Below are 57,671 nucleotides of genomic sequence, written 5' to 3'. Positions count from 1 at the left end.
GGTGGTGCGCGTGACCCACACGGCGAACTCGGCCACCGCGTCGGCGACCGGGTCCGCTCCCCTTCCCCGGTCCGCACGCCCGGCCAGGACGGAGGCCTCGACGTAGCACGGTACGGCGAGCATCCGGGTGGCGAAGTGTCCGCGCCGGGGACCGGGCCGCACGAGCGGGGCGAGCCGGGCCGCAGCCTCGCCGGAGCGCCCCGCCGCCAGGTCCGCGCGGGCCAGCGCCCAGGTGGCAAGGGTCGCGGCCTGTACGAGTCCGTTGGGACCGGCCCCCGCGAGGGCCGCGTCGGCGTGGGCGGCACAGGCCTCCGTGCCGCCCTCCACGGAAGCGGCGAGTGCGAGCACGGCGTGGAGGTGGGAGGCGATGTTGGGCTGTCCGGTACGCCGGGCCGCGTGCAGGCCCTCCAGCGCGTGGGCCCGGGCGGGGGCATGGCGGCCGGACCGGAGTTCGGCGTACGCCAGGTGCTCCAGGGCCTGCGGCAGCAGGGCCTCGGGGCCCGCGGACCGTACGGCGGCCAGCGCACGGGTGCCGAACCGGCAGGCGGCGTCGACGTCGCCCAGCACCAGGGCCGAGACCCCGCCGCGCAGCAGCTGGGCCGGGTCGTCCGCCCGGCCGGCCGAGTCGAGGCAGCGGCGCAGCAGCGCCCGCCCTTCGGCGATGCGCCCGCACAGCACCGCGCTCATGCCGTCGCAGTACTGGGCGAGGGCCGGTTCCGGCACGGAGACCGGCATCCGGGTCATGGCGTCGAGGTACGCGAGCGCGTCCCCCATCGCCCAGGCGGCCTCGGCGGCGCCGAGCTGGGCGTCGAGGGCGCGGCGCGGGTCGTGCGGCGCGAGGAGCGCCGCAGTGGTGAGGAGGGCCTCGTGGGCGTCGGCCGCCGGTCCGTCGCGCAGGGCGAGCAGCCCGCGCACCAGGTGGGCGCCGTCGTGCGCGGGGCGGGCGCCGACCCGGGCCAGCAGCGCGCGGGCCCGGCCGGCGTCGCCCGCGAGCCGGGTGTACTCGGCCGCGGCGGAGAACCGGGCGGCCCGCACCGCCTCGTCGCTGGAGAGCACCGCGGCACGGGCGAGCGCCGCCGCCCGCTCGGCATGCGGCCGCGGCGCCACGGCCGCCGCCTCCAGCGCGTCGGCCAGCCCGTCGTCCGGCCCCTCGGCGGCACAGGCGCGTTGGACGAGCGCGGGCAGCCCCGCCGGCCCGGCCGCCAGGTATCCCGCCCCCGGACGGAACGCCCCGTACGGAGTGGGAAGCGCCGGTCCGGACCGGGTGACACCGCCGGGGCCCGGAACGGCGACGGGCGCGGGGCCGGGGAGCGGCGCGGGAACGGGGGCGAGACCGGGGGCGGAGCCGGCCGCGCGGGTGTCACGGGGACGGAGACCGGCAGCGGCCGCCCAGCCGTCGCCGGGACGCCCACCGGAACCGCCCACCCGCACCGGCCGATCCCCCGCGGGAACACCGGATCCGGCCGCCAACCCCTCTCCCGGACGCGCCCCCCGACCGGCCACCGGGCCCTCACCCGCTCGAAAGGCGGAACCCTCCGCCCGGGCGTCACCCGCACGCGACACCGCCCCGCCCTCACCCGCACGAACGACCGAACCCCCCACCCGACCGTCACCCGCACGAAAGGCGGGACCCTCCGCCCGGGCGTCACCCGCACGCGACACCGCCCCGGAAGCCGTCACATACGGGACACCGCCCCCGGGCCGATACGTCAGACCGCTGAGGCCCAGTCCCCCGCCCCCGGCGCCCGCGGCCCACCGCGGCGGCCGGCGGACCCGTCCGCGGGCGCCGGGCGGGGCTGCTGTCAGCAGCGCCGCGAGCAGTCCGTGCACCGCGCGGCGATGCTGCGGCAGGGCGCGGTGCAGGACCGCCCGGCGCAGCAGCGGGTGGCTGAAGTGGAGCCGGTCGCCCGCCCGCTGGAGGGCGCCCGCGGTCCCGGCCGGGGTGAGCAGGGCCTGGTCGAGCGCGGCGGGGCCGAGGCCCGCCGAGGTGGCGGCGCGGAGCAGGAGGGCGACATCGGCACCGGCACCCTCCGGCTCGTGTTCCTGGGCCGCGGCGGCGAGCAGCAGCAGTGTGCGGGTGTCCGGGGGCAGCCCGTCGAGGCGGGCGGCGTACGCGTCCAGGACGTCCTCGGCTCCGGGCAGCGGAGAGGGCGGCGGGGTGCGGCCGGCCAGCTGGCCGGGGGTGAGCCGGGCGGCCAGCCCGGCGAGCAGCCGGGGGTTGCCCGCCGCCTCCCGGAGGAGCTCGCCGCGGACCACCGGGTCCACCTGGTCCGCGACGCCGGCGGCGTCGGTGATGCGGTCCAGGAGGGCCGACGCCGCATCGTCGTCGAGAGGGCCGAGCCGGAGCGCGGGCAGGCCCGCGAAGCTCGTCTCGTCACCCGCCCCGACCACCACCGCGACCCGGCTGCCCCCGCCCAGCCGGCGGGCCGCGAAGACCAGGGCGGCACGCGAGTCGGGGTCCCAGACGTGGGCATCGTCCACACAGACCAACAGGGGTCGTTCCGAACCGAGTTCGCGGAGCAGTGCGAGCAGTTCCGTAGGCGTGATCCCGTCGCGCAGCACCCGGTCCGGCGGGAGCGGGAGAGGGCCCGGGGCGGAGCAGAGCAGGGCGTGCAGCCCGCTGTACGGCAGCCGTTGCTCGGCGGGTGCCGCGGTGGCGGACAGCACGGGGCCGGCGGGTCGTTCGCGGTGCGCGGCCACGGCCCTGTCCAGGAGCGCGGTACGGCCGACGCCCGGCAGCGCGGTCAGCACCAGCGCGCCGCCGTCGCCGTTGCGCAGCCGCACCAACAGGGTTTCCAGAATGGCGAGTTCACCGCTGCGGCCGTACAGCCGGAGCGGACTGTGCACGGTCGTCGATGGAGTCACACCAGCACGTTACTTCCGCGTAAACAGCGCCGGAAGACGCGCGTCCGGCCGCACCCCGCCCCCGCCCGGTTGCGGGGCACCCTCCCAAGGCGCGCCGCACTTGGCTGTGCAGGCGCACAGCGTGCGCCCGTCTCCGCGCGAGCCGCCCGTAATGTCGCGCCATGACTGATGAATTCCGTACGGACGACGGTCTGACGCTGCGCTACTGGTCCTGGTCCCGCGAGCCCCGGCCGGGACTGCCTCCGGTGCTTCTGCTGCACGGCTTCGCCGCACACGCCCGGCTGAACTGGGAGGGCCCGGGTGTGGTCGAGGCCCTGGTGGCCCGGGGCCGCCACGTCCTGGCCCTCGACGCGCGGGGCCACGGTTCGTCGGACAAGCCGCACGACGACTCCTTGTACGGCGAGCCGGTGATGGCCCGGGACGTACGGCAGCTGATCGACCGCACCGGGGCCGCAGAAGTGCATCTGGCGGGCTACTCGATGGGGGCGGTCGTGGCGCTGCTGGCGGCGGCGGACGACGAGCGGATCACCCGCCTCGTGGTCGGCGGGATCGGGGCGGGCGCGGTGGAGGTGGGCGGGCTGGACACCCGGGCCATGCCTCCGGAGCTGGTGGCGGCCGCGCTGACGGCCGAGGACGCGGCCGACGCCCCCGAACGGACCCGGGGCTTCCGGGTCCTGGCCGACACCACGGGCTCCGACCGGCTCGCTCTCGCCGCGCACCTGCGCGCGCTGCACCGGGGCCCGCTGCCGCTGGACCGGATACGGATACCCACGCTGGTGCTCGCCGGGGCGGACGATCCCCTCGCCGTGCGGCCCGAGGTGCTGGCCGCCGCCCTCGCTGGGGCGCGGCTGGAGGTGCTGCCCGGCGACCATCTCACCGCCGTCCGCGATCCGGGATTCGCCTCCTGTGTCGCCGGCTTCCTCACCGAGGGCGACCGGCACGACGGCTGACACGGCCCGACGAGTGAGGGCCGGACCGCTGTTCACGGTCCGGCCCTCACCAGGTCGGGAACTACGAGGTGTGCGGGCAGTTGCCCCGCGACTCGGCGATCGTCAGGCTCGCCGCGGGCAGCGGGCACAGGAACTGCTCGTAGCGGGTGTCATTGTCGATGAAGCGCTTCAGCCACGAGATGCTGTACTTCGCGATCGTGGTGTTGGAGGAGTTCGGGGTGAAGTGCGTGGCCCCGCGCAGCTCCACGTACGCCTTGTCCAGTGTGCTCGGCAGCGACTGGTAGAAGGGCTCCGAGTGGGTGGCGACGGGGGCGATCGTGTCGCCGTCCGCACCGAAGATCAGCGTGGGTGTGCGGACTTCGGGCCACGTGGTGTCGAGGTTCCAGCCGGTCAGCGGGATCGCCGCCTTCAGCGAGGTGCGGCTCTTCGCCGCCTCCAGGGTCCCGCCGCCGCCCATGGAGTGGCCCATGACGCCGAGCCGGGAGGTGTCGATCCGGGTGCGCACCGAGCTCGACTGCGTCAGGTAGTCCAGCGCGGCCAGGAGCTGCCGGCCCCGGCTGTCGGGCTGGTCCAGCGTGGTGTTGGTGTCGATGGTGAAGACGACGAAGCCCTGCGAGGCGAGCCGCGGCCCGAGCCAGGCGATGCTGGACTGGTACGCGGTGAAGCCCGGCGAGATGGCGACCGCGCCGAAGGTGCCGTCCGAGGTGGACGTCGGGTAGTAGATCGTGCCGCCGCCGAAGCCGGTGACGCGAAGCGAGGAGACGCTGGTCTGCGAGACCGCGTACGAGCCGCGGCTCGCCTCGATGCTGGAGTTGCTGGGGGCAGGCCCGCGCTCGTAGGGGTTGTCGGCGGCCTGGGCCCCCGGCACCAGCGCGGTGCACAGGCCCGCGGTGGCGACGGTGGCGGCCAGCAGGCCCTTGACGATGCGGGAGCGGCTCTTGGACATCCGGTGGCGCGGGGAGGTGTCGCCGGAGGGGAGGTGCTGCACGAGGGGGGATCCTCTCGGTCGTGACGGGAGCCACGCCGGCAGGGACCGGGGGCCCGTCGTCACCGAGGGCCTTCGGGGTGCACCGCGTGGAACCGCCGGTTGTTCTCTGGCGGTCGCCACTGTTGCGGTGCACCCCGGTGCCGCACATCGGCAACTTCACCGGTCTTGACGGCCGGTACTCCCCCGCACGTCCTCAGCGGACCGGGTGCCCGGCCTCCCGCAGAGCGCCCTTGACCTCGGAGATCCGCAGATCGCCGAAGTGGAAGACGGACGCGGCGAGGACCGCGTCGGCCCCGGCGTCGACGGCCGGTGCGAAGTCGGCGAGCCGGCCCGCGCCGCCGGAGGCGATGACGGGAACGCTCACGTGCTTGCGTACGGCCGCGACCATCTCGGTGTCGTAACCGTCCTTCGTGCCGTCGGCGTCCATCGAGTTGAGCAGGATCTCGCCGGCGCCGAGCTCGGCGGCCCGGTGCGCCCACTCGACGGCGTCGATGCCGGTGCCCTTGCGGCCACCGTGCGTGGTGACCTCGAAGGTGCCTGCGGGGGTGCGCCGTGCGTCCACGGAGAGCACGAGGACTTGGCGGCCGAAGCGTTCGGCGATCTCCCGGATCAGCTCCGGCCGGGCGATGGCCGCGGTGTTGACGCCGACCTTGTCGGCACCGGCCCGCAGGAGCTTGTCGACGTCGTCCGGGGTACGGACGCCACCGCCGACGGTGAGCGGGATGAAGACCTGCTCGGCGGTGCGGCGCACCACGTCGTAGGTCGTCTCCCGGTCGCCGCTGGACGCGGTGATGTCGAGGAAGGTCAGCTCGTCGGCGCCCTCGGCGTCGTACAGCTTCGCCATCTCGACGGGGTCACCGGCGTCGCGCAGGTTCTGGAAGTTGACGCCCTTGACGACGCGGCCCTGGTCCACGTCGAGGCAGGGGATGACACGTACCGCGAGCGTCATCACGCACCTGCCCGGTAGGCCTCGACCTCGACCTCGACGACCAGGCTCGGGTCGACGAAGCCGGACACGATGATCATCGTGGCGGCGGGGCGGACGTCGTCGAACAGCTCCTTGTGGGCGCGGCCGACCTCGTCGGTGTCCCGGGCGTGCGTGACGTACATCCGGGTGCGGACGACGTCCTCGCGGCCGAGTCCCAGCTGCTTCAGTGCCTCGAAGGCGACCTCGAAGGAGTTGACGGTCTGCTCGTAGGGGCTGCCCGCGGAGATCTGGCCGTTCACCACCGACGTGCAGCCGGCCACGAGCACCAGCCCGTTGGAGAGTTCGACCGCCCGGGAGTAGCCGAACTTGTCCTCCCAGGGGGCGCCGGAGGAGACGCGCTTGACGGAGTCACTCATACGGAGACCGCCTCCAGCGCCTCTTCGAGCGTGAACGCCTTCGCGTACAGCGCCTTGCCGACGATCGCGCCCTCGACGCCCGCCGGGACGAGCGAGGCGATGGCCCGCAGGTCGTCGAGCGAGGAGACGCCGCCGGAGGCGACGACGGGCTTGTCGGTGGCGGCGCACACGTTCTTCAGGAGCTCCAGGTTGGGGCCCTGGAGCGTGCCGTCCTTGGCGATGTCGGTGACGACGTAGCGGGCGCAGCCCTCGGAGTCGAGGCGGGCGAGCGTCTCGTAGAGGTCGCCGCCGTCGCGGGTCCAGCCGCGGCCGCGCAGGGTGGTGCCGCGCACGTCGAGGCCGACGGCGATCTTGTCGCCGTGCTCGGCGATGACCTTGGCGACCCATTCCGGGGTCTCCAGGGCCGCGGTGCCGAGGTTGACGCGGCGGCAGCCGGTGGCGAGGGCGGCGGCGAGCGTGGCGTCGTCGCGGATGCCGCCGGAGAGCTCGACCTTGATGTCCATGGCGCCGGCCACCTCGGCGATGAGCGCCCGGTTGTCACCGGTGCCGAAGGCGGCGTCCAGGTCCACGAGGTGCAGCCATTCGGCGCCGGAGCGCTGCCAGGCGAGTGCGGCCTGGAGCGGGGAGCCGTAGGAGGTCTCGGAGCCGGACTCGCCGTGCACCAGACGGACCGCCTGGCCGTCGCGGACGTCGACGGCGGGGAGCAGTTCAAGCTTCGGCATTACAGCGTCTCGATCCAGTTGGTCAGCAGCTGGGCGCCGGCATCGCCGGACTTCTCGGGGTGGAACTGGGTGGCCCACAGCGCGCCGTTCTCCACGGCCGCTACGAACCGTTCGCCGTGCGTGGCCCAGGTGACCTTGGGGGCACGGATCTTGGCGTTGGTGACTTCGAGGGACCAGTCGTGCGCCGCGTACGAGTGCACGAAGTAGTACCGGGCCCCGGCGTCGAGTCCGGCGAACAGCCGGGAGTCCTCGGGGGCTTCGACGGTGTTCCACCCCATGTGCGGGACGACGTCGGCCTTGAGCGGGCCGACGGTGCCGGGCCACTCGTCGAGGCCTTCGGTCTCGACGCCGTGCTCGATGCCGCGCTCGAAGAGGATCTGCATGCCTACGCAGATGCCCATGACGGGACGTCCGCCGGAGAGCCGGCGTCCGATGATCCATTCGCCCCGGGCCTTCTTCAGCCCCTCCATGCAGGCGGAGAACGCGCCGACGCCGGGCACCAGCAGCCCGTCGGCGTTCATCGCCGTGTCGAAGTCGCGGGTGATCTCGACGTCGGCGCCGACGTGGGCGAGGGCGCGCTCGGCGGACCGGACGTTACCGAAGCCGTAGTCGAAGACGACGACCTTCTTCTTCGTATCCACGTGTGCTCCCTCAGTCCCAGAGGCCCTGGATCCGCATGACGCCCGCTACCAGGCACATCACGGAGGCGATCCCGAGCAGCACGATGACGCCCTTGGGCATGCCCTGCTTCGAGAAGGAGTAGACCCCGCCGGCCAGGAAGAGGCCGACCAGGATCAGTACGGTGTTGAGGCCGGTCACAGGGCGCCCTTCGTGGAGGGGAGGATGCCGGCCGCGCGCGTGTCGTGCTCGCTGGCGTAGCGAAGGGCCCGGGCGAGCGCCTTGAACTGGCACTCCACGATGTGGTGGGCGTTGCGCCCGTACGGGACGTGGACGTGCAGGGCGATCTGCGCCTGGGCGACGAAGGACTCCAGGATGTGCCGGGTCATCGTCGTGTCGTACGCGCCGATCATCGGCGCCATGTTCTCGGGCTCGGTGTGCACCAGGTACGGGCGGCCGGAGAGGTCGACGGTGACCTGGGCGAGCGACTCGTCCAGCGGGACGGTGCAGTTGCCGAAGCGGTAGATGCCGACCTTGTCGCCGAGGGCCTGCCTGAACGCGGCGCCGAGCGCGAGGGCGGTGTCCTCGATGGTGTGGTGCGAGTCGATGTGCAGGTCGCCGTCGGTCTTGACCGTGAGGTCGAACAGTCCGTGGCGGCCGAGCTGGTCGAGCATGTGGTCGTAGAAGCCGACGCCGGTCGCGACGTCGACCTTGCCGCTGCCGTCGAGGTTGATCTCGACGACCACGGAGGTTTCCTTGGTGGTCCGCTCCACTCTTCCTACGCGGGCCTCGCGAGTCATGCGCCGTGCTCCTTCTTCAGTTCGCGTACCGCATCGAGGAACGCGTCGTTCTCTGCCGGGGTTCCTGCGGAGACCCGCAGCCATCCCGGTACGCCGTTGTCCCGGACCAGGACGCCCCGGTCGAGGATGTGCCGCCAGGCGGTGTGGCTGTCGGCGAACCTGCCGAACTGGACGAAGTTGGCGTCCGAGTCGGTGACGTCGAAGCCCTGGGCGCGCAGCCCGGTGACGATCCGGTCGCGTTCGCTCTTGAGCTGCGCGACGTACCCGAGGAGCGTATCGGTGTGCTCCAGGGCGGCGAGGGCGGTGGCCTGGGTGACGGAGGACAGGTGGTACGGCAGCCGCACCAGCTGGAGCGCGTCGACGACGGCCGGGTCCGCGGCGAGGTAGCCCAGGCGCAGTCCGGCGGCGCCGAACGCCTTCGACATGGTGCGGGAGAGCACCAGGTGGCGGCGGCCCTCGATCAGCGGGAGCAGCGAGGCGTGGTGGCTGAACTCGCCGTACGCCTCGTCGACCACGACCATGGACGGCCCGGCGGCCTGCGCGGCCTCGTACAGCGCGAGGACGGTGTCCGCGTCGACGGCGGTGCCGGTGGGGTTGTTGGGCGAGGTGATGAAGACGACGTCGGGCCGCTCCCGCGCGATGACGGCGCGGGCCGCGTCGACGTCGATGGTGAAGTCCTCGTTGCGCGGTCCGGAGATCCAGCCGGTGCCGGTGCCGCGGGCGATGAGGGCGTGCATCGAGTACGAGGGCTCGAAGCCGATGGCGGTACGGCCGGGCCCGCCGAAGGTCTGCAGCAGCTGCTGGAGGACCTCGTTGGAGCCGTTGGCCGCCCACACGTGGGCGCGGGTGACCTCGTGCCCGGCGGTCCGGGTGAGGTAGCGGGCGAGCTCGGTGCGGAGCTCGACGGCGTCCCGGTCGGGGTAGCGGTTGAGGTCGCGGGCGGCCTCGCGGACCCGTTCGGCGATCCGGTCGACGAGGGCCTCGGGGAGCGGGTACGGGTTCTCGTTGGTGTTCAGCCGGACCGGTACGTCGAGCTGCGGTGCCCCGTACGGGGACTGGCCGCGCAGTTCGTCGCGGATCGGGAGCTCGTCCCAGGCGTTGCGCGGGGCGCCGGCGTCCGTACCGGTACCCGTGGTGCTGTCGTTCGTCACTGCTGCGGAACCTTCCACCCGAACCTGGCCTTGAGGGCTGCGCCGTGGGCGGGGAGGTCCTCCGCCTCGGCGAGGGTCACCACATGGTGGGTGACCTCGGCGAGCGCGTCGCGCGTGTAGTCGACGATGTGGATGCCGCGCAGGAAGGACTGCACGGACAGGCCCGAGGAGTGGCAGGCACAGCCGCCGGTGGGCAGGACGTGGTTGGAGCCGGCGCAGTAGTCGCCGAGGGAGACGGGCGACCAGGGTCCGACGAAGATCGCTCCGGCGTTACGGACACGGCCGGCGACGGCCGCGGCGTCGGCGGTCTGGATCTCCAGGTGCTCGGCGGCGTACGCGTCGACGACCTTGAGGCCGTCCTCCAGGTCGTTGACCAGGACGATCGCGGACTGGCGGCCGGCCAGGGCGGGCTCGACGCGGTCGGTGACGTGCTTGGTCGCGGCGACCTGCGCCTTCAGCTCGGCCTCGGTGGCGGCGGCGAGCTCCTCGGAGTCGGTGACCAGGACGGCCGCGGCCATCGGGTCGTGCTCGGCCTGGCTGATCAGGTCGGCCGCGACGTGGGCCGGGTCGGCGGTGGCGTCGGCGAGGATCGCGATCTCGGTGGGGCCGGCCTCGGCGTCGATGCCGATGCGGCCCTTGAGGAGGCGCTTGGCGGCGGCGACGTAGATGTTGCCGGGACCGGTGACGAGGTTGACGGGCAGGCAGTCCTCGGTGCCGTACGCGAACATCGCGACGGCCTGGGAGCCGCCGGCGGCGTACACCTCGTCGACGCCGAGCAGCGCGCAGGCGGCCAGGATCGTGGGGTGCGGCAGTCCGCCGAAGTCCTTCTGCGGCGGGGAGGCGACGGCGACGCCCTCGACTCCGGCTTCCTGGGCGGGGACCACGTTCATCACGACGGAGGACGGGTAGACCGAACGCCCGCCCGGCACGTACAGCCCGACGCGCTCGACGGGCACCCACTTCTCGGTGACGGTGCCACCGGGAACGACCTGGGTGGTGTGGGTGGTACGGCGCTGCTCGCGGTGGACGAGGCGGGCGCGGCGGATCGACTCCTCCAGGGCGGCGCGCACGGCGGGGTCGAGCTGCTCCAGCGCGCCGGTGATCGCATCGGCCGGGACACGGATCGAGCCGAGCCGTACCCCGTCGAGTTTCTCCCCCCAGTCGATCACTGCCGCCGAGCCACGATGGCGTACGTCCTCGCAGATGGGCCGCACCGTCTCCAGGGCGGCTTCCACGTCGAACTCGGCACGGGGCAGCAGGTCGCGCAGGGCGCCGCCCTCGGGGAGGGCATCGCCGCGCAGATCGATTCGAGAGATCACACCGCAATTCTCGCAGACCGCCCCGGACGCCCGGACGCCCGTATCACTGGCTGATACATGTCCCTGCCGTCACGGCTGACTATGTGCGTTCACCTGGTGACTCAGAGGGAATAAGGGGAATACCGATCTACGGCTCCGAACGGAAGGAGCGTCGGTGACCGAACCGCACGGCGGGGAACTCCCGGACGGCCTCAGCACGGCCGAGCTGGGCATGTGGCAGTCCTTCAGGACCGGCACCACCTACGATCTGCGCGCCCGCGACGGGGCGCGCGACGACCCCTTCGCCCCACACGTCTGGGGCCCCGAACGCAGCGTGGCGGCCCGGGTCGTCGCACGGCTGCTGCTGAGCGGCCCGCAGGCCCGGCCCGGCAGGGTGGCGGCGCTCAAGCTCCGGGGACTGCTGATCACGGGCAGGCTCGATCTGGCGGGCGGGCGCGTCGATCCGTACGTGGAGATGACGGGCTGCCGCTTCGAGGAGGAGGTACTGCTGCCCGAGTGCCATTTCACGACGCTGCGGCTGGTCGGGTGTGCGCTCCCGCGGCTGGAGGCGGCCCGGCTGCGGACCGAGGGCGATCTCCATCTGCCGCGCTGCCGGGTGGAGCGCGGGATCCGGCTCACGGACGCCCAGATCGGTACGGATCTGCTGATCAGCCAGATCGACATCGGTCCCGACCGGCAGGGGCGGGCCCTCGTCGGTGACGGACTCACGGTCGCCCAGGACCTTCAGGCCGAGATGATCGAGACACTCGGCGAGCTGAGCCTGCGCGGGGCGAAGGTGGGCGGTTCGCTGAGTCTGCGCGGCAGCCGGCTGCGGGCGACGCAGGGGCGCCGGGCGCTGAACGCCCCGCAGCTGAGCGTGGAGCGGACGCTGTACATGAGCGAGGCGTGGGTCAGCGTGGACACGGGCAACCAGGGCACCACTCCCCCGTACGGCATCGCCAACCCCACGACACCGGCCCGCGGCACCCGGCCGCAGGTCTTCCGGTGCCGGGGCGGGGTGCGGCTGGACGACGGGCGGTTCGGTGACGCGGTCGACCTGCACAAGGCCGTCTTCGTACTGGCCGGCCACGAGGAGCTCTCGCTGCGCCGCACGGTCGCTCCGGAGCTGCGGTTCAACCCGGAGCGCCCGGTGCGGGGACGGGTGGTGCTCAACGGGGCGAAGGTCGTCACTTTGATCGACGTGTCGACCAGCTGGCCGGGCCCGGGCGGGCTGGCCATGGGCGGTTTCGTGTACGAGAACCTCGTCCCGTACGGACACTTCCCGCTCTCCCGCCGTCTGGAGTGGGTCGCGGCGGCGACCCCCGAGTACCTGCCGGAGCCGTACGAACGGCTGGCCGCCGTGCTCCGCAACAGCGGGGAGGACGCGGACGCCCGCGAGGTACTCCTCGCCAAGCAGCGGCGGCGGCGCGAGACGCTGCCGCTCGCCGCGAAGCTCTGGGGCTTCGTCCAGGACTGGACGGTGGCGTACGGCTACCGGCCGGGGCGGGCCGCGGTGTGGATGGCGGTGCTGTGGGCGGCGGGCACGGTGGCCTTCTCCCGGTACGAGCCTGCCTCGCTCAAGGGCAGCGAGCATCCCGAGTGGAACCCCGCGCTGTACGCGCTGGATCTGCTGGTGCCGGTGATCAACCTCGGCCAGGACGGCTACTGGCGGATGGAGGGCGGCTGGCAGTGGATCGCGGCGGCCCTCGTCATGCTCGGATGGATACTGGCCACCACCGTCGCGGCGGGCGCCTCACGGCTGCTGCGCCGCGGCTGACCGGAGCGCGCGGCCCGGTCGACGGCATCCGGGCCGCGCGCCGTGTGCTGACGGGCCCGACGGACCCCCGCGGCGACCGAACAGATGCGCACGGGCCTCGGACGCCGCGTCGATCGTTCTCACCCGGAACGACGGGAACAGGCCAGATTCAACGACTTCCTTTACTCTTTCTTGGCCCGGGCCAGGGCAACCCTCCCACTCGGCACCAAAGCTTCACAGCACCCCTCTGGCGCCCGCCCCGACCAGGGCTTTTCAATGGTCTGCACCATGCCTTTCCTCCGCGCTCTGCTCCGTACCGCGCGCGTGATCCGGCACACCCCGGAGTTGTCCGCCGGGTTGCCCGCGGACCATGCGGTGATGCTCGACGCCCCCGACGAGCGGCTCTCGCCGGCACTGGTGGCCGCCGCCCTCGGGGAGTACGAACCGGCGGCGAAGCTGCTGGCGACGACACGGGACGCCGCCGAGTGGGAGAGCCGGGACCGCTATCTGAACCGGCTCGTCGCCTTCGCCCGCAACCGGGACGGCTGGCTCCGGCACTGGCTGGCCGTCGCCCCGCGCGACTGCGACGCGATCCTCGTCAAGGCCCAGCTCGCGGTCGAGCGGGCCTGGGAGTCGCCGGCCCGCGCCGAGCAGCTGCGCACGATCGGGCCGATGATCACGGCGGCCGCGGAGGGTGATCCGCGCGATCCGGTGCCCTGGCGCCTCGCGCTGGACCACGCCCGCGGCACCCATGCCACGCACACGACGTTCGAGGCGTTGTGGGAGCAGGCCATACAGCGCTCCACGCATCACTACGGCTGCCATGTCGCCGCCCTCCAGTACCTCTCCGCCGCCTGGTACGGCTCGCACCGCGAGTGCTTCGACTTCGCCGAGCGGGCCGCCGAGGACTCGCTGCCCAGCTCCCTGGTGCAGGCGCTGCCCCTGCGTGCCGCCTTCGCTGTGCTGACCGAGGGCCCGGGGGCCGCGTTCACCTCGGTGCAGGAGGAGCGGATCGACGCCGCGGCGGATCTCGCGATCTCGCTGTCCGGCGCGTTCGCACCGGGCGACCCGTGGCCGGCCGAGGTCCGCAATCTGCTCGTGTACGTGCTGGTGGCGCGAGGCCGCTGGGGCGAGGCACTGGAACAGTTCCGGCAGATCGGCCCCCATGCGGCGTCGTTCCCGTGGGCCTCGGTGTCCGACGATCCGCTCGGCAGTTTCCTCGACGCACGGGACGGAGTACGGCTCAAGGTGGCCTCCCGGACGCCGCTCGGCCACCGGGCCGACGGAGGACGGGCCCACGGCCATTACGCTTGACCGTTGTGACCACCGCTCGCCTGCCTCTGTTCCCGCTGAACGCGGTGCTGTTTCCCGGCCTCGTGCTGCCGCTGAACGTCTTCGAGGAGCGTTATCGCGCCATGATGCGCGAGCTGCTGAAGACCGATGAGGACGAACCGCGCCGCTTCGCCGTGGTCGCGATCCGCGACGGCCGCGAAACCGCCCCGACGGGGTCGGGCATGCCGGACGCCATGACGGTGCCCGTCGAGCGCGGTCCGGCGGACGGCTTCGGTCCCGACCCGGTCCAGACGTTCCACCGGGTCGGCTGTATCGCCGACGCGGCGAAGATCCGGGAGCGTTCGGACGGCAGCTTCGAGGTCCTGGCGACCGGCACCAGCCGGGTACGGCTCCTGTCCGTGGACGCCGGCGGCCCGTTCCTCACCGCCGAGCTCGAAGAACTCGACGAGGATCCCGGCGAGGAGGCCGAGGCTCTCACCGAGGGCGTCCTGCGGGCCTTCCGCAGCTACCAGAAGCGACTGGCGGGCGCGAGCGAGCGCTCCCTGACCACGGGCGCGGACCTGCCCCAGGAACCGTCGGTCGTCTCGTACCTGGTCGCCGCCGCGGCCATGCTCGACGTCCCCGCGAAGCAGCGGCTGCTCCAGGCCCCGGACACCGCGACCCGGCTCCGCGAGGAGCTGACGATCCTGCGCTCCGAGACCGCCGTCATCCGCCACCTCCCGTCGCTGCCGGCCGTGGAACTCACCCGCGCCCCGACCCACCCCAACTGAGCGAGCGGAGGGCCACTCCCCCGTGGCGAAGAAGCCGAAGAAACAGCCCCAGTCGGGCGGCACCCCCGCAACGGTCGCGCTGACCGCCGCGGGCACGGAGTTCACGGTGCACGCGTACGAGCACGATCCCGCTTCGGCCTCCTACGGCGAGGAGGCGGCCGAGGCCCTCGGCGTCTCTCCCGACCGGGTGTTCAAGACCCTCGTCGCCGACGTGGACGGCCGCCTGACGGTCGCGGTCGTCCCCGTGGCGGGCTCCCTGGACCTCAAGGCCCTGGCCACGGCGGCGGGCGGCAAGCGCGCCACGATGGCGGACCCGGCGGCGGCGGAGCGCACCACGGGCTACGTACGCGGCGGCATCTCGCCCCTGGGCCAGCGCAAGCGGCTGCCCACGGTGCTGGACGCGTCGGCGCGGTCCCACGCCACGATCTGCGTATCGGCGGGCCGCCGCGGCTTGGAGGTCGAACTGTCCCCCACGGACCTGGCCGCGCTGACGGACGCGGTCTTCGCCCCGATCGGCCGGGCCTGAGGACTGTCCCGCACCCACCGGTTCCGTCCTCGAACGCCGGACGGGCCGGATGCCCCCGGGGACGCATTCCCGGCCCCTCGGGCGCATCCCGGCCCCTGCGCCGCACCTACCGGCTCCTCCGGCGCATCCCGGCTCCAGCGCCGCACCTTCCGGCGTGCCTCCCCAGCCCGCAGGCCTCGCCTCCGGTCCGTACCCCCAGCCCTTCCGGCGTACCTCCCCCGGCCCGCAGGCCTCGCCCGCCCGTCCGTACCTCCCCAGCCCGCAGGCCTCGCCTCCGGTCCGTACCCCCAGCCCCTCCGGCGTACCTCCCAGCCCCTCCGGCGTTTGAGGAGCGGGGTCCGGGGCGGAGCCCCGGTTACGGGAAGGGGCGGGTAGGGGAAAGGCCCCGCGCAGCGGCCCCGCTCACACAGACGGACCGGGCCGCGGCGGCCCGTCCTCGGGCGACGGCGACGGCGAGGACGGCGCGGGCGCAGGCCCCGACGGCGAAGGCGAGGACGACGGCGAAGGCGCAGGCCCGGCCGGCGACGGATCAGGCCCCGACGGCGCAGGCCCAAACGGCACACCCCCCGAAGGCCCCCCGCCGTACACCCCCCACTCCGGCTCCGGATCCCGCGGCCCGAACACCGCCGTCAACCCCAGATGCACGGCCATCGCCGCCAACGACCACGCCAGCAACGCCCCCTTCGCGTGCAGCTCCAGCGGCGCGTCGAAGATCACGCCCTTGCCGACCTCACGCGCATGGGCGACCACGTCGTCGGTCGGGCCCAGCCGGGTGCCGAGCTGCCACGCCACGAGTGAGCCGAGTACGCCGCCGACCGCGAGGGCCACCACGAGGGCGATCCCGCCCTTCCGGTGGAACCAGAAGACCAGCCCCGCCGACACCGCGCCGAAGGCCAGCGCGAGCAGCGCGAACGTGCCGTCGGCTCCGATCGCCTCCTCGCCCTCGCTGTCGCTGAGGAAGACGGCCGTGTCGTCGGAGACCAGCGGAACGCGCGGCGCCAGCCAGAGCCAGAGCAGCCCGAGCGCGAGACCGGCGACCGTCACGGCGACGACGACGAGCGCCGCCCGGCGCAGTTCCGTACGGAGTTCCCCCGGCTCCGGCGACGGCAACAGGGTTGCCAGGTGGGAGCCGCCGGAGCCGCCCCCTTCCGGCGGCTTCTGCCACGGGTCGTGGGGCGAGGGCTGGTGCGGCGGCGTCAGAGGTGCTGTCACCGTGCCATCGTGCCAGGCGCCCCTGTGGCGCGCCTCACCGGACCGCTGCCCTGCGGTAGGCCCAGGTCGCCACGGCGAGCGAGAGGACGCCCACGACGGCGCAGACGGCCAGATCGAGGGCGACGACGGCCCAGTCGGGGTGGGCGTCGAAGGACCGGGAGAGCGCCTCGACCCCGTACGTGGAGGGCAGCAGGTCGCGCGCCCAGCCGATCGGCTCCGGCAGCCGGGCCGCGGGGAGCACGCCCAGCAGCAGCGCCGCCGACATGCCGAGCTGTCCCAGCAGGGTGGCGAGTTCCTGCCTCGGCGCGAGCAGCCCGAGGGCCGCGCCGAGTCCGGCGAGGGCCGCCCCGGAGAGCGGGATGACGGCGACGAGCACCCACAGATGGGTCATCGGCAGCCCGAACAGCATGCTGCCGGTCACGGCCGTCACGATCGTGCCGGGCACGGTGAAGGAGGCGTACGCTCCGGCCGCGCCGAGCACCACGGCGGCGGGCGGCACCGGCAGGGTCGCGTAGTGGTCGAGTCCGCCACCGGCCCGCAGCTGGCCGAAGTACTGGGCCAGCAGGTTCAGCGCGACGAACGCCACGACCAGGACGCTGGAGCCGGCCACGACGGCTCGCGCCTCCGCCCCGCCGTCCACGACCCCGCGCATCAGGACCATGATCCCGATGGACTGGAAGGTCGCCACGAAGAGCAGGGGGATGCGGGCGACCCGGGCCCGGGACAGCTGGGCCCGGTAGACCGCGGCGAGCGAGGGAAAGAGCCGGGCGCGCGGCGCCAGTGGCGCGGGGCCCGGTACGCCGTCGTCACCGGCCGGACCGGACGGGCCGTGGGCCGCCCGGCCGGCCACCGCTTCCGCAGGAACGATGCTCGTCACCTGGCGCTGCTCCTGTTCGGTCCCTGCCCGGCCGCACATCCGCACCGGTCCGTTTCGGCCCCTGTGGCCACCGCGCTGTTCCGGCATCGCGTCATGCCTTCACCAGTCCCCTGGCCGTGTCCCCGCCGAGCGCCAGATAGACGTCCTCCAGGCTGGGCGTCGCCAGGGTGAAGTCGTCGAGTGCGGCGAAGGCGGCGCCACCGGTCACGGCGGCGACCGCCGCACGCGCCTCGTCGGGCCCGAGCCGCAGCACCCAGCGGCGCCCGGACTCCTGCGCGGACGCCCGGAGTGCCGCGACCTCGGGCACGTCCAGCGGCGCGCGCTCGCGCCACACCAGTTCCACCCGGACCTCGCCGGCGACCCGCTCCTTGAGCCCGGCGGGTGTGTCACAGGCGATGACCTTGCCGCGTTCCATGACGGCGACACGGTCGAGGACGGTCTCGGCCTCGATGACGTTGTGGGTGACCAGCAGCACCGTCGCACCGCGTTCGGCCCGCCGCCGGTCGACGGCGGCCCAGACGGCGCGCCGGGCGACGGGGTCCATGCCCGTCGTCGGCTCGTCGAGGACGAGCACCGGCCGCTCACCGACCAGCGCGGCCGCGACACAGGCGAGCCGTCGCTGACCGCCGGAGAGCTTCTTCAGGGGACGGCCGGCGAGTTCGCCGAGACCGAGCTCGCCGAGCACCGCGTCGCGTTCGGCACGGGCCTCGTGCACCGGCAGGCCGCGCAGCCTTCCGGTGGTCTCGGCGGCGAGCCCGACGGTCAGCTCGTCGAGCGCGGTCGACTCCTGCCCGAGATAGCCGATCAGCCGGGAGGCCCGTTCCGGGTGGCGGACGAGGTCGTGGCCCAGCATGTCGACGCTGCCCGAGTCGGGTCGCATCAGCCCGGTGAGCTGCCGTACGAGGGTGGTTTTGCCGGCACCGTTGGGGCCGAGCAGCCCGAAGATCTCGCCGCGCCGGATGTCCAGGCTGATGCCGTCGGTGGCACGCACCTCGGGTGTGGCGGGGGCGCCGCGCCGGCCCCGGGCCGCGGGGTAGGTCTTGACCAGATCACGCACGGCGCACACGGTGCCGTCAGCCGTCTGCGCCTGTGCTGTGCCCGTACTCACGAGGTACGAGGGTACGGGGTCCGGGGACCCGCATTACGCCCGGGGCCGCACCGATCGGACATCAACGCCGCGAACGGCGGCCGGGTTGAGCGCCTGAAGTACCGATGCGGGCTCAGTCCGCGGACGATGCCGCGCTCGTGGGCTTCCCGGCGGCGGGAGCGTGCCGCTCGGCTGCCGGTGGGTGCTTCTCGCCCGTCGGGGGAAGCTCCGCCGCGGCCCGTACGTCGATCTCGCGCCAGAATCCCGCCCGGATCGCGTACCGGTCGTGCTCGTCGATCTGGTCGTCCTTGTGGGCGAGCAGTCCGAAGCGGGCGGCGTACCGCAGGAGCTCGCCGTCGATGCGGTGCGGGATGCGGGGGTACATCGTGGACAGCTTCTGCAGGTGGACGGTCTCCGGCAGCCGTTCCATCCAGCGCCGGGCGAAGACCTGGCCCACTTCGAAGGGGTCGCCGCCGACCGTGGTGATGTCCTCCTCCCGGTCCGCCCAGCGCTGCTCGGCGCTGGTGAGCTGGGCGAGCGTGGGCAGCGAGGCGGTCTCGGGCGGTTCGCCGACGGGGCCGCCGCGCTCCACCCAGCCCCGGTCGGAGGACCACCGCAGCGTCGCACTGCCGGCGGGCGGCGGGGCGGGGTGGGAGCGGTCGGCCCGGTCGGCCGGACCGCGCAGGGTGCCGGCGAGGTCCTTCGGCGTGGGGACGCCCCGGCCGCTGTGGCCGTGCGCGGCGTGGCCGGTGTGCTCCTCGGGCGGCGCGGCCGTTCCGCTGTGGGAGGCGGCTTCGGCCTGGGCCTGGGAGGCCCGCTCGGCCGAGGCCGCGAGCGCCGCCTCGGGCAGGGGCGCGGAGAGGATCGCGGCGATCTCGGAATTGCGAGGGGCGGGCGGCGGGGCGCACGGGCCTCCGGTCTCCTTGGCCTGAACCGCCCTGGTGATCCAGGCACGGTCCAGCACGCGCCGCTCGTCGGCCTCGGCGACCAGGTCCTCCGACTGGTTGTAGTCGCCGTCTGCGGCCTGGACGGCCCAGAGGTGGACGGCGACACCGTGCTCCTTGGCGGACATCAGGCCGGGCAGCAGATCGCCGTCACCGGTCACCAGGACGATGTCCGAGCAGGCCCGGTTCCTGGCGAGTTCGGTGAGTTCCGCGTGCATCGCCGCGTCGACGCCCTTCTGCGCCCATCGCCCGTCACTGCGGGTCAGGGCGCCCAGGCGGACCGTCACCCGCGACATGACGCGCAGCCTGCGGTGTTCGGGCTGCGGTACGCGGTCGGGGGCGCCGTCGAACCAGTAGATCCGCAGCAGCGGCTGTTCCGTGTCGGCCTCGGCCCGCTCCCGCAGGCCCTGGATCAGGGCCGCGTGGTCGACGGTGATGCGGGACCGGGCGGGCTCTCCGGCCAGCAGACTCGCGGCTGCGCCCAGCAAGTAGCCGGCGTCCACCAGGACGACGCAACGGTCCACGCGTTCCACCCTCTTCCAGGAATTCGGGAACGGGTCCGGCGGGTCCGGTCTTGGCGCAAGGCACGGATCCGCTTACTCAGGGTTTCCGTCGAGTCTGCCCGACGGCGCGGGGCTTGACGGCCGGAACTGGATCATCGGCGTGGCGGATCCGGAAAACGGCGCATCATACCCCCTCACTACGCACGGTAATGATCCAACATGCGATGTTTATCCGATTATGTGAATCTGACAGCGGTCCTGGCCCCGAGAGTCCTTATAGGAGGAACACCATGGCCAAGAACAAGAACCGCAAGCAGGGCAGCCAGCAGGACCGCGCCTCCGAGTCGGAGCGCGGTGCGCAGGAGGCACGGTCCACGGCTTTCGAGTCGCAGAACCAGCCCCAGGCTCAGTCCCAGGGCAGCCCTGCCGATGTTGCGCGTAAGCATCAGCGGCGCTTCGGCCACAACTGACCGGACTTCTCCGGTACGGCCACAGGCCGGTAGCCGGGAGGGGCGCACCCGCTGTCGCGGGGCGCCCCTCCCGTGCGTGTACGGACGGTTGCTCAGCCGGCCAGACAGGACGGGCCGAGCAGCACCTTCAGGTCCCCGAAGAGCGCCGGGTCGGCCTTCACCCGGTGCCGGTCGAGGCGCAGGACCGTGGTCTTGCGGGGGCCCTGGAGCCTGATCCGTACCTCGGTGTCGCCCCGGTGGCTGTTGAGCACCTCGCCGAGCCGGCTGACCATGGGCGGGGTGATCTTGACGGTGGGGATGGTCAGGACCACGGGGGCGTTGGTGCCCGCGTTCGAGATGTCGGGGACCTGCATCTCCATGGCGACCAGCCGGGGCACGTCCTCGCGCTTGTCGAGCCGTCCCTTGACGAAGACGACGGTGTCCTCGACGAGCTGGGTGGAGACCAGCTGGTAGGTGGCCGGGAAGAACATGCACTCGATCGAACCGGCCAGGTCCTCGACGGTGGCGATGGCCCAGGCATTGCCCTGCTTGGTCATCTTGCGCTGGAGGCCGGAGATGATGCCGCCGATGGTGACGATCGCGCCGTCGCTGTGCTCGCCGCCGGTGAGCTGCGAGATCGCCGCGTCGGACTTGTCGCTCAGGACGTGCTCGATGCCGAAGAGCGGGTGGTCGGAGACGTAGAGCCCGAGCATCTCGCGCTCCTGGGCCAGCAGGTAGGACTTCTCCCACTCGATGTCGGAGAACTCCACGTCGAGCCCGAAGCCCGGCTCGTCGCTGTCCTCCTCACCGCCGCCGAAGAGGTCGAACTGCCCCTCGGCCTCCTTGCGCTTGACCTGCACCACGTTGTCGATCATGGGCTCGTGGTGCGCGACGAGGCCCTTGCGGGTGTGGCCCATCTCGTCGAAGGCGCCGGCCTTGATGAGCGACTCCACGGTCCGCTTGTTGCAGACGACGGCCTCGACCTTGTCGAGGAAGTCGGGGAAGCTGCTGTACTTCCCCTTCGCCTTGCGGCACCGGATGATCGAGTCGACGACGTTCTGGCCGACGTTACGGATGGCCGTCAATCCGAAGAGGATGACGTCGTCACCCTGTGCGGCGAAGTTCGACTCCGACTCGTTGACGTTCGGCGGGAGCACCTTGATGCCCATGCGGCGGCACTCGTTGAGGTAGACCGCCGACTTGTCCTTGTCGTCCTTGACCGAGGTGAGCAGCGCCGCCATGTACTCGGCGGGGTAGTTCGCCTTCAGATAGCCGGTCCAGTAGGTGACCAGGCCGTACGCGGAGGAGTGCGCCTTGTTGAAGGCGTATCCGGCGAACGGGACCAGCACGTCCCACAGCGCCTTGATCGCGGCGTCGGAGAAGCCGTTCTTCTTGGCGCCCGCCTCGAACAGGACGAAGTTCTTCGCCAGCTCGTCGGCCTTCTTCTTGCCCATCACGCGGCGCAGGATGTCGGCCTCGCCGAGCGAGTACCCGGCGACGATCTGGGCGGCCTTCTGTACCTGCTCCTGGTACACGATCAGGCCGTAGGTGAGGCCGAGGACCTCCTTGAGCGGCTCCTCCAGCTCCGGGTGGATCGGAGTGATCTCCTGGCGGCCGTTCTTGCGCTCGGCGTAGTTCGTGTGCGAGTTCATGCCCATCGGGCCCGGCCGGTACAGGGCCGAGACGGCGGAGATGTCCTCGAAGTTGTCGGGCTGCATCTGGCGCAGCAGCGAGCGCATGGGGCCGCCGTCGAACTGGAACACACCGAGCGTGTCACCGCGGCAGAGCAGTTCGTACGTCTTGGGGTCGTCCAGCGGCAGGGCGAGCATCTCCAGGTCGACGCCCTTGTTGGCCTTCACCATCTTGATGGCGTCGTCCATGATCGTCAGGTTGCGCAGGCCCAGGAAGTCCATCTTCAGCAGGCCGAGCGACTCGCACTGCGGGTAGTCCCACTGCGTGATGGTGACGCCGTCGGTGTGCCGCACCCAGACCGGGGCGTGGTCGACGATGGGCTCGCTGGACATGATCACGCCGGCCGCGTGGACGCCCATCTGCCGGACCAGTCCCTCGACGCCCTTCGCGGTGTCGATGACCTTCTGGACGTCCGGCTCGTTCTCGTACATTCCCCGGATCTCGCCCGCCTCGCTGTAGCGCGGGTGCTTCGGGTCGGTGATGCCGCTGAGGTCGATGCCCTTGCCGAGGACGTCGGCGGGCATCGCCTTGGTGAGCCGGTCGCCCATCGCGTACGGGTAGCCGAGGACGCGGGCCGAGTCCTTGATCGCGTTCTTGGCCTTGATCTTGCCGTAGGTGCCGATCATGGCGACCTTGTCGGCGCCGTACTTCTCGGTGACGTAGCGGATCACCTCGACGCGCCTGCGCTCGTCGAAGTCGATGTCGACATCGGGCATGGAGACGCGCTCGGGGTTGAGGAAGCGCTCGAAGATCAGTCCGTGCTCGATCGGGTCGAGGTCGGTGATGCCCATCGCGTACGAGACGATCGAACCGGCCGCGGAGCCTCGGCCGGGGCCGACCGCGATGCCGTTGTTCTTGGCCCACATGATGAAGTCGGCGACGACCAGGAAGTACCCCGGGAACCCCATCTGGATGATGATGTCCATCTCGTACTCGACCTGCTTCTGCCGGTCCTCGGGGACCCCGCCCGGGAAGCGGCGGTTCATCCCGACACGGACCTCCTCCTGGAACCAGGTGATCTCCGTGAAGCCGTCCGGGATCTCGAACTTCGGCATCAGGTCGCGCTTCTCGAACATCCCGGTGGTGTCGATCTGCTGCGCGACCAGCAGGGTGTTGGCGCAGCCCTCCTGCCAGGCGTCCGAGGAGTCGACGGCGTACATCTCGTCCGTCGTCTTGAGGTAGTAGCCGGTGCCGTCGAAGCGGAAGCGGTCCGGGTCGGAGAGGTTCTTGCCGGTCTGGATGCAGAGCAGCGCGTCGTGCGCGGTCGCCTCGCTGGCGTACGTGTAGTGCGAGTCGTTCGTCACGAGCGGCGGGATGTTCAGCTTCTTGCCGATTTCGAGGAGCCCGTCACGGACCCGGCGCTCGATCTCGATGCCGTGGTCCATCAGCTCCAGGAAGTACTTGCCCTCGCCGAAGATGTCCTTGTAGTCGGAGGCCGCCTGGACCGCCTCGTCGAACTGTCCGAGCCGCAGCCGGGTCTGCACCTCGCCCGAGGGGCAGCCGGTGGACGCGATCAGGCCCTCGGACCACTGGGAGATGGTCTCCTTGTCCATGCGCGGCCACTTCTGCAGCCAGCCCTCGGCGTAGGCGTCCGAGGACAGCTTGAAGAGGTTGTGCAGGCCCTTGGCGTTCGACGCCCAGATCGTCTTGTGGGTGTAACCACCCGAACCGGAGACGTCGTCGCGCTTCTGGTGCGGCTGGCCCCACTGGATCTTCCGCTTGTGCTTGCGCGACTCCGGGGCGACGTACGCCTCGATGCCGATGATCGGCGTCACGTTCGCCTTGGCGGCCGAGTGGAAGAAGTCGTACGCCCCGTGCAGGTTGCCGTGGTCCGTCATCGCGATATGGGACATACCCATCTCGTTGCAGGCCTCGAACATGTCCTTGAGCCGCGCGGCACCGTCCAGCAGCGAGTACTGGGTGTGGACGTGAAGGTGCGTGAAAGGCGGCTTGGTCACGGCGCTGTGCCTCCGGGGGAAGTCGAGGGGGGACAGCGTGGAAGTCTACGTCTCCCGGGTCACGAGTGACGGGCACTCCGCGATACGGTCGCGCGTTGGAAGGGCGAGGAACCCCGTCCGTTTTGTCATGTACGTCGTCGTGCAGGCCAGGTACCAGGAGGCACCCAGAGATGTCGGAAACGCAGACCGGCGCAGCGCAGCGCGGGGAGCAGATCCTCGAGGTCTTCGACACCGCTTTCGGTGAGCTGCTGGCCGCCGATCCGGCCGCCTTCCGGGTGAAGTTCCGCAAGATGGCGGGCTCCGCGTTCGCCTTCTACCGGGGCACGGCGTGTCTCTTCTACAACGACCTGGAGCGGGAGCGGCACGGCGGCCCGTATCTCGACGAGCGCACCGGCCGGGTGTGGATCCACGGCGATCTGCACGCGGAGAACTTCGGCACGTACATGGACGCCAACGGACGTCTGGTCTTCAACGTCAACGACTTCGACGAAGCGTATGTGGGCCCCTTCACCTGGGACCTCAAGCGCTTCGCCGCCTCCGTCGCCCTGATCGGTTACGCGAAGGCCCTGGGCGACGACCAGATCACCGAGCTCGTCCGGGTCTACGCGGCGGCCTACCGTGAGCGGATCCACGCGCTGGCGACGGGCGCGAAGAACGACGAGGTGCCGCCGTTCACGCTGGACACCGCCGAGGGCCCGCTGCTGGGTGCCCTGCGCGTCGCCCGCTCGCTGACCCGGTTCTCGCTGCTGGACTCGATGACCGAGATCCGTGACTTCGAGCGCAGGTTCGCGGAGGGCGGCGGCTCGATCGACCTCGACGCGGCGACGCGCTACAAGGTCCTCGCGGCGTTCGACGGCTATCTGGAGACGCTGCCGGAGTCGAGCCTGACCCGCCCGGACTCCTACCGCGTCAAGGACGTCGTCGGCCGGCGCGGGATCGGTATCGGATCGGCCGGGCTGCCCTCGTACAACATCCTTCTGGAGGGCAACAGCGACGCCCTGGAGAACGATGTCGTGATCTATCTCAAGCAGGCCCAGACGCCCGCCGTCTCCCGGCACATCACGGACACGGCGGTGCGGGGCTACTTCCAGCACGAGGGACACCGCACGGTGATCTCGCAGCGCGCGCTCCAGGCGCACGCCGACCCGTGGCTGGGCTGGACCGAGCTGGACGGGGCCGGACAGCTGGTCGCCGAGGTGTCGCCGTACGCGGTCGACCTGGACTGGTCCGACATCGACGAGCCCGAGGAGATCGCGGCGGTCGTCGCCGACCTCGGCCGGGCGACGGCGACCATGCACTCCGCTGCGGACGACGAGAGCGGCCACTCGCTGGTGCCGTTCTCCACCGAGCGCGCGATCGACGCGGCGATCGCGGCGGACGAGGAGGGCTTCGGGGACCTGCTGGTGGACTTCGCCCACAGTTACGGGGCCCGGGCGCGCGCGGACCACCAGATCTTCGTGGACCTCTTCCGCAACGGCCGCATCCCGGGGCTGTAAGCCTTCCCACAGCAGAGCGGTCCTTTAGGGCTGGCTTACAGGTTCGCATGCGACACTCCCTGACGATGGATATCTCCGGGACGCAGCTCAGAGTCGTACGCGCGGCGCTTTTCACAGCGCTCGTCGTGACGCTCTCCGCTGCCTCCCATGTGCTGCTCTCCCGGGTTCCGCTGCCGCTGACCCTCGTCGCCGTGCTGGCCGGCGCCGTCTTCGTGACGGCCTACGCGCTGGCCGGCCGGGAGCGTGGTTTCGGAGCCATCGCCGGACTGCTGGTGCCGCTGGAGCTGGCCGCCGACACCGTCTTCACCACCGGTCAGCACCTCTGCTACGGCGCGGCGGGCGGCCCCATCGCGGGGCCGCTGCGGTCGGTCGGCGTCGACGTGCTGTGCGGTGGGGGCGATGTCGGGACCGGCGCGACCGGGCTCGCCGGCGTCGGCGAGGTCGGCACCCCGCTGGCATCCGTGACGGCGGGCGGTCACGGCGCTGCCGCGCTGCTGGCCTCGCCCGGACCGATGGTGCCGTGGCTGCTGCTGGCCGCGCACGTGAGCGTCGGGCTGCTCGCCGCCGCCTGGCTGCACCGCGGTGAGCTCGCGCTCGCCGGGCTGCTGGGCGCGTTCGCGCTGCTGGCGTTCCGGCCGCTGCTGATCGCGGTGGCCGTGGCGGGGTCGGTCCGCCGCTCCGCACGCGCCGGGCTCCCTGCCGCCGGGCCCGGCCCGCATCTGCTCGCCCACGCCCGTCTTCTGGTGCACTCCGTGGGACGGAGGGGACCGCCGCGCTCGGCCTGCGCCACCGCCTGAGCACGCAAGTCCCTGACGACGTACGACCACGCACCCCACGGAGAACCGACCATGAGCAAGCGCAACAGCCAGGCCAACAAGTCCGCCGCCCGCGAGCGGCTGCGCGAGGAGCGCGAGCGCCAGGCCAAGAAGGACAGGACCCGCCGCCAGGTCGTGGTCGGCGTCTCCGTCGTCGCCGCCCTCGCGATCATCGGCGGCGGCGCCTACGGCGTCATGCAGCTGAACAAGCCCGGCCACTGGGACGAGGCCGGTGACGCCAAGAGCGTCACCGCGCCGAAGAACACCTCGGGCGAGAACGGCACGACCGTGGTGGTCGGCAAGTCGACCGCCAAGAAGACCCTGGAGCTCTACGAGGACTCCCGCTGCCCGATCTGCGCCACGTTCGAGCAGACGGTCGGTGAGACCGTCCACAAGGACGTCGACGCCGGCAAGTACAAGGTCAAGTACGTCGGCGCCACGTTCATCGACAACAGCGACAACGGCGAGGGCTCGAAGAACGCGCTGAGCGCCCTGGGCGCCGCGCTGAACGTGAGCCCCGAGGCGTTCCTCGACTACAAGTACGCCCTCTACTCGGCGAAGTACCACCCGGAGGAGTCGGACGACAAGTTCAAGGACGACTCGTACCTGATCAAGGTCGCCGACACGGTCGACGCGCTGAAGGGCAACGACGCCTTCCAGAAGAACGTCAAGGACGGCACGTACGACGCCTGGGCGATGAAGATGTCCGCCGCCTTCGACAAGAGCGGTGTCCAGGGCACGCCCACGCTGAAGATGGACGGCAAGGCGCTGACCGGCTCGGACAACAAGAACGCACCGATGACGGTGGCGGACTTCAACACCGCGATCACCGCCGCGCTGAAGGGCTGATCCGCCGCGCACCCGGGCGTACGGGCAGGTGAACCCCGCGGGGTTCACCTGCCCGTACGCGTATGCGGAGCACACCGACCGCCCGGATCCGGCCACCGCCGGCCGTGTTGACGGCGGATGACAGCGCCGTGTCGGACGGAGTTCCAGGCGGATCCAATGCGGACACACCGGCCACCGCGACGACCCGGTAGATGACGCCCGTCTCCCAAACTCCGGAACGGGCGGAAGTTTTTCTTCCCGTTGTACCGATTCGCACCCTGATTGATTGGGCCGGATCGATTCTCCCGCACATATGACATGCCCACGTAATCTCCCGGGCGGCGGGTGAGGAAATCCCTCCCCCACACATCCGCTAGGAGACCCTGTGCGCACTCTTGCCCGTATATCCCCGCGTATGCGCCACCGTGCGATCGGCACCGCCGTCCTGGCCGGAACCCTGGCCCTGGCACCCCTCACCGTCTCCTCCGGCGCCACCGCCGCCTCCGGCAGGACCACCGCGGCCACGTCGGCCGAGGCCTGCGCCGGCACTCCGGCCACCGCCACCGCCCGCCAGTCCCGCCCGTCGGGCCCGCAGCACGCCGCCGACCCCAACGAGCTCACCGCCTCCCAGGCCGCGGCCATCGACAAGCAGCTGAAGGAGAGAGTCGCCGAGCGCCGGGTCACCGGCTCCGCGCTCGCCGCCGGCGCGACCGTCCCGGTCTACTTCCACGTCATCCACTCCGGCACCACGGGCAAGCTCACCGCGGCCCAGATCAGCAGCCAGATGAGCGTGCTGAACGCCGCGTACAGCGGCCAGGGCACCGGCAACGCGCCCACCGGCTTCCAGTTCTCCCTGGCCGGGACCGACTACACGGACAACGCCTCCTGGTACAACCTCACCGACGGCACGTCCGCCGAGAGGTCCATGAAGACGGCGCTGCGCAAGGGCGGCAAGAACGCGCTCAACGTCTACACCGCCAACCTCGGCGGCGGGCTGCTCGGCTGGGCGACGTTCCCGAGCTCCTACAGCTCCAGCCCGTCCATGGACGGCGTGGTGATCCTGAACTCCTCGCTGCCGGGCGGCTCCGCCACCAACTACAACCAGGGCGACACCGCGACGCACGAGGTCGGCCACTGGATGGGGCTCTACCACACGTTCCAGGGCGGCTGCAGCGGCAACGGCGACTACGTCTCCGACACCCCCGCGGAGAAGAGCGCCGCGTTCGAGTGCCCGACCGGGCGCGACACCTGCACCAACAAGACCGGCGTCGACCCGATCCACAACTTCATGGACTACACGTACGACTCCTGCATGTACCAGTTCACCGCGGGCCAGGTGCAGCGGATGAGCGACAGCTGGACCGCGTACCGCGGCTGATCCGCCCCCGTACCGCCCGAGGGGCCCCCGTGCGCGCCGTTCCGCGTGCGGGGGCCTCTCGGGTGCTCACAGGGTGGCGAGGAAGCCGATCGCGACCTTCCACGCCAGCTCGGCCGACGCCTGGTCGAAGTCCGGCAGCTCGGCGTCGGTGAACAGGTGTCCCGCACCGGGATACCGGTAGACCTCGACATCGGCGCCGGTCCGCTGCATCTGCAGGTACCAGGAGTTCAGCCAGTCGTGCGTCTCGAACGGGTCCGGGTCGGCGACGTGCAGCTGGACGGGCAGTTCGTCCACCGAGGCGTTCTCGGCGATGTCCGACGTGCCGTGGAACAGCAGCAGCCCGCGCGCCTTCGCGTCCCCGAGCGCCAGCGTCTGGGCGACGGAGGCGCCGAGCGAGAAGCCCACGTAGACCAGCCCGCGGTCCGAGTAGGGCGCGGCGGCGAGCACGGCCCGCTTCAGCAGCTCCTCCTTGCCCGTCTCCTCCTTGAAGGCGAGCCCCTCCTCGACGGATTCGAAGGTGTGTCCTCCGAAGAGATCGGGCACGTGCACCTCATGCCCGGCGGCGCGCAACCGGTCGGCGGCCGCGTGCACCGCGGGGCGCAGACCGTACGTCGAGTGGAAAAGCATGATGTTCATGAGGCCCATGGTGCCATTCAGGGGCGTCCGGGCTCATCAGGAAGGTCCGGGCTGAGTCGAGAGCATGGAGAGCATGGAGAGCGACAGCATGGAGAACGTACTGCGCCCGGTGATCGTCCTCGGCGGTACCGCCGTGATCACGCTGGTGGCGGGCTGGCTGCTCGACCTGCTGCTCAGGCGTGCCGACGGCCGCCACCACGAGACACCGCTGTGGGGTCTGCTGCGGCGATGCCGGTTCCCCTTCCAGCTGACGCTGGGCACGGCGCTGCTGCGTGCCACGTACCCCCACACCCGGCTCGACGTGGTCCGGGACCACCGGACCGGCATCGGCCAGGTGCTGACGCTGGTGCTGATCGGGGCGTCGGCCTGGCTGGTGGTACGGATCGCCGTGGCAGTCGTGGACTCGGTGTACGCGCGCTATGCGGCGAACACCCGCGACCCGGCGCGGGTGCGCCGGGTACGGACACAGGTGACGCTGATCCAGCGGGTGGTCATCGCGATCGTGACGACCGTCGCCGTAGCGGCGATGCTCCTGACGTTCCCCGCCATGCAGACCGTCGGCACGTCGATGCTGGCCTCGGCCGGCGTCCTCGGCATCGTCGCGGGCGTCGCCGCCCAGTCCACGCTCGGCAACCTCTTCGCGGGCCTGCAGATCGCCTTCGGCGACATGGTGCGGATCGGCGACACGGTGGTGGTGGACGGCGAGTGGGGCACGATCGAGGAGATCACGCTGACCTTCCTCGCGGTCCGGACCTGGGACGAGCGGCGGATCACGATGCCGGTCTCGTACTTCACCAGCAAGCCCTTCGAGAACTGGTCGCGCGGCGGGATCCAGATGACCGGCTCGGTCTTCTTCCATCTCGACCACGCGGCGCCGGTCGCCGCCATGCGCGATCAGCTGCGGGACATCCTGGGCGAGTGCGCCGCGTGGGACGGCCGGGACTGGTCGCTGGCGGTCACCGACACCACGCCCTCCACGATCCTGGTGCGCGCGGTGGTCACGGCGAAGGACGCGGACGACATCTGGACGGTGCGCTGTGTGGTCCGGGAGCAGCTGATCGGCTGGCTGCGCGACCACCATCCGTACGCGCTGCCGAGGATCTCCACGGCCCCCGCGACGCTGCCGCGGGGCGACGCGTGGCCGTCCGCCGACGGGGAGACGGACGAGAAGCCGGCGGGCTGGGGCAGGGCGCCGCGCACCGGACGCGGCTGACCTCCCGCCGGCCGGTCAGCGCAGGCTGCGTACGTCCAGCTGCCGCAGCACCCGGTCGACCACCTCGGGATCCGCGCCGGCCTCGCTGCGCGCGGAGAGCACCGCGTGGCGGGCGGCCGACATCATCTCGCGCTGAATCCGGCCGACCGCCTTGAACCGCTCGGCGCGCTGGGCGTACGCCTCGCGCCGCTCGTCGTCGACCATGTCGGGGCTGATCCGCGCACCGACGTCGTAGGCCAGCCGCTGGAGGCGTTCGGAAAGGTCCTCGGGGAACTCCTCGACCTCCTCGATCTCCTTGAGCCGCTGCTTGGCCGCCTTGGCGGCACGGATCGCGAGGTCCCGCTCCAGCGCGGCCTCGGCGGCCGTGTCCGCCCGCACCCCCAGCCTGCGTACCAGCCAGGGAAGCGTGAGGCCCTGGAAGACGAGGGTGGCCATGATCACGGCGAAGGCGATGAAGACGATCTCGTCGCGGCCCGGGAACGGCTTCCCGTCGTCCGTCTTCAGCGGGATGGCCAGCGCCAGGGCGACCGAGGCCACGCCGCGCATCCCGGCCCACCACATGATCACGGTCTCCCGCCAGCCGGTGGGGATGTCCTCGCTGACGTCGCGGCGGGTGTGCAGCCGCTTGGCCAGCCAGGTCGCGGGGAGCAGATAGAGCAGCCGTACGCCGACGACGACGGCGACGACCGCCAGCGCCCAGCCGGTCATCTCCAGCCGGCGCCCGTCGGCGGTGCCGAAGACGTTGTGCAGTTCGAGGCCGATCAGCCCGAAGGCGACACCGGTGACGAGCGTGTCGACGATCTCCCAGAAGGTACGGCCGGTGAGGCGGCCGAGGACGTCGTCGGCGTCGGCGGTGTGCTCGGCGAGGAAGAGCGCGGTGGTCAGGACCGCGAGCACGCCGGAGCCCATCAGCTCCTCGGCGAGCACGTAGCTGACGAACGGCACCAGCAGCGTGAGCCCGACCTGGAGGGTGGCATCGCCGAGCAGGCCCATGAGTTTGATGGTGAGCCAGCCGAGGGCGACGCCCACCGCCACGGCGACCACGGCGGACAGGACCAGCAGTCCGAACGCCTCCGGCAGCGAGAAGGTACCGCTGACCGCCGCGGCGATCGCCACGTGGTAGAGCACGATCGCGGTCACGTCGTTGAACAGCCCCTCGCCCTCCAGGATCGAGATGAGCCTGCGGGGCAGTCCGACCGATCCGGCGACAGCGGTGGCCGCGACCGGGTCGGGCGGGGCGACGAGCGCACCGAGCGCGACGGCCGCGGCGAGGGGCAGTCCGGGGATGACCGCGTTGGCGACGGCGGCGACGGCCGCCGTCGTGAGGAAGACCAGGGCGACGGCCAGCAGGAAGATCGGCCGTTTGTTGGCGGCGAACTGCCGCCAGGAGGTGCGCTGTACGGAGGCGTAGAGCAGCGGCGGCAGCAACGCGGGAAGAATGATCTCCGGCGGGATGTCCACGTTCGGTACGAAGCTGAGGAAGGCCATCACGACGCCCATGAGGGTCATCAGCACCGGGGCCGGAAGCCGGAGCCGGTCGCCCAGTGGCACGGTGACCACGGCTCCGAGCAACAGCAGGAGCAGCAGGGTCAATTGATCCACGAGGTGCCTTCCGGAGCGCGCCGAACCGGCCGCGTCCACCGGCCGGTCTCGGGTGCAAGCCTGCCACGCAGACTCCGCAATCCGGACAACACCCCCTGAGCCGCCCCGGTCCGGGCGGGAGACCCTAGGCGCCCACGGTGCGGCGCATCGCCCGGTGCGGGATGCCCGCGTCCGGGAATTCGGGGCCGTAGGCCTCGTATCCGAGCCGCTCGTAGAAGCCGAGCGCATGTGTCTGGGCGTGCAGGTCGACGGCGGACAGGCCGAGTTCGCGGGCGGCGTCCTCGATGGCCCGTACCAGCGCCGCGCCGACGCCGAGGCCGCGCGCCTGCTTGGTCACGGCGAGCCGGCCGAGCGAGCCGACGTCCGGATCGCCGCCGGTCTTCGCCGCCACGGCCGGGCCGTGGAGCAGCCGGCCGGTGCCGAGCGCCGTGCCGTCCGCGGCGACGGCGACGACGTGCACCGCGTCCGCGTCGTAGGCGTCGTACTCGATCTCCTCGGGCACGTTCTGCTCGCCGACGAAGACGTCCCGGCGGATCCGGAAGCAGGCGGCACGGTCCTGCTCACCGGTGACGGTGCGGGTGGTGTAGGAGGTCATTCGCTCTCTGCCGCGATCCTGTCGAGGGCCTGCTTGAGGTCGTCGGGGTAGGTGCTGGAGAACTCCACCCAGCTGCCGTCCGAGGGGTGCTCGAAGCCGAGCCGGACCGCGTGCAGCCACTGCCGGGTCAGGCCGAGGCGCTTGGCCATGGTCGGGTCGGCGCCGTAGGTCAGGTCGCCGACGCAGGGGTGGCGGTGGGCGGACATGTGGACCCGGATCTGGTGGGTGCGGCCCGTCTCCAGCTTGATGTCCAGGAGGCTGGCGGCGCGGTACGCCTCGATCAGGTCGTAGTGCGTGACGGAGGGCTTGCCCTCGGCGACGACGGCCCACTTGTAGTCGTGGGTGGGGTGGCGCCCGATGGGGGCGTCGATGGTGCCGCTCATCGGGTCCGGGTGGCCCTGGACCAGCGCGTGGTACTTCTTCTCGACGACCCGGTCGCGGAACTGGGCCTTCAGCAGGGTGTAGGCGCGCTCGGACTTGGCGACGACCATCAGGCCGGAGGTGCCGACGTCGAGCCGGTGCACGATGCCCTGGCGCTCGGCGGCGCCCGAGGTCGAGATCCGGTAGCCGGCCGCGGCGAGACCGCCGATGACCGTGGTGCCGGTCCAGCCGGGGCTCGGGTGCGCGGCGACGCCGACCGGCTTCATGATCACGACGATGTCGTCGTCGTCGTGGACGATCTCCATGCCCTCGACGGGCTCGGCCACGATCTGTACCGGAGCGGGAGCCTGCGGCATCTCCACTTCCAGCCAGGCGCCGCCCCGCACCCGTTCGGACTTCCCGACCACCGAACCGTCCACCTGCACCTTCCCGGCGGCGGCCAGCTCTGCGGCCTTGGTGCGGGAGAAGCCGAACATCCGGGAGATGGCGGCGTCGACACGCTCGCCTTCCAGGCCATCGGGTACGGGCAGGGTTCGGATCTCGGGTTGCGTACTCACCTGTCGAGTATGCCTTGCATGGCCTAGTCCTTGTGCACGGTGCCGTCGGGGTCCAGGCCCTTGAAGGAAAGCAGCACGATCAGGATGCCTCCGCAGACGATCGCGGAGTCCGCCAGGTTGAAGACGGCGAAGTGGGCGGGGGCGATGAAGTCCACCACCGCGCCCTCGAAGACGCCGGGCGAGCGGAAGATGCGGTCGGTGAGGTTGCCGAGGGCGCCGCCGAGCAGCAGTCCGAGCGCGATCGCCCACGGCAGGCTGTAGAGCTTGCGCGCGATGCGGGCGATCACCAGGATGACGGTCGCCGCGATGATGGTGAAGATGATCGTGAAGGCCTCGCCGAGGCCGAACGCGGCGCCCGCGTTCCGGATCGCGTCGAACCTGAGCCAGTCGCCGAAGATCTCGATCGGCTCCTGGTGCTCCAGCTTCGCCACCACGAGCATCTTGCTGCCCAGGTCGAGCAGGTAGGCGAGGACGGCGACGGAGAAGAGCAGGATGATCCGGCGCCTGCGTGTGGCCGGCGACCGGTCGACCGCCGCTCCCCCGTCCTCGGTGTCCACGGCGTCCTGTCCGGCCGGCTCGGCGGCCTCCGGGGACACGTTCCCGCCCGCCTGCTCCGGCTCGGCTCCTTCGTGTCCCTCAGCCTCAGGGATGTCCGGCGTACCGATGATGCGCTCCGCCTCTGCCACGTGAGTCCCTCAACCTAGTGCCGCGGCGGGCAACGATTGCCCGCAAAGGAGCGGCGTCCGGTGCGTGCTCTCGGCGTTCGTGCCGGAAGTCCTCGTACGGGACGTACTCGGGCTGTCGGCCGGTGCGGCGAGAGTGCGTGCCGGGCGTCGCGACGGGACAAACGCTGTCCGCCTCGGCACTGGTTCCCGGCTGAGGACGAGGGTACGACACGCGGGTGGCGATCAGCCGCGTCGCTCCTGCTTCTGTTTGTCCTCGACGCAGAGGGTGGCCCGGGGGAAGGCCTGCATGCGTGCCTTGCCGATCGGGTTGCCGCAGATCTCACAGAGTCCGTACGTGCCCGCGTCGAGCCGGGCCAGTGCCCGCTCGGTCTGTTCCAGCATCTCCTGGGCGTTGGCGGCCAGCGACATCTCGTGCTCGCGGGTGATGTTCTTGGTGCCGGTGTCCGCCTCGTCGTCCCCCGCCCCGTCGCCCGAGTCCCGCATCAGCCCGGCCAGCGCCAGGCCCGACGCCTCCAGCTCGTTGCGCAGCCGGGTGATCTCGCCCGTCAGCTCGGTGCGCGCGGCCGTGACCTCCTCCGGCGTCCAGGGGTCCTCTCCCGGCCGTACGGCCAGTTCTCCCGGGGCCGTCGCCGCGGCACGTGCCGGGGGCACGGGTGCGGTGCTCGACCCGGCCGGCCGGGTCCTGGCCGCGCTCTTCTTGGCTACCACCGTGTGGGCTCCCGTCTGCTCGGCGGCCTCGGCCGCCCCCGTGGCCGCGTCGGCGGCCTTCTTCGAAGCCTTCTCGGCCGTGGTCTTCGCGGCCGCGCTCTTCTTCGCCGCGGTCTTCTTCGCTGCGGTCTTCTTGGCTGCGGCCTTCTTCGCCGTCGCCTTCTTGACAGCCTTCTTCGCGGCCTTCTTCGTGGTCGTGGCGGCCGCGGCGGTCTGCGCGGCCGTGTGGTCCGGCCCGGGCGGCGCGCTCTCGCTCTCCCGGCCGGTCTCTCCCGTCGTCTCCCCGGCAGCCGCGCCCGTGGATCTCGCCGACGCCGTCTTGTCTGCGGCAGTCTTCTTCGCCACCATGGCCGCGGCCCCTTCACGCCTTGTGATCTTGCACGCGAGTCGTGCTGGGACGATAAGTCGACCCCAGCCCCGCGGCAACGGGGCACGCCGCCGCATCGCCCCTCCCCGTATCCGGATCACCGCTCGCCTGAAACCGTTGTGCCCAGCTCCCCGCCCGGTAATCCGCCTTCCGCCCGCCCGCCGGGCACCACCGCGACCCGATGCGCCCCGTCTGGCCATTCGGGTCACGCGGAGGGCTCCGGAAATCCGGTCGGCCGCGACGCCCGGGGGCCCGTACACTGGCCTCAGCGAGAGGCATGGATGGGACGAGTAGCGTCGTACGCAGCCCAGAGCGACCCGGGGACGGTGGAAGCCCGGGGGCGAGCGCGCCGTGAAGATCACCCCGGAGCCGCCGGAAGAAAGCTCGGGACAGTGGGCTCCGCCCACGGGCCCAGGGCCAGTAGAACCGGCCTCGCACCCCAATGAGGGGGCCACGGGCGGCACGTCCGGGGCCAAGGAGGGTGGTACCGCGGGATCCGGCATCGGTTCTCGTCCCTCCGACGGAAGTGGAAAACGTCCGCCGGAGGAAGCCCGCACATGACATCGCCGCAGTACCGCCAGGTACCCGCCCAGGTCGACCTGCCCGCGCTGGAGCACGCCGTGCTCGACTTCTGGCGCGAGAACAAGGTCTTCAGCCAGAGCCTCGAACAGTCCGAGGGACGCCCCGAGTGGGTCTTCTACGAGGGCCCGCCGACCGCCAACGGCATGCCGGGCGCCCACCACATCGAGGCCCGCGTCTTCAAGGACGTGTTCCCGCGCTTCCGCACCATGCAGGGCTACCACGTCGGCCGCAAGGCCGGCTGGGACTGCCACGGGCTGCCGGTCGAGCTCGCGGTCGAGAAGGAGCTGGGCTTCAACGGCAAGAAGGACATCGAGGCGTACGGCATCGCCGAGTTCAACGCCAAGTGCCGTGAGTCCGTGACCCGGCACACCGACGCGTTCACCGAGCTCACGACCCGGATGGGCTACTGGGTCGACCTCGACGACGCGTACCGCACGATGGACCCCGAGTACGTCGAGTCCGTGTGGTGGTCCCTGAAGGAGATCTTCAACAAGGGCCTGCTCACCCAGGACCACCGCGTCGCCCCCTGGTGCCCGCGCTGCGGTACCGGCCTCTCCGACCACGAGCTGGCCCAGGGCTACGAGACGGTCGTCGACCCCTCGGTCTTCGTCCGCTTCCCGCTGACCTCCGGCCCGCTGGCCGGCGAGGCGGCCCTCCTGGTCTGGACGACGACCCCCTGGACCCTGGTCTCCAACACGGCCGTCGCCGCGCACCCCGACGTCGAGTACGTCGTCGCGACGAACGGCGAGGAGAAGCTCGTCGTCGCCCGCCCGCTCGTCGAGAAGGCGCTCGGCGAGGGCTGGGAGCTCACCGGCCGGTCCTTCACCGGCCGCGAGATGGAGCGCTGGACCTACGAGCGCCCGTTCGCCCTGGTCGACTTCCCGGCGCCCGCCCACTACGTCGTCAACGCCGAGTACGTGACGACCGAGGACGGTACGGGTCTGGTCCACCAGTCCCCCGCCTTCGGCGCCGACGACCTCCTGGTCTGCAAGGCGTACGGCCTGCCGGTGGTCAACCCGGTCCGTCCCGACGGCACCTTCGAGGAGGACGTGCCGCTGGTCGGCGGCGTCTTCTTCAAGAAGGCCGACGAGACGCTCACCGAGGACCTGGCCGCCCGTGGCAAGCTCTTCCGCCACGTCCCGTACGAGCACAGCTACCCGCACTGCTGGCGCTGCCACACCGCGCTGCTCTACTACGCGCAGCCGTCCTGGTACATCCGCACCACCGCGGTCAAGGACCGGCTCCTCGAAGAGAACGAGAAGACCAACTGGTTCCCCGAGTCGGTCAAGAACGGCCGCTTCGGCGACTGGCTGAACAACAACGTCGACTGGGCCCTGTCCCGCAACCGCTACTGGGGCACACCGCTGCCGATCTGGCGCTGCGAGGACGACCACCTCACCTGCGTCGGCTCACGCGCCGAGCTGACCGAGCTCACCGGCACCGACCTGTCCGGCCTCGATCCGCACCGGCCGTTCATCGACGAGATCACGTTCACCTGCTCCCACGAGAGCTGCCAACTGGAGGCGTACCGCGTCCCCGAGGTCATCGACGCCTGGTACGACTCGGGCTCGATGCCGTTCGCGCAGTGGGGCTACCCGCACAAGAACAAGGAGATCTTCGAGAGCCGCTACCCGGCGCAGTTCATCTCGGAGGCCATCGACCAGACGCGCGGGTGGTTCTACACGCTGATGGCGGTCGGCACCCTGGTCTTCGACAAGTCGTCCTACGAGAACGTGGTGTGCCTGGGCCACATCCTCGCCGAGGACGGCCGGAAGATGTCCAAGCACCTGGGCAACACCCTTGAGCCGGTCCCGTTGATGGACCAGCACGGCGCCGACGCGGTCCGCTGGTTCATGGCGGCGGGCGGCTCCCCGTGGGCGGCGCGTCGCGTCGGCCACGGCACGATCCAGGAGGTCGTCCGCAAGACGCTCCTCACGTACTGGAACACGGTCGCCTTCCAGGCCCTGTACGCCCGCACCTCGGGCTGGGCGCCTTCGGCCGCCGACCCGGCCCCGGCCGACCGCACGGTCCTGGACCGCTGGCTGCTGAGCGAGCTCAACGCGCTGGTCGACCAGGTCACCCAGGCGCTGGAGGGTTACGACACCCAGCGCGCCGGCAAGCTCCTGTCCGCCTTCGTCGACGACCTGTCCAACTGGTACGTACGGCGCTCCCGCCGCCGCTTCTGGCAGGGCGACAAGGCGGCACTGCGCACCCTGCACGACGTCGTCGAGACGGTCACCCGGCTGATGGCCCCGCTGACCCCGTTCATCACGGAGCGGGTCTGGCAGGACCTCGTCGCGCCGGTCACCCCGGACGCCCCCGCCTCGGTCCACCTCTCCACGTGGCCGAAGGCGGACCTGTCGGCGATCGACCCGAGCCTCTCCACGCAGATGGCCCTGGTGCGCCGCCTGGTCGAGCTGGGACGCGCCACGCGTGCCGAGTCGGGCGTCAAGACCCGCCAGCCGCTCCTCCGCGCTCTGGTCGCGGCCTCGGGCTTCGAGGCGCTCTCCCCCGAGCTGCACGGCCAGATCACGGAGGAGCTGAACGTCTCCTCCCTGGCCTCCCTCTCGGAGGTCGGCGGCTCGCTGGTCGACACGACGGCGAAGGCGAACTTCCGGGCCCTGGGCAAGCGGTTCGGCAAGGGCGTCCAGGCGGTGGCGAAGGCCGTCGCGAACGCGGACGCGGCGGCGCTGTCGCTGGCCCTGCGCGAGGGCACGGCGTCGGTCGAGGTCGACGGGGAGCGGATCACCCTGGCCCCCGACGAGGTCATCATCACGGAGACCCCGCGCGAGGGCTGGTCGGTCGCGTCGGACTCCGGCGCCACGGTCGCCCTGGACCTGGAGATCACCCCGGAGCTGCGGCGCGCGGGCCTGGCCCGTGACGCGATCCGCCTGATCCAGGAGGCGCGCAAGAACAGCGGCCTGGATGTGGCGGACCGCATCGCCGTCCGCTGGACATCCACCTCGCCCGCGACGGCCGAGGCCCTGACCGAGCACGCGTCGCTCATCGCGGACGAGGTCCTGGCCCTGGACTACGCCGAGGGCGAGGCGGACGCGGCGTACGGCGAGCCCTTCGAGGACGAGGGCCTGGCCCTCACGTTCCGCCTCCGCAAGACGGAGCAGTAGCCCGCAGCGCGTACAGGGCCCGCCCGGACCACATGGTTCGGGCGGGCCCTTCCCGTATCCGAGGGCTCCGCGGGAAATCCAGCCTCGCCGGCGATTGAGCCCCGGTCACGGGAACAGGCAGGCAGGGGACAAGCCCCGCGCAGCGGCCCCCGCAGCACGGCGGCCCGGCAGCACGGCAGCACGGCGGTCCCGCAGCCCAGCAGCACCGCGGCCCGGCGGCCCCGCAGCCCGGTCCCACGCAAAGGGCCGGGCCCCGGGGAATCCCCGGGGCCCGGCCCTCAGCCTGCCGACGGCTACGCGCTCAGCGAGCGCGAACCGCTCAGTTGTCGTCCTCGTCGATCAGGAACCCGCGCATCGGCGAAGGCGCCTGCTGCATCGGCTGCGGCGCCTGCGGCCGTACCGGTGCCATCGGCTGGGTCATCGCCGGCGACATCTGCTGCTGGCCACCGTACGAGGGCCCACCGCCCATGGACGGGTTGCCGCCCATCTGCTGGTTGCCGTGACCGCCGTGGTTGCCGCCCATGGTGTGACCCATGGCGCCGGCACCGGCCGGGGCCAGCGAGGGCGACGGCGGCAGCGAAGCGGCAGCCGGCGTCCGCGGCGGAGCCAGCGAGTCGTCGGCCTGGGTCTCCAGCTGACGCAGCTGGCTCTCCAGGTAGGACTTCAGACGGGTCCGGTACTCGCGCTCGAAGCCGCGCAGATCCTCGACCTTGCGCTCCAGCGTCGCGCGGGCCGACTCCAGCGAGCCCATCGCCACGCGGTGCTTCTCCTGCGCGTCCCGCTCCAGCGCGTCCGCCTTGGCACGCGCGTCGCGCTCCAGACCCTCGGCACGGCTGCGCGCCTCGCCGACGATCTTGTTGGCCTCGGAACGGGCCTCCGCGATCGCCTGGTCAGCGGTCTGCTGCGCCAGGGAGAGGACACGGGCGGCGCTGTCGCCACCGGGGCCCTGCTGCTGCATCTGCGGCTGCTGCTGCATCTGCTGCATCTGCTGCTGCGGGTTGTGGCCGCCCATGGGGCCACCCATCGGTCCGCCCATGGGACCGCCCTGCATCGGGCCGGGGCCGTGCGGGCCCTGCGGACCGGGGCCGTGCGGGCCCTGGGGGCCGTGGCCGCTGGGACCGGCCGGCAGCTGAGGCGCTCCACCGGGCAGCTGGGGCGGACCCATCTGCGGGGGCTGCTGCTGGACCGGCGGACCAGATATGGCGGCGGGCACAGGAGCACCGGGACGGTCCTGCGGCTCCGGCTTGCGCATACCCTGCTGCTGCTGGTTCTGCGCGGCGGCACGCGTGGCGGCGGCCAGCTTGGCGCGCAGGTCCTCGTTCTCACGGAGCAGGCGGGTCAGCTCGGACTCGACCTCGTCGAGGAAGGCGTCAACCTCGTCCTCGTCATAGCCTTCTCGGAGACGGACCGTCGTGAACTGCTTGTTCCGCACGTCCTCGGGGGTCAGCGGCATCTCTTCTTCACCTCTACGTAGTCGTCGGCAGTCGGCAGGACCGTATCGCTCACAGCCTGGTCACGATGCTGATCAGGATGGAAACGATGATCATCAGAACGAAGAAGGACAGGTCGAGTGCCACGCCCCCGAGACGCAGCGGCGGGATGAACCGCCGCAGGAGCTTCAGCGGTGGATCGGTGACCGTGTAAGTCGCCTCAAGGACGACCACCATCGGCTTGCCCGGCTGCCATGAACGTGCGAACTGGAAGACGTAGTCCATGACCAGCCGGAAAATCAGCACGATGAGGAAACACATCAACGCGATGTAGACAACACTTTGTGCGACGCCCATCCTCGCGCTTCCCTCTCCCCTGGCTCTCGTAGCTCCGGCCTTGCGGCCGGGTTGTTCCCGGTGTCGTGTTCTCAGCTCTGGTTGAAGAATCCGCCCTCTGCGATGCGGGCCTTGTCCTCCGCCGTGACATCGACGTTAGCAGGCGACAACAGGAACACCTTCTGCGTCACGCGTTCAATGCTGCCATGGAGGCCGAAGACGAGTCCCGCGGCAAAGTCGACAAGTCGCTTCGCGTCCGTATCGTCCATCTCCGTGAGATTCATGATCACCGGAGTGCCCTCACGGAAGTGTTCCCCGATGGTACGGGCCTCGTTGTAGGTCCTGGGGTGCAGCGTGGTGATGCGGTACGGCTCCCGCTCGGACACGACCTTGGGCATGATCACCGGTGCGTTCTTCTCCATGTTCGGGCGTTCAGGTGTGATGGATGCCACGGGGGCGATTCGGGCGGGTCGCTCTCTCTCCGCCGGAATCTGAACCGGCTCCCGCTGCGCCGGAGGCTGTACCACTCGTACAGGTTCGTCCCGTTCCCGCTCCACCTGATGCGCGGGCTGGTGCCGGCGCCGGTCGCGCTCGGGCTCCGGCTCGGGTTCGAATTCGTCGTCGGGGTCGAACCCCGGACCGTCGTACCCATCGTCCTCCACGAGGCCGAGGTAGACCGCCATCTTGCGCATCGCGCCGGCCATGCTCTGAGTCCTCCGCTCTGTGGTGGATCGGCATCTGTCACCAAGTGCCCGCGATCCACTGTGGCCCTGCCCGCCAGAGGCGGTAATGACCATATTTTCTGCTGTGGTCCGACTGCTTGGCGACGTTACCCGAGCCCGGGTCGGACTCCGAGTACCGCAGTACCGACGCGCACATGTGTCGCTCCGGCCGCAACCGCGTCCTCGAGGTCCGCACTCATTCCTGCAGAGACCATGTTCGCAGCCGGATGGTTCCCGCGCAGCCGGGATGAGAATTCCATCAGCCGGTCGAAAGCGGCACGTTGCCTTCCGGCGAACGGTCCGGCGAGTGGCGCGACGGTCATCAGACCGTCCAGCCGGAGCCCGGGTGCCGACGCGACCGCGTCGGCCAACTCCTCGATCCCGTCGGGCGCGACACCGCCCCGCTCCCCCCGCTCACCGCTCTCCGCGTCGAGCGCGACCTGGATGAGACACCCGAGCTCGCGCCCGCCGCGGCCGGCCGCGGCGGAGAGGGCGGTCACCAGCTTCGTACGGTCCACCGACTGCACGACATCGGCATAACTCGCCACGGATCGGACCTTGTTCGTCTGCAATTGACCGACAAAGTGCCATGTGAGGGACAGATCCGCACATTCGGTGGCCTTGGGGGCGGCATCCTGGTCACGATTCTCCGCGACATGGCGCACACCGAGTTGATGCAGGATCCGCACATCGCTCGCGGGGTAGGTCTTGGTGACCACGATGAGGGTCACCTCTTCCCGTTTGCGACCGGCGGCCGCACAGGCGGAAACAATGCGTTCCTCCACCCGTGCGAGATTTGCCGTGAGTTGTTCCTTACGGTCCGTCATGCCCTATCCGTCCAGCCAGACATATCCGGCGAGCCGCCCGGTGGTGCGGTCGCGTCGGTACGAGAAGTGATCGCCCGATTCGAGGGTGCAGAAGGGCGAGGCCTGCCGGTCGGTCACGCCGAGGTCCGCCAGTTGCGCGTGGACTCCGGCGGTGACGTCCACCGCCGGGGTGCCCCAACTGGTCTCGGACCACGAGGCGGGGACGACCGCCGCGACCTCGTCCCGCATTCCGGCCGGCACCTCGTAGCACCGGCCGCAGACGGCCGGCCCGGTGCGGGCGATGATCCGGGAGGGCTCCGCGCCGAGCCCGGTCATGGCCGCGACCGCGGCGGGTACGACTCCGGCGACCAGGCCCGGACGGCCCGCGTGTGCTGCTGCGACGATTCCGGCGACCGGATCGGCGAGCAGTACCGGGGTGCAGTCGGCGGTGAGGACGGCGAGCGGAAGTCCGCGCCGCGCGGTCACCACCGCGTCCACGGCGGGAATCTCGCGGCTGTCGCCCCAGGGTCCGTCGACGACGGCCACGTCCCGGCCGTGCACCTGGTTCATCCAGACGACCTGCGCCGGATCGAGTCCGCGGGCGCGGGCGGCCCGCTCCCGGTTGGCCAGGACGGCGGCGGGGTCGTCACCGACCGCGCCGCCGAGGTTGAGCTCCGCGTACGGAGCGGCGCTCACCCCGCCCCACCTGTCGGTGAAGGAGAAGTGAGCGCCGCCGTCCGAAGAAACAGAATCCTTGTGACTCACTGAGTGGTGCGGACCTATCACTTCAAGAAGTCCGGAACGTCCAGCTCTTCGGCCTGGGAGTCCTGGTAGGGACGGGCCGGCGGGACGTGCGGCGGAGCGACCGGCGGAATGTGGCTCTCGTGCGCCACCGGAACCGGCTCGGCCTGGACCGGGGGTTCCTCGCGGGTGGGTACGGAACCCAGTCCGCTGTTCTGGCGCACGGGCTCGGCTGCCCGGGCCGGCGGGGCCGGCTCCTCGCGCTTGGTCGAGTTCGCACCCAGGACGTTCTCCCGGCGGGCCGGGGGCTGTCCGCCGTCGAAGCCCGCCGCGATCACGGTGACCCTGACCTCGTCGCCCAGCGCGTCGTCGATGACCGCGCCGAAGATGATGTTGGCCTCGGGATGTGCCGCCTCGCTCACCAGCTGGGCGGCCTCGTTGATCTCGAAGAGACCGAGGTCGCTGCCGCCGGAGATGGAGAGCAGGACACCGCGGGCGCCGTCGATGGACGCCTCCAGGAGCGGCGAGGAGATCGCCATCTCCGCAGCGGCCACCGCGCGGTCGTCGCCGCGGGCCGAGCCGATGCCCATGAGCGCCGATCCGGCCTCGGACATGACCGACTTGACGTCGGCGAAGTCGAGGTTGATCAGACCCGGGGTCGTGATGAGGTCGGTGATGCCCTGGACACCCGAGAGCAGCACCTGGTCGGCCGACTTGAACGCGTCGAGCACGCTGACCTGGCGGTCCGAGATGGACAGCAACCGGTCGTTGGGGATGACGATGAGGGTGTCGACCTCTTCGCGGAGCTCGGCGATGCCGTCCTCCGCCTGGTTCGCGCGGCGCCGGCCCTCGAAGGTGAACGGCCGGGTGACCACACCGATCGTCAGGGCGCCGAGCGAGCGCGCGATGTTGGCGACGACGGGTGCGCCACCGGTGCCGGTGCCGCCGCCTTCTCCTGCGGTGACGAAGACCATGTCGGCCCCCTTGAGGACCTCCTCGATCTCCTCACGGTGATCCTCTGCCGCCTTACGACCGACGGCCGGGTTCGCCCCGGCGCCGAGGCCACGGGTGAGTTCACGGCCGACGTCGAGCTTGACGTCGGCGTCGCTCATCAACAGGGCTTGCGCATCCGTGTTGATCGCGATGAACTCGACGCCCTTGAGGCCGACCTCGATCATTCGGTTGATGGCATTGACACCACCGCCGCCGACACCGATGACCTTGATGACTGCGAGGTAGTTCTGCGGTGCTGCCACGTCGAAGGCCTCTCGCCTCGAGTTACGTGTCGTCGCTTGGCGGTAGTCCCGCCGCGACGACGGATGCCGATTGGGACGGTCCGGACGCCGACCCGAACCCTAACGTTGAAGTTTAGGGTTACCAGTGTGTCTGCTTCATGGACTCTTCCGAACAGGACACTAAGTCGACAAGTGGCGCACGTTCAACGAACACGCCGAACCTCCCGTTTTTCTTTTCACCCTATGTGATCACCCGTAGCGCTGACCAACCAGGGTGCTGGCCAGGCCAAATGTGCGTCAACTACCCGACACCGCCGGAGCGGTGGGCGCACTCACGTCGAAGTGTCCTGCTTTGGGAGCAGCTTTCATGAGAGCGGTGAGGACTTTCGCCTTCACCACACCTTCTTCACTGCTCCCCCAGATCACCGTGCGGTTCCCGGTGAGTCCCAGGGAGACCGAATCGTACGAGATGACTCGCACGACCCGGGTCTCCCCGGCGACCGCGTCGGGAAGATCGCCCGCGACCCGGACCGCTTCACGCACCAGTCGCTCACTGTCGAAGCGGAGCCGGCTCGCGGACCGGCCAGGCGTCAGTTCCAGCAGGGGTACCTGCCCGGGAGCCTTGTCCACCGTCGCGAACCGCACGCCTTCGGCGTCCACTTCGATGAACTTCGCACCCTTCTCAACCAACAGAACCGGCTGCCGTTCGGTCACTTTAAGTCCGATGCCGTGCGGCCATGACCGTACGACATCCACCGAGTCGATACGAGGCAACTTCTGGCGCAACCGTTCCGCGACGGCGCCGGTGTCCACGGAGATCAGCGGGGCGCCCATCGGCACCGCCGCGGCGGCCTCCACCTCGGCGGGTGACAGCACGTCGACGCCGGTGATCCGGACCTGCTCGGTGCGGAGCCAGGAGGAGCCGTAGAGCGCCCAGACGGCCCCGGAGCCGAGCAGCAGCACGGCCGCGGCGATCACGATCAGGAGGGTGCGCCGGGACATCCGGCGTCCCTGGGCCCCGGGGCGCGGCGAGCTGTCCCGGGTCTCCTTCTGCTGCCCTGCACCGCGCTGGGCGGTCGTCGGTCCGGCCACGCTCGCTCCTTATGACGGGTCCGGGGGCGCCGCCCCCGGACCCGTCCGCCTCACGCGCCTCGGCGTGCGGCGATCGCCTCGTACACCATGCCGACCAGCAGATCGTCGGCGTCCCGGCGGCCGAACTCCGCGGCGGCGCGGGACATTTCGTACAGCCGGTGCGGATCCGACAGCACCGGGAGGACGTTGCCCTGCACCCACTCGGGGGTGAGCGCCGCGTCGTCCACCAGCAGTCCGCCGCCGGCGTTGACCACCGGCTGGGCGTTGAGCCGCTGTTCGCCGTTGCCGATCGGCAGCGGGACGTAGGCGGCGGGCAGCCCGACGGCGGAGAGTTCGGCGACGGTCATCGCGCCCGCGCGGCAGAGCATCATGTCGGCCGCGGCGTACGCGAGGTCCATCCGGTCCACGTACGGTACCGGGATGTAGGGCGGCATCCCGGGCATGTTGTCGACGCGCGGCATTTCGTTCTTCGGGCCGACCACGTGCAGGATCTGGATCCCGGAGCGCTGGAGCAGCGGTGCGACCCGCTGGACCACCTCGTTGAGGCGGCGGGCGCCCTGCGAGCCGCCGGAGACCAGCAGCGTCGGCAGGTTGGGGTCGAGGCCGAAGGCGGCACGCGCCTCGGGACGGACCCGGGCCCGGTCCAGGGTCGCGATGGTGCGGCGCAGCGGGATGCCGATGTAGCGGGCGCCGCGGAGCTTGCTGTCGGGGGTCGAGACGGCGACGCCGTGCGCGTAACGCGAGCCGATCTTGTTGGCCAGGCCGGGGCGGGCGTTGGCCTCGTGGACCACGATCGGCACTCCGGCGCGCTTGGCGGCCAGGTAGCCGGGCAGCGCCACGTAGCCGCCGAAGCCGACCACGCAGTCCGCCTTGGTGCGTTCCAGGATCTGCTCGGCGGCCTTGATGGTGCCGCGCAGCCTGCCCGGGACGGTGATGAGTTCAGGGGTGGGCTTGCGCGGCAGCGGTACGGCCGGGATCAGGGCGAGTTCGTACCCCCGCTCGGGTACGAGCCTGGTCTCGAGTCCGCGCTCCGTGCCGAGAGCGGTGATTCCCACGCTCGGGTCCTGCCTCCGCAGTGCGTCCGCGAGGGCAAGCGCGGGCTCGATGTGGCCGGCGGTCCCCCCACCGGCGAGTACGACATGCACCGAAATTCACCGCTCTCCGGACGGACGCTTCTTGACGCGCCGTCTCATCGTCTTCCATCTCACCCCGGGCCTCCGCACGGCCAGGGCCGCCTTCGCCGCCGGATCCGCTCGCGCGAACGCGATCAGCAGCCCGACGGCGAACATGGTCGGCAGCAGGGCCGAACCCCCGTAGGAGAACAGCGGGAGCGGGACACCGGCGATCGGCAGCAGGCCGAGCACCGCACCGATGTTGATCACGGCCTGGGCCGTGATCCAGGTGGTCACACCTCCCGCTGCGTACCTCACGAAGGGGTCCTCCGTGCGTCCGGCCACGCGGATACCCGCATAGCCTAGAGCCGCGAACAGGGCGAGTACCGACAGCGTCCCCGCCAACCCCAGTTCCTCCCCGGTGATGGCGAAGATGAAGTCGGTGTGCGGTTCGGGCAGTTGGCCCCATTTTTCCACACTTGCACCAAGCCCGGATCCGAACCATCCGCCGGACGCCAGAGCGTAGATACCGTGCACGGCCTGCCAGCACGAGCCGCCGGGTCCCGGTTCGCTGGCCCCCATGCAGTCCAGGCGCGACATCCGGTTCGGGCTGGTCTTGATCAGCAGGAAGGCGATCAGGCCTGCGGAGGCGAGCACTCCCGCGAACAGCCGGGTCGGGGCTCCGGCCAGCCAGAGCAGTCCGAACAGGATGGCCGTGAGAATGATCGCAGTGCCCATGTCACCGCCGAGCATGATCAGCCCGAGCAGCATGAAGGCGACCGGAACCAGGGGCACGAGCATGTGCTTCCACTGGTTCAGCAGTCGTTTGTCCTGTTTGCGGGCGAGCAGGTCGGCCCCCCACAGGACCAGGGCCAGCTTGCCGAACTCACTGGGCTGGAGTTGGAAGGGGCCGCCCAGGTAGAGCCAGTTCCGGTTGCCGTTGACCGACATCCCTATCCCCGGCACCTGCACCAGCACCATCAGGAAGACGGCGCCCATCAGCAGCGGGTAGGACAGGGCCCGGTGCAGCTTCACGGGCATCCGGGCGGCGGCCGCCATCAGTCCGGCCCCGATGACGGCGGCGAGGAACTGCTTGCGGAAGAAGTACGTACCCGGCTTGTCGAGCTCCAGCGCCTTGATCATCGAGGCGGAGTAGACCATCACGAGGCCGAGGACGGTGATCAGCAGCCCGGCGCCCAGGATCAGGTAGTAGGCGGTCAGCGGGCGGTCCCACGCCCTGCGTGCCTGCTCGTACAGCCTCCGTGCCCCGCCGCCCCGGGGCGAGCGGGGCCCGCCGGAGGTCCTGGAGCGTGCCGTCGGCGGCTTCCGGGTGCCCGCGGCGGGCCTCACGCGCAGGGCGAGGCCTGCGGGGAGCGGTGCGCCCCCGGCCGCGAGGAGAGGCGGACGGAGCGCCCGGCTGATCGCCGAGCTCGCCCGCGAGCGGTCTCCGCGGCGTGCGGCAGAGCTCTCTTCGGCCGGCATGGTCCCTGTCCCCTCCACTGCTCGTGCCCGGGGCTTCGCGCCAGGGGCCCGGGCCCCCGGTACAGCCCGTACGTACCCGGATGCTCCGGGACCGTACGGCGCGGAGGCCGGGCCCGTCAGGCGCTCTCGGCGGCGAGCGTGCGGACGGCGTCCGCGAAGGCCTCGCCCCGCTTGTTGTAATTGACGAACATGTCCATCGAGGCACAGGCGGGAGCCATCAGTACGGTGTCTCCCGGCCGGGCGAGCCGTGCCGCCTCGCGGACCGCCTCGGACATCGCCCCAGTGTCGGTCCGGTCGAGCTCGGTCACCGGGACCTCGGGCGCGTGTCGCGTGAGGGCTTCGCGGATGAGGGCCCGGTCGGCGCCCATCAGGACGACGCCCCGCAGACGCCCCGCGCACCCGGTCACCAGCTCGTCGAACGTGGCGCCCTTGGCCAGTCCGCCGGCGATCCAGACGATCGGGTCGTAGGACGCCAGGGAGGCCTCGGCGGCGTGGGTGTTGGTGGCCTTGGAGTCGTCGATGTACGCCACCCCGGCGACGTCCGCGACGTGCTCGATGCGGTGCGGGTCGGGGCGGAAGGCGCGCAGCCCGTCGCGGACCGCGGCGGGCTCCACGCCGAAGGCCCGGGCCAGTGCCGCGGCGGCCAGCGCGTTGGCGATGTTGTGCGGGACGGGCGGGTTCACGTCCGCGACCTCGGCGAGCTCCTGGGCCTGCTTCTGCCGGTTCGTCACGAAGGCCCGGTCGACGAGGATGCCGTCGACGACACCGAGCTGGGAGGGCCCGGGAGTGCCGAGGGTGAAGCCGATCGCCCGGCAGCCCTCCTCGACGTCCGCCTCGCGCACCAGGTCCTCGGTGGCGGGGTCCGCCACGTTGTAGACACAGGCGACGGTGTTGCCCTCGTAGATCCGGCCCTTGTCGGCGACGTACGCCTCCATGGAGCCGTGCCAGTCGAGGTGGTCGGGGGCCAGGTTGAGGACGGCCGCGGAGTGGGCGCGCAGCGAGGGCGACCAGTGCAGCTGGTAGCTGGAGAGCTCGACGGCCAGGACGTCGTACGTCTCCTCGCCGAGGACCGCGTCCAGGAGCGAGACCCCGATGTTTCCGACTGCGGCGGTGCGCAGCCCGGCGGCCTCCAGGATCGAGGCGAGCATCCGGACGGTCGTGGTCTTGCCGTTGGTGCCGGTGACCGCGAGCCAGGGCGCCGGTTCCCGGCCGCCCCGCCCCCGCAGCCGCCAGGCGAGTTCGACGTCGCCCCAGACCGGGACGCCCGCCTCGGCGGCCGCGGTGAACAGCGGCTTGTCGGGCTTCCAGCCCGGCGTGGTGACGATGAGCTCGGTGGACTTCGGCAGGGTGGCCCCGTCGCCGAGGCGCACGGTGATGCCCTGCGCCTCCAGCTCCGCGGCCTGCGTGCGGGAGCGCTCGTCGTCCCCGTCGTTGACGACGGTGACGACGGCGCCGAGACCGTGCAGCACCCGGGCCGCCGGGATCCCGGAGACTCCGAGTCCGGCGACCGTGACGTGCTTGCCCTGCCAGTCCACGTTGCTCACTTCTTGGCTGCCCATCCTGCGTAGAAGAGGCCGAGGCCGACGATCACGCACATGCCCTGGATGATCCAGAACCGGACCACGACAAGGACTTCGGACCACCCCTTGAGTTCGAAGTGGTGCTGGAGCGGTGCCATCCGGAAGACGCGCTTGCCGGTCATCTTGAACGAGCCGACCTGGATGACGACGGACATCGTGATCATCACGAAGAGGCCGCCGAGCACCGCCATCAGGAACTCGGTGCGGGAGCAGATCGCCAGTCCGGCGAGCGCGCCGCCGAGGGCCAGTGAACCGGTGTCACCCATGAAGATCTTGGCGGGCGAGGTGTTCCACCACAGGAAGCCGAAGCAGGAACCCATGAGGGCGGAGGCCACGACCGCGAGGTCGAGCGGATCTCGCACTTCGAAGCAGGCGCTCGGGTTGGTGAGCGTGGCGGCGTTGGCGCAGGACTCCTGGAACTGCCAGAGGCCGATGAACGTGTACGCACCGAAGACCATCACCGACGCGCCGGTGGCCAGGCCGTCCAGACCGTCCGTCAGGTTCACGCCGTTGGACATGGCGAGAATCATGAAGAGCGCCCAGAGCACGAAGAGCACCGGGCCGATCGACCAGCCGAAGTCCTCGACGAACGAGAGCTTGTCGGAGGCCGGGGTGTTGCCGCGGGCATCGGCGAACTGGAGCGAGAGCACCGCGAAGGCGATGCCCACGATCAGCTGGCCCGCCATCTTGGCCTTGGCCCGCAGACCCAGCGAACGCTGCTTGACGATCTTGATGTAGTCGTCGAGGAAGCCGACGAGTCCCATGCCGGCCATCAGGAAGAGGACCAGCACACCGGAGAAGCGCATGTCCTCGCCGGTGATCACCTTGGCCAGGACGTACGCGATGATCGTCGCCAGGATGAAGGCGATGCCGCCCATGGTGGGCGTGCCCTTCTTCGATCCGTGGCTGCGCGGGCCGTCGTCCCGGATGAACTGCCCGTATCCCTTGCGGGCCAGCAGCTTGATCAGCAGCGGGGTACCGACCAGGGTCAGGAAGAGCCCGATGGCCCCCGCGAACAGGATCTGCCTCATCGGCCGGCGACCTCGCCCTCGGTCGCGTTCTCCAGCAGTGCCGTAACGACCTGCTCCAGGCCGACCGACCGGGACGCCTTCACCAGCACGACGTCTCCCGGGCGCAGTTCACTGCGCAACAGGTCGACGGCAGCCTGTGCGTCGGACACATGCACCGACTCCTCACCCCACGAACCCTCGTTGTATGCGCCCAGTTGCAGCCAGGAGGCCTCTCTGCCCCCGACCGCGACGAGCTTGCTGACGTTGAGCCGGACGACAAGCCGTCCGACCGCGTCGTGCTCGGTGAGCGAGGCGTCGCCGAGCTCGGCCATCTGGCCGAGCACCGCCCACGTACGACGCCCCTTCCCCATGGCGGCCAGCGCGCGCAGCGCGGCCTTCATGGATTCGGGGTTGGCGTTGTAGGCGTCATTGACGAACGTCACGCCGTCCGGACGCTCGGTGACCTCCATGCGCCAGCGGGAGAGGGTGCCCGACTCGGAGAGCGCCATGGCGATCTCGTCTGCGGACAGGCCCAGCTCATGGGCGACGGCGGCCGCGGCGAGCGCGTTCGACACGTGATGCTCACCGTACAGGCGCATGGTCACATCACTGCACCCGGTGGGTGTGTGAAGCCTGAACGAGGGCCGGCCGTCCTCGGTGAGACGCACGTTCTCGCCCCGTACGTCCGCATCCGCGGCTTCGCCGAAGAGCAGCACCCGGGCCTTGGTCCGGGACGTCATGGCGCGTACGAGCGGGTCGTCGGCGTTGAGTACGGCGAGGCCGTCCTCGGGGAGGGACTCGACCATCTCGCCCTTGGCCTGGGCGATCTGCTCCTTCCCGCCGAACTCCCCGATGTGGGCGCTGCCGACGTTGAGGACGAGGCCGATGCGCGGCGGGACGAGCCCGGTGAGGTAGCAGATGTCGCCGATGTAGCGGGCACCCATTTCGAGGACCAGGTGCTGGGTCTCCTCGGTCGCGCGCAGGGCGGTGAGCGGCAGACCGATCTCGTTGTTGAGGTTGCCCGCCGGGTAGACGGTGGGGCCCTTGCGCTCCAGGAGCTGGGCGATCAGGTCCTTGGTGGAGGTCTTGCCGGCGGACCCGGTGAGGGCGACGACGGTGGTGCCGAGGCGGCCGACGACGGTGCGGGCGAGCGCGCCGAGCGCCGCCACCACGTCGTCCACGACGATCGCGGGAACGCCGACGGGACGGGAGGCCAGGACGACTGCCGCGCCCGCCTCGACGGCGCGCCGGGCGTAGTCGTGGCCGTCGACGCGTTCGCCGGCGAACGCGACGAAGAGGCTGCCTTGCTTCACCTCCCGGGAGTCGATCACGACGGGCCCGCTGACGGTTACGGCCGGATCCGGTATGTCGTACGACTGCCCGCCGACGATTTCGGCGATCTCGGCGAGGGAAAGGGCGATCACTTGGTCATCCCTGACTGTTGTTCTCGTGGGTGGGGGCACGGTGGGTGGCGTTCTCGTGTCCCAGGGACCGCTCGATGGCCGTGCGCAGGACCACCCGGTCGTCGAAGGGGCGCACCACTCCGTGGACGTCCTGGCCCTGCTCGTGGCCCTTGCCGGCGATCAGCACGGTGTCCCCGGGGCCGGCCCGTCCGACGGCGGCCGCGATGGCGGCGGCCCGGTCGGCGTCGACCAGGACGTCACCGCGTTCGTGCACGGGCACTTCGGCGGCGCCCGCGAGCATGGCGGCGAGGATGCCGAGGGGGTCCTCGGAGCGGGGGTTGTCCGAGGTCAGTACGGCGGTGTCGGCGAGCCGGGCCGCGGCGGCGCCCATCGGGCCGCGTTTGGTGGTGTCGCGGTCGCCGCCGCAGCCGAGGACGATGTGCACCTTGCCCTCGGTGACCTTCCGCAGGGAGCGCAGTACCGACTCGACGGCGTCGGTCTTGTGCGCGTAGTCGACCAGTGCGAGGTACGGCTGTCCGGCGTCGACCCGCTCCAGCCGGCCCGGCACCCCGGGCACCGCGGCGACGCCGTCGGCCGCGGTCTGCGGGTCGATGCCGGCGACGGCGAGGGTGACGATCGCGGCGAGGGTGTTGGCGACGTTGAACGGTCCGGGCAGCGGGGCCCGGGCCGCGGCCCGTTCGCCCTTGGGGCCGACGACGGTGAAGGTGGAGCCGAGCTGGCCCACCTCGACGTCCTCGGCGCGCCAGTCGGCGTCCGGGTGGCCCTCGGCGGAGAACGTGGTGATGGGGACGGAGGCCTCGGTGATGAGCCTGCGGCCGTACTCGTCGTCGTAGTTGACGACACCCTGCCTGCTGCGCTGCGAGGTGAAGAGCCGCGCCTTGGCCTGGAAGTAGTCCTCCATGCCGGAGTGGAACTCCATGTGCTCCGGGCTGAGGTTGTTGAAGACCGCGACGTCGAAGACGCAGCCGTCGACCCGCCCGAGCATCAGGGCGTGGCTGGATACCTCCATCGTCACCGCTTCGACGCCGCGTTCGCGCATGACGGCGAACAGGGCCTGCAGATCGGTGGCTTCGGGCGTGGTGCGCTCGGACTTGATGCGTTCGTCGCCGATCCGCATCTCCACGGTGCCGATGAGTCCGGTGTCGCGTCCGGCTCCGCGGAATCCGCCCTCGACGAGGTACGCGGTCGTGGTCTTGCCCGACGTTCCGGTGATGCCGATCTGGAGCAGGTCGGCACCGGGGTGGCCGTAGATCTCGGTGGCGAGTTCGCCCATCCGGCCGCGCGGGTCCTCGGTGACCAGCACCGGGAGTCCGGTGGCGGCGGAGCGTTCGGCGCCCGCCGGGTCGGTGAGGATCGCGGCGGCGCCGAGACCGGCGGCCTGGGCGGTGAAGTCGGCGCCGTGCAGGCGGGCACCGGGCAGGGCCGCGTAGACGTCCCCGGGACGTACGGCCCGGGAGTCGTGGGTGATGCCGGTGACTTCGCCGTTGCCCGGCGGTTCGACTCCCAGCCGGGCCGCCAGCGTGACCAGGGATGTCGGCCGCAGCCGATCCGGGCGGGGCGCTCCCGGGTAGTTCACAGGGGCGTCCTTCTGGGTGGTTCGGGACTGTTCAGCGTGGGGCACGGCGGTGAGCGTACCGGGCGCACCCGGCCTCTCGCGAAGTGAGGGGGCGGGGGTGCGGTGGTTCCCGTTCCGGTTCCCTGGATCGGGGGTGATGGTTGTCACTGGTGGTCTCCCCGAGTTCACTCGCCGGGTTTGAAGGACACCGGCAGCCGGGCCGGCGTGCTGCCGGTGGGTGCCGTCTGCAGCGTCTTCAGCGCGAATTCCATGACCTGCTTGTAAATGGGTCCGCAGATCTGGCCGCCGAAGTAGCTGCCCTTGGTGGGGTTCTGGATGGCGCAGTAGACGGTGATCTGGGGGTTGTCGGCGGGGGCGAACCCGGCGAAGGAGGCGGTGTAGCCGTGGTAACCGCCGCGTACCGGATCGACCCGGTTGGCCGTACCGGTCTTGCCCGCGACGCGGTAGCCGGGGATCTTGGCCTTCGTGCCGGTGCCCTCCTCGTCCCCGACGACCGACTCCAGCATGGTGGCGAGCGTCCTGGCCGTCTTCTCGCTGACCACCCGGGTCTGTTCGGGTGCCTCGGCGGGGGTGAAGCGGCCGTCGGCGCCCTTGGTGCCGCGGACGAGGGTCGGCGCCACGCGGACCCCGCCGTTGGCGATCGTCGAGTAGATGGAGGCCGCCTGCATGGCGTTGAGCGAGAGGCCCTGGCCGAACGGGATCGTGTACTGCTGCGACGTCGACCAGTCCTGCGGCTTGGCGAGAATGCCGGCGGTCTCGCCCGGGTAGCCGAGTCCGGTCGGTGAACCGATGCCGAACTTGCGCAGGTAGTCGTAGAGGACCTTGTTGGACGCGGCCTGGGTCTTCCCCAGCTGTCCGGTGGCCAGGATGGTGCCGATGTTGCTGGACTTGGCGAGTACGCCGTTGAGCGTGAGGTACCAGGTCGGGTGGTCGATGTCGTCCTTGAAGAGCCGGTCGCCGCGGTGCAGGCGGTTGGGGACCGTGACATGGGTGCCCGGAGTGGCGACACCCTCCTCCAGCACGGCGGCCATCGACATGACCTTGCTGGTGGAGCCGGGCTCGTACACGTCCTGGAGCGCCGCGTTGCCCAGCGAGGCGGCATCGGCCTGCGAGAGGTCGTTGGGGTCGAAGCCCGGCGCGTTGGCCATGGCGAGGACCTCGCCGGTGCGGGTGTTCTGCACGACGACATAGCCGCGGTCCGCCTTGGACTTCGCCACCTGGTCGGAGATGGCCTTCTGGGCCGCCCACTGGATGTCGCGGTCGATGGTCAGCTCGATGTCGGAGCCGGCGACGGCAGGTACCTCCTTGGTGCCCGCGGTGGGCACCCGGCGACCGCCGGACTGGGCGTACTTGATCGTGCCGTCCTCGCCCGCGAGCTCCTTGTCCAGCTGCGATTCGAGGCCGCCCGCGCCCTTGCCCTCGGCGTTGACGTAACCCAGTATCCCGGCGGCGAGACCCCCGTTGGGGTAGACGCGCTTGGTGGTCGACTCCTGGAAGACACCGGCCAGCACATTGGCTCCGGGCCCGCCGGCCGCCCTGTCCTTCGCGGCCTTCTCGGCGAAGACGGACTTGAGGTCCTTGATCTGCGTCCAGACCTGCGGGGTCTGCCTGCGGGCCAGCACCGTGTACCGGCTCTTGGGCTTGGACAGCTTCCCGGTCAGTTCCGCAGCGTCGACGCCGAGGATCGGTGCGAGGAGCGCGGCGGCCTGCTGGGGCGCGTCGGGTGCCTTGCTGTCCTCGGGAGTGAACATCTTGGGGTCGGCGGTGATGTCGTACGCGTCGACGCTGGTGGCCAGCGCGATGCCGCCGCGGTCGGTGATCTCGCCGCGCTCGGCGGCGACGGTGTAGCTGAGGTAGCGGTTCTTCTCGGCCTTGGCCGCGTACGCGCTGGCGTCGACGGCCTGCACCTGGAGGAGCCGGACGACGAACGCGATCATGACGAGGGTCAGCGCCAGGCTGACCAGCCGCAGCCGCGGCCTCGGGCTGCCGAGGCGCAGCGGCCGGGCGGTACGGGAGCGGGGGGCCCGTCCGCGGGGCGCGGCGGACGGGGGCCGGCGTCGCGGCTCGGGGCGGGCGGCGGGCCGGGGGCGGCCGGAGCGGCCCGCCGCGTTACGCGGGCGGGCGGGGCCGGGTACCCGTCGGCGCGGTGGTTCCTGGGAGGGCACTGCGTCACCTGCCGGGGCTCGTGGAGGTCTGTTCTGCCGGGGTACGCGCGTTCGCGGAGGTGCTCGGCTTCGCCGGGGCGGTGCCGGTCGCCGTCGCGGAGGCGCCGGGCTTCGCCGCCGGTGTGCCCGACGCGGCGGGCGAGGGGGTGGAGCGCGACGAGGACGACGGGGCGGCCGCGGGGGGCGGTTCGGCGGTTTCGGGCTTCGGCGACGCGGTGGCCGGGGCGGCACTCGCGGCGGAGGGCACGCCGCGGACCTTGCCGTCCGGGCCGAGGAAGGCGGGGCTGCCGCCGGGGACCATGCCCAGTTCCCGTGCGCGCCGAGCCAGGGCGTCCGGTTCGGATGCGCTGTCGACGTCGCGCTGGAGGGCCTGCTGGTCGTCGGTGAGTTCCGTGGTCCGCTTCTTGAGCTCGCTCAGCCGGAACGATCCTTCGTTGAGCGCGGAGTTCAGCAGGAGCAGGGTGATCAGGCCGCCGCCCAGGAGGAGGACGACCAGCAGGACGAAGGGGGTCCGGGCCGCGTTGCTCGGTCCGGCCGGCATCAGCCGGCTGAGCCGCGCGGCGCGGCCCTTCAGCCCGCCGGCCGCGTTGCTCACCGCGCCGCTCCGTCCCCGGGCCGGGTCCGCGAGGACTCCGGGTGCCGGCTGCTCATCGCTCCTCCTCGCGGATGCGCTGGGCTCCGCGCAGCCGGGCGGGGGCGGCGCGCCGGTTCTCGGCGACCTCCTCCTCGGTGGGCAGTTCGGCGCCGCGGGTCAGCAGCTTGAGCCGTGGCTGGTAGCGCTCGGGGACGACCGGCAGGCCGGGCGGGGCGGTGTTCGCGGCCCCCGCCGCGAACACCTGCTTGACCAGGCGGTCCTCGAGCGAGTGGTACGAGAGGACGGCGACGCGTCCACCGACGGCGAGGCTCCGGACCGCGGCCGGGATGGCCTGTTCCAGCACGCTGAGCTCGCCGTTGACCTCGATGCGCAGCGCCTGGAAGGTGCGCTTGGCCGGGTTGCCGCCGGTGCGCTTGGCGGCCTGGGGCAGTGAGTCGCGGATCAGCTCGACGAGCCGGGCGCTGTTGCTGAACGGCTCCTTCTCACGTTCGCGTACGACGGCGGAGACGATCCGCTTGGCCTGCTTCTCCTCGCCGTACGCGCGCAGGATCCTGACCAGCTCGCCCGGCGGGTAGGTGTTGAGCACCTCGGCCGCGCCGATGCCGGTCGTCTGGTCCATGCGCATGTCGAGCGGGGCGTCCTGGGCGTACGCGAATCCGCGGTCGGCCTCGTCCAGTTGCATGGAGGACACGCCGAGGTCGAACAGGATGCCCTGGACCTTGGGGACGCCGAGCCGGTCGAGTACCTCGGGCAGTTCGTCGTAGACGGCGTGCACCAGCGTGGCGCGGTCGCCGTACGGGGCGAGCCGCTCGCCGGAGAGCCGCAGCGCCTCCTTGTCCCGGTCGAGGGCGATCAGCCGGGCCGTGGGGAAGGCGGAGAGCAGCGCCTCGCTGTGTCCGCCGAGGCCCAGGGTGCAGTCGACGACCACGGGCGGCTGCGGTCCGGGTGCCTCCAGAGCCGGGGCCAACAGGTCCAGGCACCGCTGGAGCATCACCGGGACGTGTCGGGTCTGGCTCATGCGCCCTCTCAGGCTCAGGTCCCGGGGCGCTGCACGTACGGCCTGGTCCCCGCCCGCTCGCGAAGGGGAGGTCCGCCGGCGCCGGGGAAGGGGCGTCAGCCGACCGGCGAGCGGGAGAGGGCCGGGCCGTACGTACGCCGCGCACACGGGGAAAACATCGGAATGTGCAGGGTGTCGGTAACTTCCCGTCACTTTAGTCCACCCTGCCATTCGATCGATTCCCGATCAATCAACCCGGCAGCGCGTCGGCCCTCGCTTTGTTCACCCGGCCGGGTGACCGGGTGTGAGGCTTGTGGGTTACCTCACAACAAGCGACGTTGACGTTCTTTGTCCGCTTCGACACCACGCCGGTGGTCACCTCGAGAGCTAACGTCTAGAGCATGTCGACTTCTGCGCACTCCCCCGCCATGGACCAGGCCCGCACCGGTGACACCGTCACCGACCGTCTGGTCGAGGCGAACGTCCAGTACGCCTCCGAGTTCAGCGATCCCGGCATGGACGCGAAGCCCGTGCTGCGCGTCGCCGTCGTCGCCTGCATGGACGCCCGGCTCGACCTGCACAAGGCGCTCGGCCTG

The 57,671-nt window shown here is 71.3% G+C and carries 50 protein-coding genes (2 of these 50 cut by a window edge); 13 read left to right on the top strand and 37 right to left on the bottom strand.

What is annotated here, in order from left to right; genetic code table 11:
* On the bottom strand, nt 1–2,865 hold the 5' portion of the coding sequence (locus tag ACIQMX_RS21970; protein WP_402480369.1) for a LuxR C-terminal-related transcriptional regulator. Its footprint begins 501 nt before the window's first position; only the first 2,865 of its 3,366 coding nucleotides appear in the window; its start codon is at nt 2,863–2,865; its stop codon lies off the left edge, out of view.
* A gap of 161 nt (nt 2,866–3,026) precedes the next feature.
* On the opposite strand from ACIQMX_RS21970, the gene ACIQMX_RS21965 reads away from it, so the two are divergent.
* Entirely contained in the window at nt 3,027–3,815 is a 789-nt protein-coding gene (locus tag ACIQMX_RS21965) for an alpha/beta fold hydrolase (protein WP_402480367.1), read from the top strand.
* A gap of 61 nt (nt 3,816–3,876) precedes the next feature.
* On the opposite strand, the gene ACIQMX_RS21960 is transcribed toward ACIQMX_RS21965, so the two are convergent.
* The 9 genes from ACIQMX_RS21960 to hisD all read right to left on the bottom strand — a co-directional run bounded on the left by ACIQMX_RS21960 (nt 3,877) and on the right by hisD (nt 10,757).
* A complete protein-coding gene (locus ACIQMX_RS21960; protein ID WP_363070596.1) occupies nt 3,877–4,761 on the bottom strand; it encodes an alpha/beta hydrolase in 885 nt (294 codons plus the stop codon).
* 235 nt (nt 4,762–4,996) lie between these two features.
* Nucleotides 4,997–5,752: an imidazole glycerol phosphate synthase subunit HisF gene (gene hisF / locus ACIQMX_RS21955; protein WP_402480365.1), complete on the bottom strand. Its 756-nt coding sequence runs from the start codon at nt 5,750–5,752 to the stop codon at nt 4,997–4,999.
* A complete protein-coding gene (locus ACIQMX_RS21950) occupies nt 5,752–6,147 on the bottom strand; it encodes a RidA family protein (protein WP_402480363.1) in 396 nt (131 codons plus the stop codon). The genes hisF and ACIQMX_RS21950 overlap by 1 nt, the downstream gene beginning before the upstream one ends.
* A complete protein-coding gene (gene priA, locus ACIQMX_RS21945; RefSeq protein WP_148017770.1) occupies nt 6,144–6,869 on the bottom strand; it encodes a bifunctional 1-(5-phosphoribosyl)-5-((5-phosphoribosylamino)methylideneamino)imidazole-4-carboxamide isomerase/phosphoribosylanthranilate isomerase PriA in 726 nt (241 codons plus the stop codon). The genes ACIQMX_RS21950 and priA overlap by 4 nt, the downstream gene beginning before the upstream one ends.
* Entirely contained in the window at nt 6,869–7,510 is a 642-nt protein-coding gene (hisH, locus tag ACIQMX_RS21940; RefSeq protein WP_219570703.1) for an imidazole glycerol phosphate synthase subunit HisH, read from the bottom strand. Before hisH ends, priA begins: the two co-directional genes overlap by 1 nt.
* A 10-nt stretch (nt 7,511–7,520) precedes the next feature.
* Nucleotides 7,521–7,688, bottom strand: coding sequence for a hypothetical protein (locus ACIQMX_RS21935; RefSeq protein WP_168713658.1), 168 nt, complete (start codon nt 7,686–7,688; stop codon nt 7,521–7,523).
* Nucleotides 7,685–8,287 (bottom strand): imidazoleglycerol-phosphate dehydratase HisB, encoded by a 603-nt coding sequence (gene hisB / locus ACIQMX_RS21930; RefSeq protein ID WP_363070479.1) that lies wholly within the window; start codon nt 8,285–8,287, stop codon nt 7,685–7,687. The genes ACIQMX_RS21935 and hisB overlap by 4 nt, the downstream gene beginning before the upstream one ends.
* The gene (locus ACIQMX_RS21925) at nt 8,284–9,438 is read right to left on the bottom strand and encodes a histidinol-phosphate transaminase (RefSeq protein ID WP_363070477.1); all 1,155 of its coding nucleotides are present in this window, start codon (nt 9,436–9,438) and stop codon (nt 8,284–8,286) included. Before ACIQMX_RS21925 ends, hisB begins: the two co-directional genes overlap by 4 nt.
* Complete coding sequence (hisD, locus tag ACIQMX_RS21920) at nt 9,435–10,757, bottom strand: histidinol dehydrogenase (RefSeq protein ID WP_363070475.1); 1,323 nt, start codon at nt 10,755–10,757, stop codon at nt 9,435–9,437. Before hisD ends, ACIQMX_RS21925 begins: the two co-directional genes overlap by 4 nt.
* Before the next feature lie 154 nt (nt 10,758–10,911).
* On the opposite strand from hisD, the gene ACIQMX_RS21915 reads away from it, so the two are divergent.
* The 4 genes from ACIQMX_RS21915 to ybaK all read left to right on the top strand — a co-directional run bounded on the left by ACIQMX_RS21915 (nt 10,912) and on the right by ybaK (nt 15,081).
* Nucleotides 10,912–12,513, top strand: a complete 1,602-nt coding sequence (locus tag ACIQMX_RS21915; RefSeq protein ID WP_363070473.1) for an oxidoreductase — start codon at nt 10,912–10,914, stop codon at nt 12,511–12,513.
* Nucleotides 12,514–12,768: 255 nt separating this feature from the next.
* Nucleotides 12,769–13,806 carry a hypothetical protein gene (locus tag ACIQMX_RS21910; protein ID WP_363070471.1) on the top strand — a complete coding sequence of 346 codons (1,038 nt, stop codon included), beginning with the start codon at nt 12,769–12,771 and terminating at the stop codon, nt 13,804–13,806.
* Between the two features lie 5 nt (nt 13,807–13,811).
* On the top strand, nt 13,812–14,555 hold the full coding sequence (locus ACIQMX_RS21905; RefSeq protein WP_363070469.1) for an LON peptidase substrate-binding domain-containing protein: 744 nt from the start codon (nt 13,812–13,814) through the stop codon (nt 14,553–14,555).
* 22 nt (nt 14,556–14,577) lie between these two features.
* Nucleotides 14,578–15,081, top strand: a complete 504-nt coding sequence (gene ybaK, locus ACIQMX_RS21900; protein WP_363070468.1) for a Cys-tRNA(Pro) deacylase — start codon at nt 14,578–14,580, stop codon at nt 15,079–15,081.
* 402 nt (nt 15,082–15,483) lie between these two features.
* On the opposite strand, the gene ACIQMX_RS21895 is transcribed toward ybaK, so the two are convergent.
* The 4 genes from ACIQMX_RS21895 to ACIQMX_RS21880 all read right to left on the bottom strand — a co-directional run bounded on the left by ACIQMX_RS21895 (nt 15,484) and on the right by ACIQMX_RS21880 (nt 19,734).
* Nucleotides 15,484–16,293 (bottom strand): ABC transporter permease, encoded by an 810-nt coding sequence (locus ACIQMX_RS21895; protein ID WP_402480357.1) that lies wholly within the window; start codon nt 16,291–16,293, stop codon nt 15,484–15,486.
* Between the two features lie 34 nt (nt 16,294–16,327).
* Nucleotides 16,328–17,209: an ABC transporter permease gene (locus ACIQMX_RS21890; RefSeq protein ID WP_363070464.1), complete on the bottom strand. Its 882-nt coding sequence runs from the start codon at nt 17,207–17,209 to the stop codon at nt 16,328–16,330.
* A gap of 52 nt (nt 17,210–17,261) precedes the next feature.
* Nucleotides 17,262–18,236: an ABC transporter ATP-binding protein gene (locus ACIQMX_RS21885; protein ID WP_402480752.1), complete on the bottom strand. Its 975-nt coding sequence runs from the start codon at nt 18,234–18,236 to the stop codon at nt 17,262–17,264.
* 154 nt (nt 18,237–18,390) lie between these two features.
* Nucleotides 18,391–19,734: an NYN domain-containing protein gene (locus ACIQMX_RS21880; RefSeq protein ID WP_402480355.1), complete on the bottom strand. Its 1,344-nt coding sequence runs from the start codon at nt 19,732–19,734 to the stop codon at nt 18,391–18,393.
* A 260-nt stretch (nt 19,735–19,994) separates the two neighbouring features.
* Here ACIQMX_RS21880 and ACIQMX_RS21875 point away from each other — a divergent pair, with 260 nt between their 5' ends.
* On the top strand, nt 19,995–20,174 hold the full coding sequence (locus ACIQMX_RS21875) for a hypothetical protein (protein ID WP_148017758.1): 180 nt from the start codon (nt 19,995–19,997) through the stop codon (nt 20,172–20,174).
* A 92-nt stretch (nt 20,175–20,266) separates the two neighbouring features.
* Here the strand turns inward: ACIQMX_RS21875 and dnaE are convergent, their stop codons facing one another.
* Nucleotides 20,267–23,803, bottom strand: coding sequence for a DNA polymerase III subunit alpha (gene dnaE, locus ACIQMX_RS21870; RefSeq protein WP_363070460.1), 3,537 nt, complete (start codon nt 23,801–23,803; stop codon nt 20,267–20,269).
* A 170-nt stretch (nt 23,804–23,973) separates the two neighbouring features.
* On the opposite strand from dnaE, the gene ACIQMX_RS21865 reads away from it, so the two are divergent.
* The 4 genes from ACIQMX_RS21865 (at nt 23,974) to ACIQMX_RS21850 (ending at nt 28,320) form a co-directional block, all read left to right on the top strand.
* The gene (locus tag ACIQMX_RS21865; protein ID WP_363070458.1) at nt 23,974–25,299 is read left to right on the top strand and encodes a DUF2252 domain-containing protein; all 1,326 of its coding nucleotides are present in this window, start codon (nt 23,974–23,976) and stop codon (nt 25,297–25,299) included.
* 65 nt (nt 25,300–25,364) lie between these two features.
* Nucleotides 25,365–26,096 carry a hypothetical protein gene (locus ACIQMX_RS21860; RefSeq protein ID WP_402480352.1) on the top strand — a complete coding sequence of 244 codons (732 nt, stop codon included), beginning with the start codon at nt 25,365–25,367 and terminating at the stop codon, nt 26,094–26,096.
* A gap of 51 nt (nt 26,097–26,147) precedes the next feature.
* A complete protein-coding gene (locus ACIQMX_RS21855) occupies nt 26,148–26,963 on the top strand; it encodes a DsbA family protein (protein ID WP_402480350.1) in 816 nt (271 codons plus the stop codon).
* 394 nt (nt 26,964–27,357) lie between these two features.
* Nucleotides 27,358–28,320: a zinc metalloprotease gene (locus ACIQMX_RS21850; protein ID WP_363070452.1), complete on the top strand. Its 963-nt coding sequence runs from the start codon at nt 27,358–27,360 to the stop codon at nt 28,318–28,320.
* A 66-nt stretch (nt 28,321–28,386) separates the two neighbouring features.
* On the opposite strand, the gene ACIQMX_RS21845 is transcribed toward ACIQMX_RS21850, so the two are convergent.
* On the bottom strand, nt 28,387–28,965 hold the full coding sequence (locus ACIQMX_RS21845) for a dienelactone hydrolase family protein (protein WP_219569922.1): 579 nt from the start codon (nt 28,963–28,965) through the stop codon (nt 28,387–28,389).
* A gap of 79 nt (nt 28,966–29,044) precedes the next feature.
* Between ACIQMX_RS21845 and ACIQMX_RS21840 the strand changes: the two genes are divergently transcribed.
* Nucleotides 29,045–30,169, top strand: a complete 1,125-nt coding sequence (locus ACIQMX_RS21840) for a mechanosensitive ion channel domain-containing protein (protein WP_363070592.1) — start codon at nt 29,045–29,047, stop codon at nt 30,167–30,169.
* A gap of 15 nt (nt 30,170–30,184) precedes the next feature.
* On the opposite strand, the gene ACIQMX_RS21835 is transcribed toward ACIQMX_RS21840, so the two are convergent.
* The 5 genes from ACIQMX_RS21835 to ACIQMX_RS21815 form a co-directional block, all read right to left on the bottom strand.
* Nucleotides 30,185–31,771, bottom strand: a complete 1,587-nt coding sequence (locus tag ACIQMX_RS21835) for a Na+/H+ antiporter (RefSeq protein ID WP_402480348.1) — start codon at nt 31,769–31,771, stop codon at nt 30,185–30,187.
* Between the two features lie 124 nt (nt 31,772–31,895).
* Complete coding sequence (locus ACIQMX_RS21830; RefSeq protein ID WP_363070448.1) at nt 31,896–32,366, bottom strand: GNAT family N-acetyltransferase; 471 nt, start codon at nt 32,364–32,366, stop codon at nt 31,896–31,898.
* The gene (locus ACIQMX_RS21825; protein WP_363070446.1) at nt 32,363–33,304 is read right to left on the bottom strand and encodes an RluA family pseudouridine synthase; all 942 of its coding nucleotides are present in this window, start codon (nt 33,302–33,304) and stop codon (nt 32,363–32,365) included. The genes ACIQMX_RS21830 and ACIQMX_RS21825 overlap by 4 nt, the downstream gene beginning before the upstream one ends.
* Nucleotides 33,305–33,327: 23 nt before the next feature.
* Nucleotides 33,328–33,990: a signal peptidase II gene (gene lspA / locus ACIQMX_RS21820; RefSeq protein WP_363070444.1), complete on the bottom strand. Its 663-nt coding sequence runs from the start codon at nt 33,988–33,990 to the stop codon at nt 33,328–33,330.
* Nucleotides 33,991–34,212: 222 nt separating this feature from the next.
* A complete protein-coding gene (locus tag ACIQMX_RS21815) occupies nt 34,213–35,046 on the bottom strand; it encodes a TraR/DksA family transcriptional regulator (RefSeq protein WP_402480343.1) in 834 nt (277 codons plus the stop codon).
* A 576-nt stretch (nt 35,047–35,622) separates the two neighbouring features.
* Here ACIQMX_RS21815 and ileS point away from each other — a divergent pair.
* The gene (ileS, locus tag ACIQMX_RS21810) at nt 35,623–38,772 is read left to right on the top strand and encodes an isoleucine--tRNA ligase (RefSeq protein ID WP_402480341.1); all 3,150 of its coding nucleotides are present in this window, start codon (nt 35,623–35,625) and stop codon (nt 38,770–38,772) included.
* A gap of 319 nt (nt 38,773–39,091) precedes the next feature.
* On the opposite strand, the gene ACIQMX_RS21805 is transcribed toward ileS, so the two are convergent.
* The 16 genes from ACIQMX_RS21805 to rsmH all read right to left on the bottom strand — a co-directional run bounded on the left by ACIQMX_RS21805 (nt 39,092) and on the right by rsmH (nt 57,096).
* Entirely contained in the window at nt 39,092–40,225 is a 1,134-nt protein-coding gene (locus ACIQMX_RS21805; RefSeq protein ID WP_402480338.1) for a DivIVA domain-containing protein, read from the bottom strand.
* Between the two features lie 49 nt (nt 40,226–40,274).
* Complete coding sequence (locus ACIQMX_RS21800; RefSeq protein WP_136328318.1) at nt 40,275–40,559, bottom strand: YggT family protein; 285 nt, start codon at nt 40,557–40,559, stop codon at nt 40,275–40,277.
* A gap of 71 nt (nt 40,560–40,630) precedes the next feature.
* Nucleotides 40,631–41,242 carry a cell division protein SepF gene (locus ACIQMX_RS21795; protein WP_136328319.1) on the bottom strand — a complete coding sequence of 204 codons (612 nt, stop codon included), beginning with the start codon at nt 41,240–41,242 and terminating at the stop codon, nt 40,631–40,633.
* A gap of 125 nt (nt 41,243–41,367) precedes the next feature.
* The gene (locus tag ACIQMX_RS21790) at nt 41,368–42,087 is read right to left on the bottom strand and encodes a YggS family pyridoxal phosphate-dependent enzyme (protein WP_363070438.1); all 720 of its coding nucleotides are present in this window, start codon (nt 42,085–42,087) and stop codon (nt 41,368–41,370) included.
* A gap of 3 nt (nt 42,088–42,090) precedes the next feature.
* The gene (gene pgeF, locus ACIQMX_RS21785; protein WP_402480336.1) at nt 42,091–42,852 is read right to left on the bottom strand and encodes a peptidoglycan editing factor PgeF; all 762 of its coding nucleotides are present in this window, start codon (nt 42,850–42,852) and stop codon (nt 42,091–42,093) included.
* On the bottom strand, nt 42,849–44,063 hold the full coding sequence (gene ftsZ / locus ACIQMX_RS21780; RefSeq protein WP_363070434.1) for a cell division protein FtsZ: 1,215 nt from the start codon (nt 44,061–44,063) through the stop codon (nt 42,849–42,851). Before ftsZ ends, pgeF begins: the two co-directional genes overlap by 4 nt.
* A gap of 276 nt (nt 44,064–44,339) precedes the next feature.
* Nucleotides 44,340–45,134 carry a cell division protein FtsQ/DivIB gene (locus ACIQMX_RS21775; RefSeq protein WP_402480334.1) on the bottom strand — a complete coding sequence of 265 codons (795 nt, stop codon included), beginning with the start codon at nt 45,132–45,134 and terminating at the stop codon, nt 44,340–44,342.
* Between the two features lie 50 nt (nt 45,135–45,184).
* Nucleotides 45,185–46,279, bottom strand: coding sequence for an undecaprenyldiphospho-muramoylpentapeptide beta-N-acetylglucosaminyltransferase (gene murG, locus ACIQMX_RS21770; protein ID WP_402480331.1), 1,095 nt, complete (start codon nt 46,277–46,279; stop codon nt 45,185–45,187).
* Between the two features lie 6 nt (nt 46,280–46,285).
* Entirely contained in the window at nt 46,286–47,728 is a 1,443-nt protein-coding gene (ftsW, locus tag ACIQMX_RS21765) for a putative lipid II flippase FtsW (RefSeq protein ID WP_402480329.1), read from the bottom strand.
* A gap of 116 nt (nt 47,729–47,844) precedes the next feature.
* Nucleotides 47,845–49,272 carry a UDP-N-acetylmuramoyl-L-alanine--D-glutamate ligase gene (murD, locus tag ACIQMX_RS21760; RefSeq protein ID WP_402480748.1) on the bottom strand — a complete coding sequence of 476 codons (1,428 nt, stop codon included), beginning with the start codon at nt 49,270–49,272 and terminating at the stop codon, nt 47,845–47,847.
* Nucleotides 49,269–50,339: a phospho-N-acetylmuramoyl-pentapeptide-transferase gene (mraY, locus tag ACIQMX_RS21755; protein ID WP_326663250.1), complete on the bottom strand. Its 1,071-nt coding sequence runs from the start codon at nt 50,337–50,339 to the stop codon at nt 49,269–49,271. Before mraY ends, murD begins: the two co-directional genes overlap by 4 nt.
* A complete protein-coding gene (gene murF, locus ACIQMX_RS21750) occupies nt 50,336–51,742 on the bottom strand; it encodes a UDP-N-acetylmuramoyl-tripeptide--D-alanyl-D-alanine ligase (RefSeq protein ID WP_363070428.1) in 1,407 nt (468 codons plus the stop codon). Before murF ends, mraY begins: the two co-directional genes overlap by 4 nt.
* A gap of 4 nt (nt 51,743–51,746) precedes the next feature.
* The gene (locus ACIQMX_RS21745; protein ID WP_363070426.1) at nt 51,747–53,465 is read right to left on the bottom strand and encodes a UDP-N-acetylmuramoyl-L-alanyl-D-glutamate--2,6-diaminopimelate ligase; all 1,719 of its coding nucleotides are present in this window, start codon (nt 53,463–53,465) and stop codon (nt 51,747–51,749) included.
* A 17-nt stretch (nt 53,466–53,482) separates the two neighbouring features.
* On the bottom strand, nt 53,483–55,483 hold the full coding sequence (locus ACIQMX_RS21740) for a peptidoglycan D,D-transpeptidase FtsI family protein (RefSeq protein ID WP_402480324.1): 2,001 nt from the start codon (nt 55,481–55,483) through the stop codon (nt 53,483–53,485).
* A 4-nt stretch (nt 55,484–55,487) separates the two neighbouring features.
* The gene (locus ACIQMX_RS21735) at nt 55,488–56,078 is read right to left on the bottom strand and encodes a hypothetical protein (RefSeq protein WP_402480322.1); all 591 of its coding nucleotides are present in this window, start codon (nt 56,076–56,078) and stop codon (nt 55,488–55,490) included.
* Nucleotides 56,079–56,130: 52 nt separating this feature from the next.
* Nucleotides 56,131–57,096, bottom strand: coding sequence for a 16S rRNA (cytosine(1402)-N(4))-methyltransferase RsmH (gene rsmH, locus ACIQMX_RS21730; RefSeq protein ID WP_402480319.1), 966 nt, complete (start codon nt 57,094–57,096; stop codon nt 56,131–56,133).
* Between the two features lie 380 nt (nt 57,097–57,476).
* On the opposite strand from rsmH, the gene ACIQMX_RS21725 reads away from it, so the two are divergent.
* Nucleotides 57,477–57,671, top strand: the 5' portion of a protein-coding gene (locus tag ACIQMX_RS21725; RefSeq protein WP_363070420.1) for a carbonic anhydrase. The gene runs 351 nt beyond the window's last position; the window shows 195 of its 546 coding nt (coding positions 1–195); the start codon lies at nt 57,477–57,479; its stop codon lies beyond the right edge, outside the window.

Source organism: Streptomyces sp. NPDC091416 (genome assembly GCF_044756845.1).
Lineage (GTDB): Bacteria > Actinomycetota > Actinomycetes > Streptomycetales > Streptomycetaceae > Streptomyces.
The sequence above is the reverse complement of the archived record's forward strand: the minus strand, read 5'-3'. Positions and strand labels throughout refer to the sequence as shown.

Bases quoted from the DNA above. Each gene is read 5' to 3' on its own strand.
- ileS (WP_402480341.1), top strand. From the start codon at position 35,623: ATGACATCGCCGCAGTACCGCCAGGTACCCGCCCAGGTCGACCTGCCC.
- ACIQMX_RS21815 (WP_402480343.1), bottom strand. From the start codon at position 35,046: ATGGTGGCGAAGAAGACTGCCGCAGACAAGACGGCGTCGGCGAGATCC.
- priA (WP_148017770.1), bottom strand. From the start codon at position 6,869: ATGCCGAAGCTTGAACTGCTCCCCGCCGTCGACGTCCGCGACGGCCAG.
- ACIQMX_RS21960 (WP_363070596.1), bottom strand. From the start codon at position 4,761: ATGTCCAAGAGCCGCTCCCGCATCGTCAAGGGCCTGCTGGCCGCCACC.
- rsmH (WP_402480319.1), bottom strand. From the start codon at position 57,096: ATGAGCCAGACCCGACACGTCCCGGTGATGCTCCAGCGGTGCCTGGAC.
- ACIQMX_RS21805 (WP_402480338.1), bottom strand. From the start codon at position 40,225: ATGCCGCTGACCCCCGAGGACGTGCGGAACAAGCAGTTCACGACGGTC.
- ACIQMX_RS21850 (WP_363070452.1), top strand. From the start codon at position 27,358: ATGCGCCACCGTGCGATCGGCACCGCCGTCCTGGCCGGAACCCTGGCC.
- ACIQMX_RS21830 (WP_363070448.1), bottom strand. From the start codon at position 32,366: ATGACCTCCTACACCACCCGCACCGTCACCGGTGAGCAGGACCGTGCC.
- ACIQMX_RS21795 (WP_136328319.1), bottom strand. From the start codon at position 41,242: ATGGCCGGCGCGATGCGCAAGATGGCGGTCTACCTCGGCCTCGTGGAG.
- hisF (WP_402480365.1), bottom strand. From the start codon at position 5,752: ATGACGCTCGCGGTACGTGTCATCCCCTGCCTCGACGTGGACCAGGGC.
- ACIQMX_RS21860 (WP_402480352.1), top strand. From the start codon at position 25,365: ATGGATATCTCCGGGACGCAGCTCAGAGTCGTACGCGCGGCGCTTTTC.
- mraY (WP_326663250.1), bottom strand. From the start codon at position 50,339: ATGAGGCAGATCCTGTTCGCGGGGGCCATCGGGCTCTTCCTGACCCTG.
- ACIQMX_RS21840 (WP_363070592.1), top strand. From the start codon at position 29,045: ATGGAGAACGTACTGCGCCCGGTGATCGTCCTCGGCGGTACCGCCGTG.
- ACIQMX_RS21855 (WP_402480350.1), top strand. From the start codon at position 26,148: ATGAGCAAGCGCAACAGCCAGGCCAACAAGTCCGCCGCCCGCGAGCGG.
- ACIQMX_RS21790 (WP_363070438.1), bottom strand. From the start codon at position 42,087: ATGACGGACCGTAAGGAACAACTCACGGCAAATCTCGCACGGGTGGAG.
- ACIQMX_RS21890 (WP_363070464.1), bottom strand. From the start codon at position 17,209: ATGTGCGGCCGGGCAGGGACCGAACAGGAGCAGCGCCAGGTGACGAGC.
- ACIQMX_RS21865 (WP_363070458.1), top strand. From the start codon at position 23,974: ATGTCGGAAACGCAGACCGGCGCAGCGCAGCGCGGGGAGCAGATCCTC.
- ACIQMX_RS21965 (WP_402480367.1), top strand. From the start codon at position 3,027: ATGACTGATGAATTCCGTACGGACGACGGTCTGACGCTGCGCTACTGG.
- hisB (WP_363070479.1), bottom strand. From the start codon at position 8,287: ATGACTCGCGAGGCCCGCGTAGGAAGAGTGGAGCGGACCACCAAGGAA.
- ACIQMX_RS21950 (WP_402480363.1), bottom strand. From the start codon at position 6,147: ATGAGTGACTCCGTCAAGCGCGTCTCCTCCGGCGCCCCCTGGGAGGAC.
- ACIQMX_RS21800 (WP_136328318.1), bottom strand. From the start codon at position 40,559: ATGGGCGTCGCACAAAGTGTTGTCTACATCGCGTTGATGTGTTTCCTC.
- ACIQMX_RS21845 (WP_219569922.1), bottom strand. From the start codon at position 28,965: ATGGGCCTCATGAACATCATGCTTTTCCACTCGACGTACGGTCTGCGC.
- ACIQMX_RS21910 (WP_363070471.1), top strand. From the start codon at position 12,769: ATGGTCTGCACCATGCCTTTCCTCCGCGCTCTGCTCCGTACCGCGCGC.
- ACIQMX_RS21875 (WP_148017758.1), top strand. From the start codon at position 19,995: ATGGCCAAGAACAAGAACCGCAAGCAGGGCAGCCAGCAGGACCGCGCC.
- ftsW (WP_402480329.1), bottom strand. From the start codon at position 47,728: ATGCCGGCCGAAGAGAGCTCTGCCGCACGCCGCGGAGACCGCTCGCGG.